Origin of the sequence: Cryobacterium sp. M25 (assembly GCF_002929635.1) — a bacterium.
In the GTDB taxonomy this organism is placed as follows: Bacteria; Actinomycetota; Actinomycetes; order Actinomycetales; family Microbacteriaceae; genus Cryobacterium; species Cryobacterium sandaracinum.
In genome coordinates, this window is the sequence record NZ_PJJU01000036.1 from 1 (window position 1) to 55,655 (window position 55,655).

53 protein-coding genes and 3 pseudogenes are annotated in these 55,655 nt (G+C 67.6%); 31 read left to right on the forward strand and 25 right to left on the reverse strand.

Translation table 11 applies throughout. The annotated features are described in order from the left end of the window. Both CXY81_RS03100 and CXY81_RS15985 read left to right on the forward strand, forming a co-directional pair. Positions 1 to 1,249, forward strand: a 1,249-nt coding sequence (locus tag CXY81_RS03100; protein ID WP_146067599.1) for a M23 family metallopeptidase, incomplete at its 5' end; no start/stop codon positions are given. A gap of 87 nt (positions 1,250 to 1,336) precedes the next feature. Further along, the gene (locus CXY81_RS15985) at positions 1,337 to 1,579 is read left to right on the forward strand and encodes a hypothetical protein (RefSeq protein ID WP_146067600.1); all 243 of its coding nucleotides are present in this window, start codon (positions 1,337 to 1,339) and stop codon (positions 1,577 to 1,579) included. Between the two features lie 348 nt (positions 1,580 to 1,927). Here CXY81_RS15985 and CXY81_RS16820 read toward each other — a convergent pair whose 3' ends face one another. Then, positions 1,928 to 2,116 carry a UTRA domain-containing protein gene (locus CXY81_RS16820; RefSeq protein ID WP_233193950.1) on the reverse strand — a complete coding sequence of 63 codons (189 nt, stop codon included), beginning with the start codon at positions 2,114 to 2,116 and terminating at the stop codon, positions 1,928 to 1,930. 260 nt (positions 2,117 to 2,376) lie between these two features. Between CXY81_RS16820 and CXY81_RS17175 the strand changes: the two genes are divergently transcribed. Both CXY81_RS17175 and CXY81_RS16570 read left to right on the forward strand, forming a co-directional pair. Beyond that, positions 2,377 to 2,709, forward strand: coding sequence for a Pr6Pr family membrane protein (locus tag CXY81_RS17175; RefSeq protein WP_104193933.1), 333 nt, complete (start codon positions 2,377 to 2,379; stop codon positions 2,707 to 2,709). Then, complete coding sequence (locus CXY81_RS16570; RefSeq protein WP_199182932.1) at positions 2,604 to 2,972, forward strand: Pr6Pr family membrane protein; 369 nt, start codon at positions 2,604 to 2,606, stop codon at positions 2,970 to 2,972. The genes CXY81_RS17175 and CXY81_RS16570 overlap by 106 nt, the downstream gene beginning before the upstream one ends. A gap of 70 nt (positions 2,973 to 3,042) precedes the next feature. Here the strand turns inward: CXY81_RS16570 and CXY81_RS15995 are convergent, their stop codons facing one another. Further along, entirely contained in the window at positions 3,043 to 3,252 is a 210-nt protein-coding gene (locus tag CXY81_RS15995; protein ID WP_146067602.1) for a hypothetical protein, read from the reverse strand. A 147-nt stretch (positions 3,253 to 3,399) separates the two neighbouring features. Between CXY81_RS15995 and CXY81_RS03120 the strand changes: the two genes are divergently transcribed. After that, positions 3,400 to 3,768 (forward strand): hypothetical protein, encoded by a 369-nt coding sequence (locus CXY81_RS03120; RefSeq protein ID WP_146067603.1) that lies wholly within the window; start codon positions 3,400 to 3,402, stop codon positions 3,766 to 3,768. A 500-nt stretch (positions 3,769 to 4,268) separates the two neighbouring features. Here CXY81_RS03120 and CXY81_RS16000 read toward each other — a convergent pair whose 3' ends face one another. Together CXY81_RS16000 and CXY81_RS03130 are read right to left on the reverse strand one after the other, a co-directional pair. Continuing rightward, positions 4,269 to 4,514, reverse strand: a complete 246-nt coding sequence (locus tag CXY81_RS16000; protein ID WP_146067604.1) for a hypothetical protein — start codon at positions 4,512 to 4,514, stop codon at positions 4,269 to 4,271. A gap of 118 nt (positions 4,515 to 4,632) precedes the next feature. After that, the gene (locus CXY81_RS03130) at positions 4,633 to 4,806 is read right to left on the reverse strand and encodes a CsbD family protein (RefSeq protein WP_104169477.1); all 174 of its coding nucleotides are present in this window, start codon (positions 4,804 to 4,806) and stop codon (positions 4,633 to 4,635) included. 152 nt (positions 4,807 to 4,958) lie between these two features. On the opposite strand from CXY81_RS03130, the gene CXY81_RS16275 reads away from it, so the two are divergent. Next, positions 4,959 to 5,126, forward strand: coding sequence for a hypothetical protein (locus tag CXY81_RS16275; RefSeq protein WP_158251986.1), 168 nt, complete (start codon positions 4,959 to 4,961; stop codon positions 5,124 to 5,126). Between the two features lie 682 nt (positions 5,127 to 5,808). Here CXY81_RS16275 and CXY81_RS03135 read toward each other — a convergent pair. The 12 genes and pseudogenes from CXY81_RS03135 to CXY81_RS03180 form a co-directional block, all read right to left on the reverse strand. Further along, positions 5,809 to 6,156, reverse strand: a complete 348-nt coding sequence (locus CXY81_RS03135) for a DUF3140 domain-containing protein (protein WP_104102610.1) — start codon at positions 6,154 to 6,156, stop codon at positions 5,809 to 5,811. Between the two features lie 122 nt (positions 6,157 to 6,278). Beyond that, complete coding sequence (locus CXY81_RS17375; RefSeq protein WP_369828333.1) at positions 6,279 to 6,584, reverse strand: integrase core domain-containing protein; 306 nt, start codon at positions 6,582 to 6,584, stop codon at positions 6,279 to 6,281. A gap of 15 nt (positions 6,585 to 6,599) precedes the next feature. After that, on the reverse strand, positions 6,600 to 7,151 hold the full coding sequence (locus CXY81_RS17380) for a DDE-type integrase/transposase/recombinase (protein WP_369828334.1): 552 nt from the start codon (positions 7,149 to 7,151) through the stop codon (positions 6,600 to 6,602). After that, complete coding sequence (locus CXY81_RS17385) at positions 7,151 to 7,465, reverse strand: transposase (RefSeq protein WP_369828335.1); 315 nt, start codon at positions 7,463 to 7,465, stop codon at positions 7,151 to 7,153. The genes CXY81_RS17380 and CXY81_RS17385 overlap by 1 nt, the downstream gene beginning before the upstream one ends. Before the next feature lie 373 nt (positions 7,466 to 7,838). Then, positions 7,839 to 8,135: pseudogene (locus CXY81_RS03145) on the reverse strand (transaldolase family protein); the annotation flags it as partial. 179 nt (positions 8,136 to 8,314) lie between these two features. Beyond that, positions 8,315 to 9,250, reverse strand: a complete 936-nt coding sequence (locus tag CXY81_RS03150; RefSeq protein ID WP_233193951.1) for an aldose 1-epimerase family protein — start codon at positions 9,248 to 9,250, stop codon at positions 8,315 to 8,317. A gap of 10 nt (positions 9,251 to 9,260) precedes the next feature. Beyond that, entirely contained in the window at positions 9,261 to 10,778 is a 1,518-nt protein-coding gene (locus CXY81_RS03155) for an alpha-N-arabinofuranosidase (protein ID WP_104102625.1), read from the reverse strand. Between the two features lie 73 nt (positions 10,779 to 10,851). Continuing rightward, positions 10,852 to 11,790: a carbohydrate ABC transporter permease gene (locus CXY81_RS03160; protein ID WP_104193937.1), complete on the reverse strand. Its 939-nt coding sequence runs from the start codon at positions 11,788 to 11,790 to the stop codon at positions 10,852 to 10,854. After that, positions 11,790 to 12,743, reverse strand: coding sequence for a carbohydrate ABC transporter permease (locus CXY81_RS03165; RefSeq protein ID WP_233191503.1), 954 nt, complete (start codon positions 12,741 to 12,743; stop codon positions 11,790 to 11,792). The genes CXY81_RS03160 and CXY81_RS03165 overlap by 1 nt, the downstream gene beginning before the upstream one ends. 96 nt (positions 12,744 to 12,839) lie before the next feature. After that, positions 12,840 to 14,189, reverse strand: coding sequence for an ABC transporter substrate-binding protein (locus CXY81_RS03170; protein ID WP_104193938.1), 1,350 nt, complete (start codon positions 14,187 to 14,189; stop codon positions 12,840 to 12,842). A gap of 230 nt (positions 14,190 to 14,419) precedes the next feature. Beyond that, complete coding sequence (locus CXY81_RS03175) at positions 14,420 to 15,439, reverse strand: LacI family DNA-binding transcriptional regulator (RefSeq protein ID WP_104102633.1); 1,020 nt, start codon at positions 15,437 to 15,439, stop codon at positions 14,420 to 14,422. A gap of 85 nt (positions 15,440 to 15,524) precedes the next feature. Beyond that, on the reverse strand, positions 15,525 to 16,550 hold the full coding sequence (locus CXY81_RS03180) for a LacI family DNA-binding transcriptional regulator (protein WP_233191504.1): 1,026 nt from the start codon (positions 16,548 to 16,550) through the stop codon (positions 15,525 to 15,527). Positions 16,551 to 16,798: 248 nt separating this feature from the next. On the opposite strand from CXY81_RS03180, the gene araB reads away from it, so the two are divergent. From araB to araA, 3 genes are read left to right on the forward strand one after another with little or no spacing between them, the layout of a single operon-like run. Beyond that, positions 16,799 to 18,523: a ribulokinase gene (gene araB, locus CXY81_RS03185; protein ID WP_104193939.1), complete on the forward strand. Its 1,725-nt coding sequence runs from the start codon at positions 16,799 to 16,801 to the stop codon at positions 18,521 to 18,523. Further along, positions 18,520 to 19,230 (forward strand): L-ribulose-5-phosphate 4-epimerase, encoded by a 711-nt coding sequence (locus CXY81_RS03190; RefSeq protein WP_104193940.1) that lies wholly within the window; start codon positions 18,520 to 18,522, stop codon positions 19,228 to 19,230. Before araB ends, CXY81_RS03190 begins: the two co-directional genes overlap by 4 nt. After that, the gene (araA, locus tag CXY81_RS03195; protein WP_104102641.1) at positions 19,230 to 20,747 is read left to right on the forward strand and encodes an L-arabinose isomerase; all 1,518 of its coding nucleotides are present in this window, start codon (positions 19,230 to 19,232) and stop codon (positions 20,745 to 20,747) included. The genes CXY81_RS03190 and araA overlap by 1 nt, the downstream gene beginning before the upstream one ends. A gap of 564 nt (positions 20,748 to 21,311) precedes the next feature. On the opposite strand, the gene CXY81_RS03200 is transcribed toward araA, so the two are convergent. The 3 genes from CXY81_RS03200 to CXY81_RS03210 form a co-directional block, all read right to left on the reverse strand. Next, entirely contained in the window at positions 21,312 to 21,626 is a 315-nt protein-coding gene (locus tag CXY81_RS03200) for a hypothetical protein (RefSeq protein WP_146067605.1), read from the reverse strand. Between the two features lie 560 nt (positions 21,627 to 22,186). Beyond that, complete coding sequence (locus tag CXY81_RS03205; RefSeq protein ID WP_104193942.1) at positions 22,187 to 22,381, reverse strand: hypothetical protein; 195 nt, start codon at positions 22,379 to 22,381, stop codon at positions 22,187 to 22,189. A gap of 79 nt (positions 22,382 to 22,460) precedes the next feature. Further along, the gene (locus CXY81_RS03210; RefSeq protein ID WP_233191505.1) at positions 22,461 to 22,823 is read right to left on the reverse strand and encodes a MerR family transcriptional regulator; all 363 of its coding nucleotides are present in this window, start codon (positions 22,821 to 22,823) and stop codon (positions 22,461 to 22,463) included. Positions 22,824 to 23,040: 217 nt separating this feature from the next. Between CXY81_RS03210 and CXY81_RS03215 the strand changes: the two genes are divergently transcribed. The 7 genes from CXY81_RS03215 to CXY81_RS03245 all read left to right on the forward strand — a co-directional run bounded on the left by CXY81_RS03215 (position 23,041) and on the right by CXY81_RS03245 (position 32,872). Then, positions 23,041 to 24,561 (forward strand): SulP family inorganic anion transporter, encoded by a 1,521-nt coding sequence (locus CXY81_RS03215; RefSeq protein WP_104193943.1) that lies wholly within the window; start codon positions 23,041 to 23,043, stop codon positions 24,559 to 24,561. A 215-nt stretch (positions 24,562 to 24,776) separates the two neighbouring features. Beyond that, positions 24,777 to 25,448: an IclR family transcriptional regulator gene (locus CXY81_RS03220; RefSeq protein ID WP_104193944.1), complete on the forward strand. Its 672-nt coding sequence runs from the start codon at positions 24,777 to 24,779 to the stop codon at positions 25,446 to 25,448. Between the two features lie 45 nt (positions 25,449 to 25,493). Further along, positions 25,494 to 27,182: a urocanate hydratase gene (hutU, locus tag CXY81_RS03225; RefSeq protein ID WP_104193945.1), complete on the forward strand. Its 1,689-nt coding sequence runs from the start codon at positions 25,494 to 25,496 to the stop codon at positions 27,180 to 27,182. 13 nt (positions 27,183 to 27,195) lie between these two features. Then, positions 27,196 to 28,416 carry an allantoate amidohydrolase gene (locus CXY81_RS03230; RefSeq protein WP_199182934.1) on the forward strand — a complete coding sequence of 407 codons (1,221 nt, stop codon included), beginning with the start codon at positions 27,196 to 27,198 and terminating at the stop codon, positions 28,414 to 28,416. Positions 28,417 to 28,466: 50 nt separating this feature from the next. Further along, positions 28,467 to 29,942 (forward strand): formimidoylglutamate deiminase, encoded by a 1,476-nt coding sequence (locus CXY81_RS03235; protein WP_104193946.1) that lies wholly within the window; start codon positions 28,467 to 28,469, stop codon positions 29,940 to 29,942. After that, complete coding sequence (gene hutI / locus CXY81_RS03240; protein ID WP_104193947.1) at positions 29,939 to 31,135, forward strand: imidazolonepropionase; 1,197 nt, start codon at positions 29,939 to 29,941, stop codon at positions 31,133 to 31,135. The genes CXY81_RS03235 and hutI overlap by 4 nt, the downstream gene beginning before the upstream one ends. Before the next feature lie 456 nt (positions 31,136 to 31,591). Further along, a complete protein-coding gene (locus tag CXY81_RS03245; protein ID WP_104169487.1) occupies positions 31,592 to 32,872 on the forward strand; it encodes a hemolysin family protein in 1,281 nt (426 codons plus the stop codon). 66 nt (positions 32,873 to 32,938) lie between these two features. Here CXY81_RS03245 and CXY81_RS17180 read toward each other — a convergent pair whose 3' ends face one another. The 3 genes and pseudogenes from CXY81_RS17180 to CXY81_RS16835 form a co-directional block, all read right to left on the reverse strand. After that, positions 32,939 to 33,892, reverse strand: coding sequence for a serine/threonine-protein kinase (locus CXY81_RS17180; protein WP_369828336.1), 954 nt, complete (start codon positions 33,890 to 33,892; stop codon positions 32,939 to 32,941). A gap of 25 nt (positions 33,893 to 33,917) precedes the next feature. Further along, positions 33,918 to 34,154 (reverse strand): annotated as a pseudogene (locus CXY81_RS17185) (protein kinase); the annotation flags it as partial. After that, positions 34,103 to 34,303, reverse strand: coding sequence for a hypothetical protein (locus tag CXY81_RS16835; protein ID WP_158251987.1), 201 nt, complete (start codon positions 34,301 to 34,303; stop codon positions 34,103 to 34,105). The gene CXY81_RS16835 and the pseudogene CXY81_RS17185, both read right to left, overlap by 52 nt. 154 nt (positions 34,304 to 34,457) lie before the next feature. Between CXY81_RS16835 and CXY81_RS17190 the strand changes: the two genes are divergently transcribed. Beyond that, the gene (locus tag CXY81_RS17190) at positions 34,458 to 35,084 is read left to right on the forward strand and encodes a DUF4232 domain-containing protein (protein ID WP_104193949.1); all 627 of its coding nucleotides are present in this window, start codon (positions 34,458 to 34,460) and stop codon (positions 35,082 to 35,084) included. 196 nt (positions 35,085 to 35,280) lie between these two features. Here the strand turns inward: CXY81_RS17190 and CXY81_RS03265 are convergent, their stop codons facing one another. Then, a complete protein-coding gene (locus CXY81_RS03265) occupies positions 35,281 to 38,508 on the reverse strand; it encodes an efflux RND transporter permease subunit (RefSeq protein ID WP_104193950.1) in 3,228 nt (1,075 codons plus the stop codon). 126 nt (positions 38,509 to 38,634) lie between these two features. On the opposite strand from CXY81_RS03265, the gene CXY81_RS03270 reads away from it, so the two are divergent. From CXY81_RS03270 to CXY81_RS03295, 6 genes are all read left to right on the forward strand, one after another. Next, positions 38,635 to 38,838, forward strand: a complete 204-nt coding sequence (locus CXY81_RS03270) for a dodecin family protein (protein WP_104102676.1) — start codon at positions 38,635 to 38,637, stop codon at positions 38,836 to 38,838. Between the two features lie 127 nt (positions 38,839 to 38,965). After that, a complete protein-coding gene (locus tag CXY81_RS03275) occupies positions 38,966 to 39,625 on the forward strand; it encodes a YitT family protein (RefSeq protein WP_198411957.1) in 660 nt (219 codons plus the stop codon). Between the two features lie 97 nt (positions 39,626 to 39,722). Further along, positions 39,723 to 40,496, forward strand: a complete 774-nt coding sequence (locus tag CXY81_RS03280; RefSeq protein ID WP_104169465.1) for a LamB/YcsF family protein — start codon at positions 39,723 to 39,725, stop codon at positions 40,494 to 40,496. Between the two features lie 4 nt (positions 40,497 to 40,500). Then, on the forward strand, positions 40,501 to 42,144 hold the full coding sequence (locus CXY81_RS03285; RefSeq protein WP_369828337.1) for a 5-oxoprolinase/urea amidolyase family protein: 1,644 nt from the start codon (positions 40,501 to 40,503) through the stop codon (positions 42,142 to 42,144). Between the two features lie 176 nt (positions 42,145 to 42,320). Continuing rightward, entirely contained in the window at positions 42,321 to 44,093 is a 1,773-nt protein-coding gene (locus tag CXY81_RS03290) for a biotin carboxylase N-terminal domain-containing protein (protein WP_104193952.1), read from the forward strand. A 97-nt stretch (positions 44,094 to 44,190) separates the two neighbouring features. After that, positions 44,191 to 44,892 (forward strand): GntR family transcriptional regulator, encoded by a 702-nt coding sequence (locus CXY81_RS03295; protein WP_104193953.1) that lies wholly within the window; start codon positions 44,191 to 44,193, stop codon positions 44,890 to 44,892. Between the two features lie 463 nt (positions 44,893 to 45,355). Here the strand turns inward: CXY81_RS03295 and CXY81_RS03300 are convergent, their stop codons facing one another. Both CXY81_RS03300 and CXY81_RS03305 read right to left on the reverse strand, forming a co-directional pair. Then, entirely contained in the window at positions 45,356 to 46,612 is a 1,257-nt protein-coding gene (locus tag CXY81_RS03300; RefSeq protein WP_233193953.1) for an NRAMP family divalent metal transporter, read from the reverse strand. Positions 46,613 to 46,795: 183 nt separating this feature from the next. After that, entirely contained in the window at positions 46,796 to 47,983 is a 1,188-nt protein-coding gene (locus tag CXY81_RS03305) for a M20/M25/M40 family metallo-hydrolase (RefSeq protein ID WP_104193954.1), read from the reverse strand. Positions 47,984 to 48,415: 432 nt separating this feature from the next. Between CXY81_RS03305 and CXY81_RS03310 the strand changes: the two genes are divergently transcribed. The 8 genes and pseudogenes from CXY81_RS03310 to CXY81_RS03345 all read left to right on the forward strand — a co-directional run bounded on the left by CXY81_RS03310 (position 48,416) and on the right by CXY81_RS03345 (position 55,500). Then, entirely contained in the window at positions 48,416 to 49,210 is a 795-nt protein-coding gene (locus CXY81_RS03310) for a CPBP family intramembrane glutamic endopeptidase (RefSeq protein ID WP_104169461.1), read from the forward strand. A 109-nt stretch (positions 49,211 to 49,319) separates the two neighbouring features. After that, entirely contained in the window at positions 49,320 to 49,994 is a 675-nt protein-coding gene (locus CXY81_RS03315) for a universal stress protein (protein ID WP_158251988.1), read from the forward strand. A gap of 167 nt (positions 49,995 to 50,161) precedes the next feature. Further along, a complete protein-coding gene (locus CXY81_RS03320) occupies positions 50,162 to 51,043 on the forward strand; it encodes a hypothetical protein (protein ID WP_233193954.1) in 882 nt (293 codons plus the stop codon). A gap of 2 nt (positions 51,044 to 51,045) precedes the next feature. Continuing rightward, positions 51,046 to 51,426 (forward strand): annotated as a pseudogene (locus CXY81_RS16845) (PadR family transcriptional regulator); the annotation flags it as partial. Between the two features lie 736 nt (positions 51,427 to 52,162). Then, positions 52,163 to 54,286 (forward strand): APC family permease, encoded by a 2,124-nt coding sequence (locus CXY81_RS03330; protein ID WP_104193964.1) that lies wholly within the window; start codon positions 52,163 to 52,165, stop codon positions 54,284 to 54,286. A 3-nt stretch (positions 54,287 to 54,289) separates the two neighbouring features. Further along, positions 54,290 to 54,706 (forward strand): CrcB family protein, encoded by a 417-nt coding sequence (locus CXY81_RS03335; protein WP_104193957.1) that lies wholly within the window; start codon positions 54,290 to 54,292, stop codon positions 54,704 to 54,706. Next, positions 54,703 to 55,071 (forward strand): fluoride efflux transporter CrcB, encoded by a 369-nt coding sequence (crcB, locus tag CXY81_RS16285; protein WP_158251989.1) that lies wholly within the window; start codon positions 54,703 to 54,705, stop codon positions 55,069 to 55,071. The genes CXY81_RS03335 and crcB overlap by 4 nt, the downstream gene beginning before the upstream one ends. 171 nt (positions 55,072 to 55,242) lie before the next feature. Continuing rightward, the gene (locus CXY81_RS03345) at positions 55,243 to 55,500 is read left to right on the forward strand and encodes a DUF3073 domain-containing protein (RefSeq protein ID WP_104193959.1); all 258 of its coding nucleotides are present in this window, start codon (positions 55,243 to 55,245) and stop codon (positions 55,498 to 55,500) included. The last annotated feature ends 155 nt before the right edge of the window (positions 55,501 to 55,655 follow it).

The window sequence follows — 55,655 nt, forward strand, 5'->3', positions numbered from 1 at the left end:
GCCCGAGCCAACAATAGCCCCTACCCCCACGCTCGAACCGGCACCGGCTCCAGCCCCCACCACGGAGCCGACGGGTGAGCCGACCCCGACACCAACACCCACCACTCCCCCAGCGTCCGGCGAAGAGCCGCCCGCACCCACGGAGCCTGAACCGGCCGCCGAGCCGACTGCACAGGTACCGGCACCGGCACCGGCAGAGCTGACCGCGGATGCCGGATCAGCCTCAGCCGATCGAGCTGCAGCAGCAGCAGCAGCAGACGCCCGAACGGCCGCCGCCGCCACTCAGGCCGCCTACGACGCAGCGAAACTGGCCTACGCCGGGGCCAAGGCCGACTATGACGCCACTGTCGTGCAGGCCGATCTGGTGCGCGACCAGGGCGCCGACGCCGCCGCCAGGGCCGAGGCATCCCGGCGGGCGCTGGCGACGCTCGTTCGCGCCACCCTGCAGCGATCGGGGCCCGAGCCCGTGGACGTGCTGCTCGCGGGCAGCAGCGACGGCAATGATTTGCTCGCCCGGCTCGCCACGCTCGAAAGCCTGGACCGGCTCACGAACAGCCTCGACGAGGTGCAGGCCCAGGTCGACGCCGACACGAAGCGTGAGAATGCGCTGCAGGACCAGGACGCCGCACTTCGGGCAGCGATCGAGGCCATCCCGCTCACCGACACCCGCTTCGCCATGGAGGGCGCCCAGCAGGAGCTCGATGCGGCCTCCGCTAAGGTGGCCGATCTCGCGGCGAGCACGCCGGTCGCCCTGGTTCTGACACCGCTGCCCAACCTGGTTCCCGCGGCCGGCACCGACGACTTCGGCGGCCGGCTCCGAGGCCAGCCGAGCAGTGCGGGCTGGGCCGCGCCGGCGGTCGGCTCCCTGACGGATGCCTTCGGTCCCCGGCACGATAAACCGCTGCCTGAGGTGAACGACTTCCACGGCGGCACCGACATCGGCGCGGCGTGCGGGGCGGCCGTCTATGCGGCGAGCGCGGGGGTCGTGGCCACGGCAGCACCTCTGGGTACCTACGGCAACTGGATCCTGATCAACCACAGCAACGGTATCGCCACCGGCTACGCGCATCTCGCCGAGGGCCAGACCCTCGTGAGCGTCGGCGAGACGGTCATCGCCGGGCAAGTCATCGCGAGCGTCGGCAGCACCGGGGCCTCCACCGGCTGCCACCTGCACTTCGAGGTGCGAACGGACGGCACCGCCGTCGACCCGCGGCCGTTCCTGGTGCAGCGCGGCGTGCAGTTCGGCTGAGTGCCTCGTGAGCGCGCCAAACTGGGGTCGTTTACGCCCAACGCGGCCGCGCGTGCCGTGCAGATAAACGCCGACCCAAACCACTACATGACCAACTACGACGCAGCTCGTGCTGTCGTGGCCGCGCAGACGACTGGGGATGCAGCGCGACCGGTCATGGTCAACACCGTCTTCTGGTCCCGCGACACAACCCTCACCACCACCATCAACCGCGCCACGACCAGGACACCGACCCCCGCGCCGGCACCGGTCGCGGTGCCCGACGACACCGCTGCAGCGGAGGTGGCAGCACATGGCGGACCACGACGACTGCGACTCGACCGACACTGACGAGGACACGGTCGACGTCCGCCAAATGTTCCTCAGACTGGCTCACCAGCCACCTCGCCACTGTCGAGGTCGTCGGAACTAAACCCACACCGTGGTGCGCCCCGTGGTGGCTCCACCCGGGAGAAGTCGCCCGGTCAAGGCCCTCTGGCACGCCATCATTCGAGCCGACGCTGGCGTCATGGACGGCGACCCTGAGCAAGGACACCTCTACCGCCGCAAGGGCACAACCGCCAGGATCGTGCCCGCGTTGATGCCGCCTAACGGCGTGGAACTCTAGCGGAACGCACCGCAGCGACAGTCTCGATACTCAGGTTGTTGCACCTCTGAGATTCCGGGTCAGGTGCCCGATCATTTGTCGACGAGGGTGTTTTCGAAGCTATAGAAGTCGGGCGCGTAGCAGTGCTGCCCGAACTTGACCGCACGGCCGGAGTTCTCAAACGCTGTCCGCGTCGTGGTCAACACCACTGCGCCCTTGGGCAGGAAAAGGAGCGCGCGCTCGGATGCGTTCGCTGCAATGCGCTGCTTCGCGACTGACATAGTCACGCCGCGCGAGCCGGGCGAATGCCTGGCCGACCCGTTCAGGTCCCGCAGGGAACCGCGGTCGTGGCTCGTGCGCCAGCGACCGGAAGGCCTGGGAGCTGATGGCCCCATCGATCCTTCGCGCATGCACCCCGGCCCGTGGAATCAAAGTCGGGGGCATCAGTTCCCCAGCACTGGCATCTGCCGTGTACGTCGTAACCCTTAGGATTCGTGACACAGATGTGCACAGCACCAACACCACCGATCAGAGATGAAATATGAAACTCCTTGCTCCTTCACTTCGCCTCGCCATCGTGCTCCTCGGTACAACTGCGATCGTGTCGACATTCTTCGACGCAGCCACCCGCGCCACGATCAACCCCTTCAACTTTTTCGGTTTTTTCACAATGCAGAGCAACATCATTGTGGTCATCGTGCTGGCAATCTCCGTCTTCGTTTCCTTCTCCGGGAGACACCAATCCCTACGTTTGGTATTAGCGCGAGGGTGTGCCACAACCTACATAGTGATCACCGGATTCGTTTACAACTTGCTGCTCGCCGGGCTCGAAGGGGGCGTCTCTCTGGCCTGGGCCAACAGTGTGATTGGCTGATCTACAACGACCGCAGCCCACTCCGATGGAACGAACTATGGATTGCCCTCATCTACCCCATCGTGTGGATCATGGTCGTGCTCCTCCGCGGGGCAACCGACGGATGGGTGCCCTACCCCTTCTTGAACCCGGCACAGGGATACGGCATCGTCGCGCTCTATGCCCTTGCTATCGCTGTTGCCACCGTCATTTTCGCCGCCGTCATCTGGACCGTAAGTCGGTTGAACCCCCTTCGCAGCCCCGCGCTGGCAGAGATACGGTAGCCGAACCCCTTACGGTGTTCGGAACCGAGGCGTCCGGTGGCATGACCAATAGCCGTGCGTCGTAGGCTCCCTAACCGCTGATTTCGCCGAGGAGGAGGACCACTTCATCTTGGGTGAGGCCACTGATCGGCCAGTCGTCGTCGGCCGAGAGGAGTTGGCCAATATGGCCTGCGACTTCTGCGGTAGTCAGCAGAAATGTGGAAAGTCCGTGTTCGCTTCCACCGGCGTTGTAAATTCCGGTGAGGCGTCGGTGTCCGGCACTGATATCTTCTCGAATCACGACTCAACCGGTCAGGAGACAGCCCCAGACCGGCAGCGAGTGCTATTGTCGCGATGACCTCAACCTGTATCGCACGTAGATCACTTGGTCATAATCAAGTTTCACCACATGTCACGAGCCTCGGCATTTCAGCAGTGGAGATCCTATGTGCAGAACAATGTCAACGGACGCCAGCTATCGAAGCGGACCAGTGCAGTGACGCCGAAGTCTGAGGCATCCGATCAACAGACGCTGATGCTCAGCATGGCTTCCGGTAATCAGGCCGCGTTCGGCCTGATCTACGATCACTTGAGTGACACGACGTTTGCGATCTGCAACCACCATCTAAAGACCCCGGCCGCGGTCGACGAGGCCATGCTCGGCCTGTGGCTGTACGTCTGGCAAAATGCGACGATGTTGTCGGGACTGGACGGGTCGCCTTGGTCCATCATTATTGGGACAGCGGAACACCACGCCGAGTTTCACGCTCAGACCGAGTGCCTGGCCCGAGAAACGGATACCACTCTGCTCGGATGAGTCCCGGTCCCCGGATGGCTCATCAGCACGCCAGTGACGAGGACAACGTCGCATGTAAGTTCGATAATTTCGTCCCCGTCACTGCCCTTGACCGAGTCGTAGGCGCCGGGTACACACCGGTCAGATCAGACGGACGTCACCCCGGAAAGATCGTATTCGGGATCTTCGCGGCCTGGCCGAATCGGAGCGACCACTCATTTCGGAGCACACCGTTACCGGGCTCGCAGTGGGCGAGCGAGAGGCAGGCCCGGTGGGCACCATTTCAATTTTAAGATGACGCCGGGCCAAGATTCTCCAGGCCATAGCTGCGACGGGGCAGAGAAACGAAGGTGGGCTCACCCGGGGAATACGGGCAGCGTCGAAGCGCACTTCGGAGTGTCGCTGAAGTCAAATACTGGCCGCGTCCTGAGGTTACGAGACATTTGCATCGCCGCCTCGTTTCGCTGGCTCCTATTGGCATCCAAAAAAATTTGCCGCCGCGCGCTGCTACTGAGTCACGGTCACTTGCTTGAAAAATCATTCGGGTCGAGTCCGGCAATTCGACGTGCATGGTCCTGGAGAGCTGCCTCGCTCATGGTGTAACCAGTATCTGCGAATCGTTCACGCAACGCGTCGAGAACTTGGGGCTTGCTGTGGCCAGCGAGGTCTGCCTCCTCCTGTGCGAGAATCCCCGCGACCTTGTCGTCATCCGATTGAGAGTGCTGGGCCTCAATCGGTTCATTCTGGGTGCTGCCATTGCCATTCATGCTGATCCTCTAATCTCCGAGTTTTGTCGGTAACGGCGAACGATAAGCGTGACGGCGCGCCGCGCGATCCTCCGAGGAGTCTCTCGGTTGTGGCGCTGCCGTTCGGGCGCGATGATGATCAACCTCGAAAGGCGTCTTTGATGTCTTCGCCCGCCTGCTTCAGGTCGGCTTTTGTTTGATCGGCCCTGCCTTCGGCTTGGAGTTTGTCGTTGTCCGTGGCATCACCCACCGCTTCTTTAGCCATACCGATGACTTTTTCTCCGTCATTCTTGAATTTGTCAGTGCCGCTCAAGTTTTCATTCCTTTCGCTTCCGCAATAATCATATGCACCAACTCGTTTGTACACACCTGCGAGGAGTGCACCCGGGGGGCTAGCATGCGGAGCGCATTTTCAGGAAAGCCATCTAGACCGCCAACGCTTGCGTTACCAAGGGCGGAACACGAATGAATACCGCCGATGTGTTGTGGATCGTCGCCGTGATCGTTGTTGTTTTGATGGTCGTCAGCTTGGTTTTCTACGTCGTGCGCCGTTGTGATCAGGAGCGCCGCAAACGTGACAAGGTGGATATGCGCCGCGCAGATGCGATAGGGGGCAGACGTGGTCGAACTTGAAGCCCGTGAACACGCAGCACCTGCACCCCGTGCCCGCGCCCGGACAGCCCTCCGCGTGAACGCGGCTCTGAGGTCTATCGGGCGTGGGGGCCGCTGACTCCTAGCCTCAATTTACCGGTGTGCCTCTGAGCGAGTCCTGGTTTCGGTTTGGCGGGCTTGGGGAGATTCAAGTGCGGGTGAGGTCTGGGTCTCGCGGCCCGGGGTGATCCCTGGCACTCCAGTTGATGCCGATGCTGGCTGGTTGGTTGGTTGGTCAGATTAGGCGGGTTGTCGTGGGCGGAAGTTCTGGTCGAACAGGGCCGTCCAGGGTTTCTCACAGTGCCAGTGCTCGGGCAGGTGCAGCGTAGTGCGCCGCGGGGAGGAGGAGACCCAGGCTGGGACGCTGACCAGTTTCCGGGGGATCGGTGCGGTGGTCGCTCGTGAGAGACCATTTTCAGCGATCGTTGCGTCGGCGGGGCAGTCCCAAACGCCATGACGGGCAGGACGAGCCATGCTGCGTTGGCGCTGAACACGCCCATATACAGGTGCGCCAAAACGCTGCTTGTGAGGTTTGTCGGCACCCCGTCTCCATGTTCCACCGAGCCGGATTCACCGAAATCGTCGCACCTCCCGAACCCGACCCATGATGAAACAGGCGCTCCTGCAGCGGCGCGCATGGTGAACTCCGCACCTTCCTATTACGTCATACCTTCTTCAGTGGATCATTTCCCCAGTTCATCAGCGAGTATCGCCATCGTGAGTGCTCGATATCAGAATCCGGTCCCTGTGCCCTGTGCCGCTTCACGTAGCTGACCACCTTATGCATGTGTTCGACATCGGACGCAGTCAGATCGGCTTTCTTCGTTCCAAGAATTGTCACGATTCTGCGACCGGACTTGTGCCCGATGGACTCCCCGCTGCCATCGATTTTTTGTCCGACCTCCTTGGATTCGTCCGTGTCGAGCCACGATTTGATCTCACTGGCGGTCATCGTGACCGCGTCTTTCCAGTCATCCCAGATCTCATCGACATCGTTCTGCTTATCTGCCATAAATCCATCATTGCGGTGATGATGCGCGGCAACAAGGGTCGTTCAGGCTTCGCGTGTGATCTCAACTTTCACGAAGTAGGGTCGAGCCACACATGGCCTTGACCCCGGAGAGTGGACACGGGTTAAGCGGCGAGTTGGATCTCTGCGGCCTGTGACGAGTATTGCATCTCGAAGTCCACTGGCGTGACGTGCCCGATCGCGGAGGGCCGGCGGCGGCGGTTGTAGCGGTCCTCGATCCAGTCCGCGACGCCGCGGATCGCGCGGGCTCGGGTGGGCCAAACCCGGCGGTAGTAGAACTCGGTTTTCAGGGTCGCGAAGAAGCTCTCGGCCATGGCGTTGTCGCAGCAGATCCCGGTGTATCCCATCGACCGGGTGATGCCGCTCTTGGCCGCGAAGAGAGTGATCTGTTCCGACGCCCTGGGTGCCACGGTCCGAGTGGAAGATCACCGTCGCCGGGCGGTCCCCGCGCAGAACCATGGCCATCGTGAGGCATCCTGGATGAGGTCGGTGCGCATATGGTCCGCGATGGCCCACCCGATGACGCAGCGGCTGTGAGCGTCGATGACGGTCGCCAAATACACCCATCCCTCCCACGTCCTCAGGTAGGTGATATCGCCCACCCAGACCTGGTTCAGCGCCCCGGTGTCCCACTGGCGTTTCACGGCGTCGACCGGGTACGCGTCAGTGTGGTCAATGATGGTGGTCGTCTTCCACTTCTCCGGACAGATGCCCGCCAATCCCAGGCGGCGCATGGTCGCGGCGACGGTTTTGCGGGAGATGATCTTCCCGTCCGCACGTAGATCGGCCAGGATCCTGGGGGCGCCGTAGACCTCGTCGGAATCGCCGTGGAAGAAGGCGACTTTCTGCTCGATGTGCACCCGGCGAATCGACGCCGGCGACGGCGCCCTGCCGATCCAGGCGTAGTAGCCCGAGCGGGAGATCTCGAGGAGGCGGACCATGCGGGTGATGGTGAAGTTGGTCTTCTCCGCCAGCATCAGTTCGAACGCAAGACGCTCGTATCCGATGCTTCCTGGGCGAAGAAGATGGACGCTTTTTTCAAGAACGCCCTGTCCAGTTTCAGGTCCGCGTTTTCCTTGCGTAGCCGCAGCAGCTCGGCCCGTTCAGACTCCGTCACCTCGGTCTGCCCAGTCTCGTTGCGAGCCTTGAACGCGCTCACCCAGCGGCCCAGAGTGGCCTCGTTGACTCCGAGCTCGCGGGCGACAGTTGCGACAGCCCTGCCGGTGGTTAAAACCAGCTTCACGGCCTCGTCTTTGTACTCAGGGGTGAAGTCCCGACGTGATCTTGCCATAGTGAACATTCTCTCTTGTGAGGTGTCCACTCGACGGGGTGAGGGCCAGAGCGACTTCCTCGACCATGAAGATGCGCTCTCCCTGGTCAACGCGATGCTGCTGCCAGCCCTGAGCGCCGAAATCGAGGACGGGCCTGGGACCCATCACAACAACAGTGGGTCCGCCGGAGCTGACCGGTGCGAAACCCGCGACCAAGCCACGAACTTACCGTCACTAGGCGCGGCGGAATGATCAACGGGCGACACGCGGGTGCCGTTATGGCTCGGAGTCCCCCCACTCCAACGATTAGCCCCGGTACTCATGCTCGTCTGTCCTTGGCGATACATGCCGGGGCTTTTTCGTTCGTACTCCCCGGCTCGCGTATTTGCAGCTCGCGAGGTCGGGTTCGGCCTCTATGGACACCCGGCCGTCGACCCCATGCGTCGAATCATAAATGGTGGGGAAGACGTCGCAGGCGTTGGCAACGGCTTCCGTGCTGAGCTCGAAGACGGTGTCCTCGACGCTGGTGCCAGTTGCTGCCTTCTGCGAGATAGCCGCGTCATATTCCGTACCCGATGTGATGGCGGCGTGGAAGATGCTGGGGTTGGTGGTGACACCGGTAACGGTTTTCTGCTCAATCAGCTTCCGGAGGCTGCCAGTCCGGAGGCGGCCGCGGGAGAGATCGTCCAGTCAGATGGAATCGCCGGCGTCGCACAGTCGCTGTGCGGGGGTAGTTGTCATGTCATAACTCCTTGGACTCGGGGATTGTCGTCAAGATTGTGCTCCGGACGTGAAACCGGTTAAGACGGCGCGCAGTGCCGCAGCAGTGTTCAGCGTCGGTCCTTGGGTATCCTCCCTGCCAACCGCCGCTACGCCAGGGCGGCGATGACCCAGCTCGCCCGGTGGGACGCGCCCGGCGACAGCCAGATGAGGTCGGTCCCGGAATTGAAGGCGTCCGGCGCGCAGGTCATCGGCTCGACGGCCAGGCCGAGCCGGTTCATCCCCGGCGTCGGCAAGTCCGCGGTGTGGATCTGTAGCCAGGGGCAGTCCGTTCCCCAACTCATGGCCACGCCGCTGCCGTCGGTATCGCGCAGCTCGACGGTGGCAACGCCGTCGGAGTCGCGCACGAGCCCGGTGAAGGCGTGGTCGATCTGCACAGAGCCGATCGGGCACGGCTGGCGGAAGTCGAACGGGCCGTCGACGACGTCGGCGAGGCCGTCGGGCAACAACCGGTCGGGTGTGACCCGCAAGTATCGCTCGGCTGGCAGGCTGAGCTGCCAGGTGTGCAGCGGCGAGTCGCCTGCGCGCAGGTAGGGGCGCGGGCAGACCCCGTATGGAGCCGTGCCGGTGCCGGCGTTCGTGGCCTCGATTGACGTCGTGAGCCCAACCGGTGAGAGCCAGTAGCGGGCTAGGAGGTCGAGCTGGAACGGGTAGCCGTCGCCGACGGGTAGCCGGAGGCCCAGCACCACCTCGCTGTCACTGTGGTGCACTAGTCGCCAGGCACGGTCGTAGACGAGCCCGTGCAGGGCGCACTCGCGCGAGGGCTCGTTGATCGGCAGCTGTTGGGTCACCCCGTCGAGGTGGTACCGCCCGTCGGCGATCCGGTTGGGCCAGGGCGCGGCGAGCACCCCGCGGAAGTTCACCATCGGCTGATCCTCCGCAAAGCTGACGATCAGGTCCCGTGAGTCATACTGCAGCACTCGCAGGGTGGCTCCGGTCCCCGTCACGACGGCACGGTAGCCGTGGCCGGTGATTTCGTACTGAGCCCCTGAAGGCGCCGCAGCCATCACACCCTCTTCGCTCATGACGACTCGGTCACTCCGCCCGCAGTTCGAGAGCCGTCCAGGAGACCGGCGGAAGAGTGAGCGTGACCACTCCGTTCGCGCACAGCGCCGACGCGTTGGTGGCCAGGCCGACGCGGTCGCGGGCCTCGAGCGTGTTCGCGGCGTAGACATCCGTGTCGCTTAGGGTCTGCACCTCGACGATGCCCACGGGCCCGAGCGCGGCGACATCGATCGTGATCGTCGCGTCCTCCATCTGCGAACGGTTCACCAGGAACACGGATGTCCCCCCGGTCGCCGCGTCGTGGGTCGCGACCGCGTCGACGAGCGGCACGGTGCCGTATACCTCGGTGTCGTAGTGCTCTGCCTCGAGCTTGACCTCGAGGGCGACCCCTGTGGCGAGCCGCGAGGTGACCGCGAACGGGAAGAAGGTCGTCTGCCGCCAGGCCGGCCCGTTCGGCTCGGTCATGATCGGAGCGATCACGTTGACGAGCTGCGCGAGCGACGCGCTCGTCACGCGGTCGGCATGCTTGAGCAGTGAGATCAGCAGGCTGCCGAACACCACGGCATCCGCCACCGTGTAGGAGTCCTCTAGCAGGCGCGGCGCGACCGGCCAATTGTCGATTCCGGTGATCTTGTCGACGCCCTCGAACCGGTCGATATACCAGACGTTCCACTCGTCGAAGGAGATGTTGATGGTCTTGTCGCTCCCCCGAACGGCCTTCACGTGGTCGGCGGTCGCGACGACCGATTCGATGAAACGGTCCATGTTGACGCCGGAGGCCAGGAAGGAGTCGAGGTCGCCGTTCTTCTCCTCGTAGTAGGCGTGGCAAGAGATGTAATCGACGTCGTCATAGGTGTGGCCGAGCACAACGCGTTCCCACTCGCCGAAGGTCGGCATCTGCGCGCTTGAGGAGCCGCAGACCACCAGTTCGACCGATGGGTCGAGCTGGCGCATCCCCTTCGCGGCGCGGGAGGCGATCTTGCCGTAGTCGTCGGCCGAGCGGTGGCCGAGCTGCCACGGGCCGTCCATCTCGTTACCGAGGCACCACATCTTCACGCCGAAAGCATCCCGCTTCCCGTTGGCGATCCGACGTTCGGCGAGGTCCGTGCCGTTGCCGAGGTTGGCGTATTCGAGCAGGTCAAGCGCTTCCGCCACACCCCGGGTACCGAGGTTGACGGCGAGCATGAGCTCGCTGCCGACCTTCTCCAGCCACGACGAGAACTCATGCAGGCCGATCTGGTTGGTCTCGGTGGAATGCCAGGCCAGGTCGAGCCGGGTCGGCCGCGCAGCCCGCGGGCCCACGCTGTCCTCCCAGCGGAAGCCGGAAACGAAGTTGCCGCCCGGGTAGCGGATCGCCGACACGCCGAGTTCCTTGACGAGGTCGATCACGTCTTCGCGGAATCCTTCCGCGTCGGCCGAGGCGTGCCCGGGTTCATAGATGCCGTCGTAGACGCACCGGCCGAGGTGTTCGACGAACGATCCGAACAGGCGGCGGTTGATGGCTCCGACCGTGAAGTGCGGGTCGAGGGTGAGGCTGGCGGTAGACATGGTGTTTCTTTCTTCGTGCTGGTCAAGACGTGGGAGAGTGCGAATGACGGATGTCCGGGGCCCGGGCCGCCGCCTACTTGAGTGCGCCGAGCGAGAGGCCACCCTGCCAGTACTTCTGTAGGGAGAGGAACGCGATGATGAGCGGGAGCACCGAGACGAAGGCCCCCGTGACGATCAGGTTCCAGACCTGTTCGCCGCCGGCTCCGGCGTTGGACAGCGCCTGCCAGTTGTTGAGTCCGACAGTCACAGGCAACAGGTTTGGGTCGCTGAGCACGGCCAGCGGCAGGAAGAAGTTATTCCAGGTACCGACCACCGAGAGCAGCAGTACCGTGACGATGGCGGGCCGCAGCAGCGGCAGCGCCACCTGGAAGAAGGTGCGCAGTTCGCCGGCTCCGTCAACGCGGGCGGCGTCGAGCAGTTCATCCGGAATGGCATCCTGCGTGTAAACCCTCATCAGGTAGACGCCGAAAGGACTCAGCAGCGAGGGCAGGATGACGGCCCAGATCGTGTTGACCAGGCCGAAGTTGCTCAGCAGCACGAAGGTCGGGATCACAAGCGCCGTCATGGGCACCATCACGGCGCCCAGCAGCAGCGAGAAGAAGGCGTTGCGCCCGCGGAACCGGTACTTCGCGAAGCCGTAGCCGGCGAGCACCGCGAGGATGGTGGCGCCGATTCCGCCGGTGAACGCGTAGAAGAATGAGTTGCCCAACCAGCGCCAGTAGATGCCGCCCTGGTGTTCGAACAGCCCCGCGATGTTGTTCCACAGGTTGAAGTTCTGATCGAACCAGAGCGGCCCACCAGTACCACTGAAGAGCCCAGCGGTGTCCTTGGTCGCGGCCACGGCGAGCCACCACAACGGGGTGATGAAGTAGATCACGAGGATGAGCAACAGGACGTGCGACCCAATCCGTCTGCCACCGTCGCGCGTGGTGTTACGGCGGCGTACGAGGGAGCCTGAGTCGACCTGGCTGGGCTGCACGGCGGCATCCCCCCGGGGCGTGAGAATCGCCATTATTTGAGTCCGCTCTGCTTGCGGGTGAGGAAGAGGAAGAGATAGGAACCGATGAAGACCACGATGCCGAGCGCGAACGAGATCGCCGCGGCGTAGTTGAACTGGCTGTAGGAGAAGGCAAGCGAGTACGCGTACATGTTCGGTGTGTAGGAGACAGGAATGGCACCCTGGGCGACGGCGCGCAGCACCTGCGGTTCGGTGAAGAACTGGAGGGTGCCGATCAGGGAGAAGATCAGCACCATCACCATCGAGGAGGAGATCATCGGCACCTTGACTCGGAGGGCGATCTGCCGGCCATTCGCGCCGTCCAGCCGGGCGGCTTCGTAGATCGCCGGGTCGATACCGCGGAGGGCTGCGTAGATGATGATCATGTAGTAGCCGGCCCACTGCCAGGTGACGATGTTGACGAGGCTCGCGAAGATGCTGCCCTGGGACAGGAAGTCGGGCGCGGCGAGGCCGACGAGGCCGAAGATATCGGTGGCCGGTCCGAAACGGGGGCTGTAGAGGAAGCCCCACATCAACGCCCCGATCACGACGGGGATGGCGTAGGGCACGAAGATCATCAGTCGGGAAAACTTCGACAGGGCGGTGGAGAGGTTGTCGAGCACGAGCGCAGCCACGAGGGCGACGATCATCTGGGCGGGGATCATAATCAGCGCGAACTGGCCGACCCGTCCGAGTCCGCCGAGGAAGATCGGGTCGGTGAAGGCTTTCACGTAGTTCGCGAACCAGGTGAAGGTCGTGCCGGTGGCTAGGGTGCTCGTGTGCAGGCTCATCCAGAACGCGTAAGCGAGCGGTGCCACCAGGAAGGTGAGGAAGACGATACCGAACGGGGCTACGAACAGCCAGCCCCAGCGTTGGCGCTTGCGGTCCATCAGATCGATGCTGTTTCTTCGCGGCTTCCGAACCGGCAGCGGCGGGGCCGCCTTGGTGGCCGCAGGCGTGAGTGCCATGAATTCATCCTTTTTCCAAGCGAAGCCCAGATGGGCTGAGGGATGCTGTCGGCCAGCCAGTGCGACCGGCCGACAGCGGGTGCGGTGTGAGCCGCCTTACTTGGCGACCGTGAACCCCTGCTCGGCCGCGTACTTCACGAGGGTGGCCTGCAGGTCGTCGAGCGCCTGCGAACCGTCCTGTTCGCCCTGCACCATGGAGTAAAGCTCCTCGGTGAGCTGGTCGTAGGCGTAATTCTGGAACGGGCTGAACGTCGCGCCGCCGTAGCCGGCAGCCGCAGTCAGGAAGACCTCCTTGTTGATCTGCTGTCCACCGAAGAACGGGTACTCAAGGTTGACGAAGTATTCGGAGTCGAGCATCGGCGTGTAGGAGGGGAACAGTGCGCCCTTTTCGACGCCGATCTTCCACGCCTCGTCTGTGCCGAAGATCTCGATGGCTACCTGGGCGGCGAGCTCCTTGTCCGTGGCCTGGCTGGTCACGGCGAAGGTCGAACCACCCCAGTTGACCTGCACAGGGTTGGCCGTGTCCCACTGCGGCAGCGGGGCGACGCGCCAGACGGCCCCCGTGTCGGCGTCGGAGAGCCCCTGCAGATAGCCGGGTCCCCACGCCGCGGCGAGGTAGACGGCGTAGGTGCCGTCGACCAGGCTGGTGTTGTAGTCGGCGGTGAAGGCGTCGTCGGTTGTGACAAGACCCTTCTGTACGAGGTCGTTCCAGTAGTTCAGCACGTCCTTCGATCCCTGGTCGTCAACGGCGATGCCAATGTCGATCGGGCTAGTCGAGTCGTAGGTGAACGGCACAGATCCGGCCTGGGCGAAGAGAGCCTGGTTGAAGGCCCGGCCGTTGGTGGGGAAGTTGACGAGCACGCCATCGGAGCCGGCGGTCTTGAGGGCCTGCGCCGCGGTCGCGAACTCGGCCCAGGTGGTGGGAACGGGAATACCGTACTGGTCGAAAAGATCCTGTCGGTAGAGCATTCCCATCGGGCCGCCGTCGACCGGGATGGCATAGACGGCGTCGCCGCTCGACGCGTCCTTCCAGGAGCCCTCGGTGTACTTGTCCTTCATGTCGTTGGCGCCGTATTCCGTGAGGTCGACGAGGGCATCGCGGATGGTAAAACTCGAGAGCACCTCGGACTCAAGCATGATGACGTCCGGGGCGCCGGACTTCGACTCGATCGAGGTGGAGAACTTGGTGTATTCATCGTTGCCCTGGCCGGCGTTCGTCCAGCAGACCTGCACGTCGTCGTGGCTGGTGTTGAACACGTCTACGACCTCTTCGAACGCGGGGTACCAGGCCCAGACCGTGACCTGGGGTGCTTCCTTATTCACGATCTTGTTCGTGCAGGAGGCTTCCGGCTTCGACTTCGATGCGGCGCCATCGGCGGAGCATCCGGTGAGTGCGGCGGCGGCGACGGCGATGACGCCGATCGCGGCCATGAACTTGACCTTCATGTTTTTTGGTTTCCTCTCACGGTGGTGGAACACCGTTGTTCGTACTGTGATCAGCGCGCGAGGCGGCTGAGTGGTGCAGGAGTTGGTGCGGTCAATCCGAGACACCAGCGGGGGGCGCGGGCCGTTGCTGGCAAATTTACAACGTTGTAGGTAAACGTTGTAAATTTATCATTGCGAGTCCAGAGGCTTGCTGTCAAGCGAATTGCCGAGATTTCTCCGAGTACAGGCGGTCAAGCGGTGAGGGACACCGTGGACTCACGTTCAACCACGCGGAAATCGGCCAGCACCTCCCGGGGCGGGGCGGCCGGGTTCGTCTCCGCGATGCGTTCGAGCAGGATTCGCACGGCGGTCTCGGCAATCTCCTCCCGGCCGGGATCGACGGTGGAGAGGGTCGGCAGGCTGTACTGGGCCTCGTCGAGGTCGTCGAAGCCAATCGTCGAGACATCCTCCGGGATGCGCAGACCTGCCTCCTGCATCACCCGCATGGCGCCGAGGGTCAGGGTGTCGTTGAGCCCGAAGACGGCATCGAATCGCACCCCCGACGCGAGGAGGTCGCGCATCGCGGACGCGCCGTTCGATCGGTGCCACAGCGTCGTATATCCGACCAGGGCAGGGTCGAACGGGATGCCGGCAGCCTCAAGTGCCTCGCGGTAGCCCCGAAGACGCAGACCGGCCGATCCGATGATTTCCCCCTCGTGCGCGCCAATAATGGCGATGCGCCGGCGCCCCTGACTGATCAGGTGTTCGGTCGCGGCCCTCGCGGCGTCCACGTTGCGCATCGTGACGTGATCCGTCGGGCCACCGAAGATGCGCTCACCCAGCAGCACGAGCGGATAGCCCACCCGCAGGTACTCGGAGTCGTCGCTGTCCATGCCGAGGGCGCTGAAGAGCAGGCCGTCGGTCATCTGTCGGCGCGGGCTGGAGAGCAGCTCGATCTCCCGTCGGCGGTCGCCACCGGTCTGTTCGATCAGCACGGTCATGTGGTGGCGCTCGGCGGAGCGGATCACGGCGTCCGCGAGTTCCGCGAAGTAGCTGAGCGACAGCTCCGGCACGGCGAGCCCGATCACACCCGTGCGCCCGGAGCGTAAACTGCGGGCCGACAGGTTGGGCTGATAGTCGAGTTCCGCAATCGCCTCAACGACGCGCTGCTTGGTCGACGGCCGGATGTGTGGGTAGTCGTTGATGACATTGGAGACCGTCTTGATAGAGACCCCGGCGATCCTCGCAACGTCGTGCAGCGTTGCCGCCATGAGGACTCCTTAAGTGTGCGATTGACGAATGCGTCGACATCCGATCACATTTTACAACGTTGCATCTACCGCCCGCACGGTCAGGTCAGGGGTGCGGGGTCGCAGTACTCCCCCGAACCATCAGCTCGGGTTGAATGACGGGGATCAGCTCCGCGGGCTCGCCGCCCATCAGGCGAAGCACCCGCTCAACCGCCAGCCGGCCGACCTCGTTGAAGTCGAGGCGGACGGTCGTGAGGCTCGGCTGGAAGTAGCGGGCCTCGCTCATGTCGTCGAAGCCGACGACGCTCACATCGCCGGGTACCTGGACGCCCCGCTCGTAAAGCGCTTTGATCACGCCGAGGGCCATCGAGTCGTTGGCCACCAGAACCGCGGTGATAGAGGAATCATCGGCGATCTCCAAGCCTGCCCGGTAGCCGGAATCGGCCGTCCAGTCGTCGGTACGAAACTCGGGATTGACCGTGCGGTGGTGCGCAGCGAGTTCGGACAGCCACCCAGCACGCCGCGCCTCCGAGGCCATCCAGCCGGGTGGGCCTCCCACGTGCCAAACGGTTTCGTGACCCAGCCCGATCAGGTGCCGGGTTGCCAGTCGCGCGCCGAGCACATCGTCCATCGACACGGCCGTCGAGCTTGCCGGTGAGCCCTGTTCGAACCGCACGATCGCAACGTCGGGGTCCAGTGCCCGCAGCACCTCGACGGCTGCCGTCATGGGGGCGAGCACGATGATCCCATCCACCGCGTCCGCGACGAGCGTGTCCAGCGCGGCACGAATGTCGGCCGAATCGACCTGGGGAATGCTCACCAGGCTCGTGGCGTAGCCGTTGCGCCGCGCCTCCTCGGCAATCCCGAAGAGGACCAGGGCTGAACCGTGCACCGGGAGGGAGTAGGAGACCACGCCCAGGTTCATGGACCGGTTCGTGGCGAGGGCGCGTGCGGCGGAATTGCGGTTGTAGCGCAACTGCGTGATGGCCCGTTCGACCCGTTCGCGCACGTCCGGACTGACATTGTTATGTTCATTCACGACGCGAGACACAGTCTGTTGCGACACTCCGGCGAGTTTCGCCACGTCGATCATGCGCACGCTGCGGCCGCCCGGTCGAGGTTCCCTGCCCATGCGCACCCCCTCCCGAAAAGAAAATCCCCGATTCAGACATGTTAGCGCACCATGCCTGGTGTCATAAAGGCCTGAAGGGAGCGGATATCAACCCCGTCAATGGCAGACTTGTCAACCAGACAGGGCGCCCATCATCGATTGACAGCACTTGATAGTGCGCTAACATTCACTAACGCCAACAGTTATCGACAGTGAATCTCAGACGAAGTTGACGTTCTGTATCCGCGTGCCGGCAAGGGAGTCGATTCATGAGTGAGACCGCAGCACAACCAGATGCGCAGACACCAACCGGCGCCGAGTCCTACGTCATAGGTGTTGACTACGGCACCCTTTCCGGTCGGGCGGTCGTCGTGAGGGTCTCGGACGGCGCCGAACTCGGCTCGGCCGTGCTCGACTATCCCCACGCAGTCATGGACACCACCCTTGCTGCCACGGGCGCCGCACTGCCGCCGGAGTGGGCGTTGCAGGTTCCGCAGGACTACGTCGCCGTGCTGAAAAGCGCCGTGCCGGACGCCATCGCCAACGCGGGCATCGACCCCGCCCTGGTCGTGGGCATCGGCACCGACTTCACCGCCTGCAGCATGGTGCCGGTCATCGCCGACGGCACCCCGCTGAACGAACTGCCGGAGTACGCCGGGCGCCCGCACGCCTACGTCAAGCTGTGGAAGCACCACGCGGCGCAGCCCCAGGCAGACCGCATCAACACGCTCGCGGCCGAGCGTGGCGAAAGCTGGCTGCCCCGCTACGGCGGACTGATTTCCAGCGAATGGGAGTTCGCGAAGGGCCTCCAGCTGATGGAGGAGGACCCCGAGCTCTACGCCCGGATGGACCACTGGGTCGAGGCAGCAGACTGGATCGTCTGGCAGCTGACCGGCCACTATGTGCGGAACGCCTGCACCGCGGGCTACAAGGGCATCCTGCAGGACGGCGCTTACCCCGGCGAAGACTTCCTCACCGCGCTCAATCCCGGCTTCGCGCGGTTCGCCGCCGACAAGGTGGCGCATGAGATCGGGCAGCTGGGCGCATCCGCCGGCACCCTCTCCGCCGAGGCCGCGGCCTGGACCGGACTCCCGGAGGGTATCGCCGTGGCGGTCGGCAACGTCGACGCGCACGTCACCGGCCCGGCCGCCCAGGCCGTGCTGCCGGGCCAGATGGTGGCCATCATGGGCACCTCGACCTGCCACGTGATGAACTCGGACCGGCTCGCCGAGGTGCCCGGCATGTGCGGCGTCGTCGACGGCGGCATCGTCTCCGGACTCTACGGCTACGAGGCCGGGCAGTCCGGCGTGGGCGACATCTTCGCCTGGTACGTCAACAACCAAGTCCCCGCCCGCTACTTCGCCGCGGCGGAGGCGGCGGGCCTGAGCGTGCACCAGCACCTCACCGAGCTGATCAAGGACCAGCCCGTCGGCGGGCACGGGCTGATCGCCCTCGACTGGCACAGCGGCAACCGCTCAGTGCTCGTCGACCATGAACTCTCCGGCCTCGTGCTGGGCACGACCCTCACCACCCGGCCCGAGGAGATATACCGGGCCCTGCTCGAGGCCACCGCCTTCGGCGCACGCACTATCGTAGAGACCTTCAACGCGAGCGGCGTGCCGGTGACCGAGTTCATCGTGGCCGGCGGGCTACTCAAGAATGCCTTCCTGATGCAGACCTACAGCAATATTCTGCGGATGCCGATCTCAACCATCGACAGCGAGCAGGGGCCCGCGCTCGGCTCGGCCATCCACGCGGCGGTCGCCGCCGGCGCGTACCCCGATGTGCGCGCGGCCGGCCAGGCCATGGGCAAGCTCAACAAGAACGTGTACACACCCAACGACGAGTCGGCGACGGCCTACGACAAACTGTTCGCCGAGTACACGCTGCTGCACGACTACTTCGGCCGGGGCGCGAACGACGTCATGCACCGACTAAAGGCGCTGAAGCGCGATGCGGCCGCATCGCTTCACTCGGCGGCGGTGCCGGCATGAGCCGCTTCGGCCCCACCGTCGACGCCGCTGTCATTCGTGTCCGTGAGGACGTCGCCCGCCTACACGGCGAGCTCACCCGCTACGGGCTCGTGGTCTGGACCGGCGGCAACGTCTCCGGCCGGGTGCCCGGCGCCGACCTCCTGGTCATCAAGCCCAGCGGCGTCGACTACGCCGACCTCACGCCCGAGAACATGATCCTGTGCGACCTCGCGGGCGCCGTCATTCCCGGCTCCACCGGTTCCGACCGGTCGCCATCGAGCGACACCGCCGCGCACGCCTACGTCTATCGCAACATGCCGGAGGTGGGCGGAGTCGTGCACACGCACTCCACCTACGCCACCGCCTGGGCCGCACGCGGCGAAGAGATCCCGTGCGTGATCACGGCGATGGCCGACGAATTCGGCGGCCCCGTGCCCGTCGGCCGCTTCGCCATCATCGGTGACGACACCATCGGCCGCGGCATCGTCGACGCCCTCACCGGCCACCGGTCCCGCGCGGTGCTGATGCAGAACCACGGCCCGTTCACGATCGGCAAGGACGCCCGCGACGCCGTCAAGGCCGCCGTGATGGTCGAGGACGTCGCCCGCACCGTGCACCTCGCCCGCCAGGGCGGAGACCTCATCCCGATCCCGCAAGCCGCGATCGACTCCCTCTTCAACCGCTATCAGAACGTCTACGGACAAGCACCGCAAGGAGCACTGCGCTAATGCCAACACTCACCACCACCCTCGATCACTACGAAGTCTGGTTCCTCACCGGAAGCCAGAACCTCTACGGCCAGGAGACCCTGCGTCAGGTCGCCGAGCAGTCCAGGACCATCGCCGACGCGCTCGGCGCAAGCAGCGACATCCCGGTGAAAATCGTCTGGAAGCCCGTGCTCACCGACTCGGACTCGATTCGCCGCGCGGCGCTCGACGCGAACTCGGATGACCGGGTGATCGGCCTGATCGCGTGGATGCACACCTTCTCACCCGCGAAGATGTGGATCTCCGGGCTCGACGCCCTGACCAAGCCGCTGCTGCACCTGCACACCCAGGCCAACGTCGAACTGCCCTGGAGCGAGATCGACTTCGACTTCATGAACCTCAACCAGGCCGCGCACGGCGACCGTGAGTTCGGCTACATCCAGACCCGTCTCGGCGTGTCCCGCAAGACTGTCGTCGGCCACGTCTCCAACCCGGCCGTGACAAACCAGATCGGAACCTGGACCCGCGCGGCCGCCGGTTGGGCCGCGTCCCGCAGCATGAAGCTCGCCCGCTTCGGCGACAACATGCGCTACGTCGCCGTCACCGAGGGCGACAAGACCGAGGCCGAACTGCGCTTCGGGGTGCAGGTGAACACCTGGCCGGTCAACGAACTCGCCGAGGCCGTGCACGCGGCGACGGATGCCGAGATCACCGCTCTGGTCGCGGAGTACGAAGACCTCTACGACGTGGCCCCCGAATTGCGCGTGGGCGGCGAACGCCACGAGTCGCTCCGATACGGTGCCGCGATCGAGATCGGACTCAAGTCCTTCCTCGAGGCCGGCGGCTTCAGCGCCTTTACCACTAGCTTCGAAGACCTCGGCGCGCTCCGCCAGCTGCCGGGCCTCGCCGTGCAGCGGCTGATGGAACAGGGCTACGGCTTCGCCGGGGAGGGCGACTGGAAGACGGCCATCCTCGTGCGCGTGGCCAACGTGATGGGCGCCGGTCTGCCCGGCGGTGCGAGCCTGATGGAGGACTACACCTATGACCTCACCCCCGGGGACGAACTGATCCTCGGTGCCCACATGCTCGAAGTAAACCCGGCGCTCTCAACCGAGAAGCCCACACTCGAAATCCACCCGCTCGGAATCGGCGACCGCGAAGACCCCGTGCGCCTGGTCTTCAACGCCGCCCCCGGCCCTGCCGTCGTGGTCGCGATGAGTGACATGCGCGAGCGGTTCCGACTCATCGCCAACGTGGTCGAGGTCGTCGAGCCCACCGAGGCACTCCCGAAGCTCCCGGTCGGCCGCGCCGTCTGGCGCCCCGCGCCCGACTTCGCCACCTCCGCCGCCGCCTGGCTCACCGCCGGCGCCGCCCACCACACGGTCATGTCGACTGCCGTCGGCATCGAGGTCTTCCAAGACTACGCCGAGATGGCTCACACCGAACTCCTCCTGATCGACCAGTCCACGACACTGCGTGACTTCGGCCGTGAGGTGCGATGGAACCAGGCATACTACCGGCTGGCGCAAGGACTGTAGCTCCGGGGCGAACACGGGACTCCCGCCTCAGCTTGGCGGAGGTTTCGCCGGTCTTACCGTTCGAGGCCGGCGGCACGGGTACGAGGGTCGTCGGTCGATTTCGACTCGTCGCCGCGGGTAGCCGGGCGGGCCTTTACGGTCAGGCCGGCAGCGCGCATCGCGCACCTCGTCGAGCGCGGTAGCCGGCATCTGCTGGCCGGCCCCGCACTTGCTCGGCGGCGCGCTCTGAGCCTGCTTCTCTTGCAGGTCCGCCACTCGTACCGCGAGCTCCGCGCCAACGCTGCGCTCATGGTACGCCATCAGGGATGGCCTGGGTTTGGGTCGGTTCAACCTTGTACCGGTCACGGAACACGTCGACTTCGGCGGCAAGGCGCACCCACTCCTGTCGGCGGGTGCTCTCGGTCGGGATGTCTCCGAACGGACCGCGGGGCGGTCTGAAAGTCGCGCGATTGCCCGATCGCCCGGGTGCTCAAGGATCAGCAGTTTCAAATTCGCGTCGTTTCGAAAATCGATCAAATGAGGCTCGGGACTTCCTTGCTCGACGGCATTGAGGCGTCGGATTTTCTACCGTTCGCGGCCGTCATCGCGGGTACGCTGGTCATCGGAATGTGTCGTCTGGTCTCCGCGCGTGGCCTGCCGCGGCATTACGGTGAGGCCGGCGGCGCGTTGCGCTTTACGCTGCTTATTTGCCGTAATCCGGTTCGCGGCGCGCATCACGTCGAGTGCGGTGTCCGGCCTATGCCGGCCGGTTTCGCGAGCGTTCGGCGGGGTGCTCTGAGCCTGCTTCTTCTGCAGGGTAGCTACGCGCGCCGCGAGTTCGGCACCAACCGCGCGCTCACGGTACGCCGCGGGAATGGCCTCGGTCTGTGCCGGGTCCATATCGTACCGGTCGCGGAACACGTCGACTGCGGCGGACGCCCGGCCACTGCTGGCGCCTGGTTGGCGGGGGCCGTTTCGATACGTCGTTCCATTCGGCGGGAGAAGACGGGGCCGACGTCGTCGGCGGTGCCGCGTTCTCGTTCGTTCCACGAGTCCCGCAGCACACTGGCTGGGTCAAGGCCGTGGGTTTCGGCGTGGGTGTGGCTGCTCGTTCAGGCAACGTCGACTGATCGAACGCTCGGACTCGCGCAGCTGAATTCTTCAGACAGCCAGAGCCGTCCGCACGAGTTCGGAGAGTTGCTTGACTGGGACCTCGCGCCGATAGAGGAAAGCTTTCAACGCTTCGCCGTAGATGACGCTGCGCACGCGGCTGGCGCTCATGGTGTCCCACCTGAGTTCAGACCAATGCGGCTAACTGTTCCCGTACCCATGAAGACAACGTGTCAGCTTCCACCTCGCGCCCGGACAGAACAATGCCTGGCCAGGTCCGCCGTGTCGAACGGGATCGTGAGTGTGCCCGGCTCCAGCGCCAGAGGGGCATCGATCTCGATCGGCGGGGCTCACTCGCCCGGCACTTCATTGAGCCGCTCGTCGTCAGAGACGCTTAGGCTCACGGACAACACGGCCTTGCCGAGTCCGCGGGCTTCAAATGTTGCAGCGGATTCGACGGCAAGGACATTCTTCGCAAAGCTGTCGTCACCGTCAGCGATGCCGTTTTCGGTCGAGCGGCGGTCGTCAGGGCGACAGCGGGTCACACTACTCAGAGTCCCATGAATTCGCGGAAGTGAGCTGTTCTAAACCTTCAGCCACCTGAGTCCACCGCAGGGCACTCGCTCACTGCTGGCGCAGGAGAGCAAGGAATTCGTCGGCCATTGCGAGCTGATCCCGCAGCCCCTGGCGCCGCTCCTCGGCCTGTGCGATGAAGGACTCCAAGTCTGACCTCACAGCGGCAATGTCGGCGCCCTCGATGGCGCCATCCAGTGTGTCGATGGTCTTGAGGAGCGACATCATTTCTTCAAGCGAGAAGCCCAGCGGCTTCATGCGCCGGATCAGGATCAACCGGGCCAGATCTTCGTCCGTGTAGAGACGGAAGCCGCCATCAGTCCGGCCTGAGGCCCTGAGCAAACCGATTTCGTCGTAGTGGCGGATGGTTCGCAATGACAGTCCGGTGCGTTCGGCCAGTTCGCCGATATGCATAGTTGCCGTTGGCTCAGTCGGTGACATGGCGGGACCTCTCATGCGTGGACTCGAACATAACCCTAACGTTAGGGTAGAGTTGTGGTCGTCGGCTGACAATGTGTGACAGCCCACCATCCATCCTCGCCGTATCGGCGGATGATTGTGCGCACCGGGCGCACCCCTTCCCCTTCCCCTATTCTGGCCCGCCACCGCGAGCCCCGTCCCTGGAGGCCCCATGGCACTCGCTCAAAAATCCCCCTCGCCCGACCGTTACAAAGCCGAGCCATCGGTGATGACAGCACTTCGAACTCCGCGCCTCCTCACCCGAGAAGTTCTCGCCGGCCTCGTCGTCGCGATGGCGCTGATCCCGGAAGCGATCTCGTTCTCCATCATCGCTGGCGTCGACCCACGGGTTGGACTGTTTTCGTCCTTCGTGATGGCCGTATCCATTGCGTTCCTCGGCGGCCGCCCCGCGATGATCACCGCCGCAACGGGAGCCATCGCCCTAGTGATCGCCCCGGTAGCACGCGAGTACGGCATGGATTATTTCATCGCCACGGTCATCCTGGCCGGGCTCCTGCAGGTGATCCTGGGCGTGCTGGGCGTGGCCAAGCTCATGCGTTTCATCCCGCGCAGCGTCATGGTCGGATTCGTGAACTCCTTGGCCATCCTCATCTTCATCGCACAGTTGCCGCATTTGCTCGGGGTGCCGTTCATGGTGTACCCGCTGGTGGCGATCGGGATCATCATCATGGTCGTCATGCCCCGGTTCACCAAGATTATCCCCGCCCCGTTGGTCGCCATCGTGGTGCTGACCATCGCAACCGTCACCATCGCAATCAACGTGCCCACCGTCGGCGATCAGGGCGAACTGCCCAAGAGCCTCCCCGAACTCTTCATCCCAAACGTTCCCCTCAACGCAGAGACGCTCACGATCATCGCCCCCTACGCGCTGGCCATGGCCATGGTCGGCATCCTCGAGTCCCTAATGACGGCCAAACTCGTCGACGAGGTCACCGACACCCACTCCCACAAGACCCGCGAAACCTGGGGTCAAGGCGTCTCCAACATGCTCTCCGGCTTCTTCGGCGGCATGGGCGGGTGCGCCATGATCGGCCAGACCATGATCAATGTGAAGGCCTCCGGTGCCCGAACCCGCATCTCCACGTTCCTTGCCGGCGTATTCCTGCTGACACTGGTCGTCGCTCTCGGCGATGTCGTCGCCATCATCCCCATGGCCGCCCTGGTGGCCGTGATGATCATCGTCTCGGTGCTGACCTTCGACTGGCACAGCATCCGTCTGTCCACACTTCAGAGGATGCCAAAAAGCGAAACTACGGTCATGGTCGCCACAGTCGCCGTGGTCGTAATTACCCACAACCTCGCCATCGGCGTAGTCGTCGGGGTTCTCGTGGCAATGGTCGCCTTCGCCCGCCGGGTGGCGCACCTCGTAGACGTTGAACGCAGCTTGTCCAATGATGAGTCTGTCCCGACTGCGTACTACACCGTGACCGGCGCGCTCTTTTTCGCGTCAAGCAACGACCTCACCACCCAGTTCGAGTACGCAGAAGACCCGGACCGCATCGTCATCGACATGGCCGCCTCCCACATCTGGGACGCCTCCACCGTCGCAGCCCTCGACTCCATCACGAACAAATATGAACGTCTCGGCAAACGCGCCGTGATCGTGGGTATGAACGATGCCAGCACCAATATCCACGCCCGCCTCGCCGGCAACCTCGGCGGAGGTCACTGACCCCACCGGCTGAGCAGCATCCGTCGTCGACTCCCCGCCGCGGCGTGGACAAGTTCGCGGGAGGTGGAGGAGTCGGCGAGGACGTGGGCGGTGTCCGCGGTCATGCCCTGGACCCGGTGAATGGGAACGGGTCCCCCATCCGCCTCTTGCCATAGAGTGGCACTTGAGTTTTACTGGATGACATCAGCATCCGCACGAGTACCGGGAGAGCACCCATGGCCGAGTCGTCCACCCGAACCGTGGAACGAGCCCTCGACCTGCTTGCCGTGATCTGCGACGCCGACGGGCTCACGCTCTCGGAGAGCTCACGCGCCGTCGCCCTCGCACCGAGCACCGCCCTGCGCCTGCTGCGCACGCTCGAGACCCGCGGCTTCGTGCACAAGACCGACGACGGCGCCTACCTGCCGGGCAGCCGCATCATCCAGCTCGGCGCGCAGTCGCTCAGCAGCGAGTCGCTGGTCACCCTCTCCCGCCCGGCCATGGAGCGGCTCGTCGCCGAGACCGGCGAGTCCGTCTACCTCAGCGTCGAGGGCCACAACGCCACCGGGCTCTACATCGCCATCGTCGAGGGCACCCACTCGGTGCGGCACACGAGCTGGGTCGGCCGCACCGTGCCGCTCGAACGCTCCGCGGCCGGGCAGGTGCTCACCGGGCATACCCCGGAGACCGGCTACGTGGTCGTCGAACGCGGCGTCGAAACGGATGTCACGGCCCTGGCCGCGCCGATCCGTTCGGAGACCAGAACAATCGCCGCCCTGAGCCTGGTCATCCCGAGCTACCGGGTGGAGACCGCGGACATCCGTCGCTACGGCCCGCTGCTGGCCCAGGCTGCCGGGCACGTGTCCGCCGGTCTCAGCCGTGCCGTCCCCAACCTCCCTACGGACTGATCGACCCCGAATCGCCCGAACCCCCGAACCCCCTAGGAGACAGTGATGTCCGAATCCCGCCCCGTGCGCGCCGCCCGCGGCACCAAGTTGACCGCGAAGAGCTGGCAGACCGAGGGCCCGCTGCGGATGCTGATGAACAATCTCGACCCCGAGGTGGCCGAGCACCCGGAGAACCTGGTGGTCTACGGCGGCACGGGCAAGGCCGCCCGCAACTGGGAGGCCTACGACGCCATCGTTCGCACGCTCACCACGCTGGAAAAGGACGAGACGCTGCTGGTGCAGTCCGGCAAGCCGGTCGGCGTGTTCCGCACGCACGAGTGGGCGCCGCGGGTGCTGATCGCCAACTCCAACCTGGTCGGCGATTGGGCGACCTGGCCGGAGTTCCGCCGCCTCGAGGCCCTCGGCTTGACGATGTACGGCCAGATGACGGCGGGTTCGTGGATCTACATCGGCACCCAGGGCATCCTGCAGGGCACGTATGAGACCTTCGCCGCCGTGGCCGCGAAGATCGCCGCCCGTGAGGGCGGGCCTCACAAACATAGTGGCGGCACCCTGGCCGGCACGCTCACCCTCACCGGTGGGGCCGGCGGCATGGGCGGCGCGCAACCGCTGGCCGTGACCATGAACGGCGGCGCCGTGCTGATCGTCGACGTGGACGAGTCCCGGCTACTGCGCCGGGTCGAGCATGGCTATCTCGACGAACTGGCACCCACCCTCGACGACGCCATCGCCCGGGTACTCGCGGCGAAGAACGAGAAGCGCGCCCTCTCCGTGGGCGTGGTCGGCAACGCGGCGACCGTGTTCGCCGAGCTGCTGGAGCGGCGGGTGCCGATCGACATCGTCACCGACCAGACCAGCGCGCACGATCCGCTGGCCTACCTGCCGGAGGGTGTCACTGCGGAGGAGTGGCACGACTACGCGGCCGCGAAGCCCGAGGAGTTCACCGAGCGCGCCCGGGCATCCATGGCCAAACAGGTCACCGCGATGGTGGGCTTCCAGGATGCCGGTGCCGAGGTCTTCGACTACGGCAACTCGATCCGGGCGGAGGCGGAGCTCGGCGGCTGCGCGCGGGCGTTCGATTTTCCCGGGTTCGTGCCCGCATACATCCGCCCGCTGTTCGCCGAGGGCAAAGGCCCGTTCCGCTGGGTGGCGCTCTCGGGCGACCCGGCCGATATCGCGGCCACCGACCGGGCCATCGTGGAGCTGTTCCCCGAGGACGAGCACCTGCGCCGCTGGATCACGAAGGCGCAGAACACCGTGCACTTCGAGGGCTTGCCCGCACGGATCTGCTGGCTCGGCTACCAGGAACGGCACCGGGCCGGTCTGAAGTTCAACGAGATGGTGGCGTCGGGCGAGCTGAGCGCGCCGATCGTGATCGGCCGCGACCACCTCGACTCCGGCTCGGTCGCCTCGCCCTACCGGGAGACCGAGGCCATGCTGGACGGGTCGGATGCGATCGCCGACTGGCCGCTGCTGAACGCGCTGCTGAACACGGCGTCGGGGGCCACCTGGGTGTCGATCCACCACGGCGGCGGCGTCGGGATCGGCCGCAGCATCCACGCCGGCCAGGTGATCGTGGCCGACGGCACCCCCCTGGCCGCCGAGAAGATCGCCCGGGTGCTCACCAACGACCCCGGCACCGGCGTGATGCGGCACGTCGACGCCGGGTATCAGCGGGCCGCGGAGGTGGCCCGGGAGCGCGGCCTGCGCGTGCCGATGTGGGAGTCGGAGTGAGTGCGGTGTGCGCATGAGCGAGCTCGCCCACGGAATGCTCGCCGGACTTGCCGAGATCGCCGACACCGGGCGGGACTCCCGCCGCGGCGGCTACTCCCGGCACCTCTGGCAGGGTGCCGACCTCGAGCTGCGGACCTGGTTCGCCCTGCGCGCCGAGCGCCTCGGGCTCAGCGTCGAGACCGACCGTAACGGCAACGTCTGGGCCTGGTGGGGAGAGCCGGGGCCGGATGCCGTGGTCACGGGCAGCCACCTGGATTCCGTTCCCGGCGGCGGCGCCTACGACGGCCCCCTCGGCGTGGTCAGTGCGCTCGAGGCCGTGGCGCGGCTGCGGGCATCCGGGTTCACGCCGTCCCGCCCCTGCGCTGTGCTCGTCTGCGCCGAGGAGGAGGGCTCTCGATTCGGGATCGCCTGCCTGGGCTCCCGGCTGCTGACCGGCGGCATCGACGCCGACCGGGCCCGCGCGCTCATCGACGCCGACGGGATCACCCTGGCCCAGGCTGCCCGCCGCGCCGGGCTCGACCCTGCGCACCTCGGCGCCGACCGGGACGCCCTGGCCCGAATCGGCCTCTTCATCGAGCTGCACGTGGAGCAGGGCCGCGGCCTGGTCGACCTCGGCCGGCCCGTGGCGGTGGCGTCGTCGATCCTCGCGCACGGGCGCTGGCGCCTCACCGTGACCGGCCAGGGCAACCACGCCGGCGCCACCCCGATGGAAGACCGCCGCGACCCGCTCGTGGCCGCTGCCCGCGCGATCGTCGCCGTGCAGGATGCCGCCGGGGGCCACCCCGGCGCGCGCGCCACGGTCGGCCGCCTGGAGGTGGTGCCGGGCGGGACCAACGTGATCGCGTCATCCGTGCACGCCTGGCTCGACGCCCGCGCGCCCACCGACGCCGAGACCCGCGACCTGGTCGCCGCAATCGAGGCGGCCGTCGGCGAGGCCGCCCAGGTGAACGGATGCTCCGTGGCCGTCACCGAGGAGTCCTGGACCGGAACGGTGACGTTCGACCCCGAGCTCGTGGGACGATTCCGGTCGGTGCTCGGCGGTGACCCCCTCGTTCCGGCCCTGCCGACGGGCGCCGGGCACGATGCGGGCGTGCTCGCAGCGAGCGTGCCGAGCGCCATGCTCTTCGTGCGCAATCCCACCGGCGTCTCGCACTCCCCCGAGGAATTCGCCGAGGTGGGCGACTGCGTCGCCGGGATCGACGCCCTGGAGACCCTGCTGCGGAGCCTGCTGTGAGCGCGCGCGGGGTCGAGGCTGGGGCTGGGGCTAGACAGTCGAGGACACCGGTGGCCGCCTACTGGTGCGAGCTGGCGCTGGTCGACGGGGCTGCCCTGCCCGGCGTGCGGCTGGAGGTGGGCACGGACGGGCGCCTTCAGGCCGTCACACCGCGCTCCGAGCCGCGGCCCGGCGACGTGCGGCTCGGCACCGTGCTGCCGGGGCTGGCCAACGCGCACTCGCACGCCTTCCACCGGGCGTTGCGGGGCCGCACCCACGACGCCGGCGGCGACTTCTGGCAGTGGCGGGAGGCCATGTACCAGGTGGCCGCCGGCCTCGACCCCAAGCGGTACTTCCTGCTGGCACGGGCGGTGTTCGCCGAGATGCTGGCCTCCGGTTTCACGGCAGTCGGCGAGTTCCACTATCTGCATCACCGGCCGGGCGGCTCCCGCTACCCCGCCGAACACGCCATGGAACTGGCGTTGGCGGCCGCGGCACGGGAGGTGGGCATCCGTCTGGTGCTGCTCGACACGCTCTACCTCGACGGCGGGATCGGGATGCCCCTCACCCCCGCTCAGCGCGCCTTCGGCGACGGATCGGCGGCTGTCTGGCTGGCCCGGTGGCACTCGCTGCGCGCGGCGCTCGGCCGTGCTGCCACGGCCGATGACGGCGACGGCTCCCCGGCTGACAGCCAGGCCGACATCCAGGCCGACACGGATGCCCGCGTCACCCTGGGCGCGGCGATCCATTCGGTGCGGGCGGTGTCCCCGACCGCGATCCGGGAGGCGCTCGCCGGGCTGCCCGATGCCGTTCCACTGCACATCCACCTGTCGGAGCAGCCTCAGGAGAACGCGGACTGCCGGGCCGCCTACGGCCGGACCCCAACCGAGGTGCTGGCCGGGATCGGGGCGCTCGCTCCGCGGCTGAGCGTCGTGCACGCCACGCACCTCACCGACGAGGATGTGGCGCTGATCGGGACATCCGGGGCCTCGGTTGTGATCTGCCCGACCACGGAAGCCGACCTCGGCGACGGGATCGGGCCGGCCCTGGCGTTGCAGCGGGCCGGCGCGCGGATAGCCCTCGGCTCGGACCAGAACGCCGTCATCGACCCGCTGCTCGAGATGCGCGGCCTGGAGGCCGGCGAGCGCCTGGCATCGGGCCGGCGCGGCCGGTTCACGCCCGCCGAACTGCTCGTGGCCGCTTCGGACCACGGCTATGCCGCGCTCGGACTCGGGCGGCAGCGCCTCATCCCCGGTGACCTGTGCGACCTCGTGGAGGTGGCGAGCGACAGCATCCGCACAGCCGGATCGTTGCCGGAGCAGCTGCCGCTGACCGCGACGGCCGCCGACGTGCGCCGGGTGATCGTGGGCGGACGCGTCGTCGCCGACTCCGGGGTGCTGGTGGGTGGCGCGGGCGGGCCTGGCGGGCGCCCGTCGAGCACGCTGCAACCCGGGCTGCGACCCGAGCTGCGACCCGAGATCCTGCTGCGCGACGCCCTCGCCGCGATCGACGGCACCGCCGCCCTCGCGTCAGAAGAACGACCATGACCCCCGAACCGACCGAGCTGATCACCGGTATCCGGGAACTGACCACGCAGGCGGACGGCGCCCCGCGCCTCGCCGACGCCGCCCTCGTGATCGAGGGCGGTCGCATCGCGTGGATCGGCCCGGCGTCCGCGGCACCGGCGGCCGATGTCCGCACGGATGCCGGCGGCCGGGCCGCTCTGCCCGGCTGGGTCGACAGCCACACCCACCTGGTGTTCGCGGGCGACCGGGCCGCGGAATTCGAGGCCCGGATGGGCGGGCAGCCCTACGCGGCGGGGGGAATCCTGACCACCGTGGCTGCCACTCGCGCCGCAACCGAGGCGCAGCTCACGGCCGCGGCGGCCCGGCTGCGGCGAGAGGCGGAGGCGCAGGGCACCACGTTCCTCGAGAGCAAGACCGGCTACGGCCTCGACCTGGCGAGCGAGGCGCGGTCGGCTCGGGTGGCGGCATCCGTCGCCGATGTCGTCACATTCCTCGGCGCGCATATCGTGCCGCCGGGCATCGACCGGCGCGACTACCTGGACCTGGTCACCGGGCCGATGCTCGCCTTGGTGGCTCCGCACGCACAGTTCGTCGACGTGTTCTGCGAGGTCGGGGCGTTCGATGTGGCGGAGAGCCGGGAGGTGCTGCTGGCCGGCCGCGCCGCCGGCCTCGGCCTGCGTCTGCACGGCAACCAGCTGGGATTCAGCGGCGGGGTGCGCCTCGCGGTGGAGCTCGGCGCGGCGAGCGTCGACCACTGCAACCACCTCGAGCCGGCGGACCTCGACGCCCTCGCCGCTTCAGCGACCGTGGCCACCCTACTGCCCGCCTGCGACCTCTCCACGCGGCAGCCGTTCCCGCCGGCCCGGCGGCTGCTCGACGCCGGCGCGAGCATCGCCCTGGCCACCAACTGCAATCCGGGCAGCTCCTACACGACGTCGATGGCGTTCTGCGTGGCCACCGCGGTGCTGCAAATGGGTCTGACGATCGAGGAGGCGGTGTGGGCGGCGACCCGCGGCGGAGCCCGGGCTCTCGGCCGCGACACGGGAACGGACGCGGTCGGAGCCCTGCGCGTGGGCGGGCGGGCCGACCTGCAGGTGCTTGACGCGCCATCCGTCGCTCATCTCGCCTACCGCCCCGGCGTGCCGCTGACCTGGGCGGTCTGGCGGCAGGGTGTGCGGGCCGGCCGCCGCGGCCCATCACCGCTCCCGGCCTGACCGAGGGATTCCCGCCTCGCACCCTCACTGTCCCCTCTCCCGCGCCGTCCCCCTCCAACCCACCCCGCCCCGTCGTGCATGACTCCTGCACATTGCTCAATCACTCATCGGGCACCCCCCGGAATTCCGCGGATGTCCGCGCATGTCCGGCGCCGGTCTCGAGAAATCGCGGGAGTTATGCACGCGAGGCACCGAAGACCACCTCCCGGGCCAGGACACTCCGTCGCCGGACAGCCAGCCGACGTCCAGGCAGGTCGCCGGCCGGGCAGGAGCCCGCCCGCCCGTGGCCAACTCAGGAGAATCGCCGGCTTCGTCACCGCGCCCTCTGCAATTCCGCGGCACCGCGACCCGATGAGCAGCCGACTCGCCGGATCTCCTGAGTTAGCCACACGCCGGAGGAGCCGAAGCAGCGGCGCGGCCCGGGTGGCGTCCCCGAACGGCTTTATAATGACCGGCATGGACGTTTATACCTGGCTCAACCTGGCGCTCGTGCTGCTGTTCGTGCTCATCGGCGGCGTGTTCGCAGCGACCGAATTGGCGTTGGTGTCCCTGCGCGAGAGCCAGCTGCACGCGCTGGAACGCGAAAGCACCCGTGGCAAAACGGTCGCCCACCTGGCCCGGGACCCGAACCGGTTTCTGGCGGCCGTGCAGATCGGCGTCACCGTCGCCGGGTTCCTGTCCGCCGCCTACGGTGCCTCCACGCTGGCGCCCGACCTCGCCCCGCTGCTGGTGGGACTCGGGCTGTCGAAAGGGGCCGCGGACACGCTTGCCCTGGTCGGTCTGACGCTCCTCGTCGCCTACCTCTCCCTGGTGTTGGGGGAACTCGTGCCGAAGCGATTCGCGCTGCAGAAGGCCAGCAGCTTCGCGCTCGCGCTCGCGCCGCCGCTCCAGGTCTTCGCGACCCTGATGCGCCCCGTGATCTGGCTGCTGTCCGTCTCGACGAACGCCGTTGTGCGGCTCCTGGGCGGAGACCCGCACGCCCGGAGCGAGCTCGTGTCTGATGAGGAGTTGCGCGACCTCGTCGACGCACACGAGGGCCTCGAGGTCGAGGAACGGCACATCCTGAGTGAAGTGCTCGACGCCACCAACCGGCTGGTCAAGGAGGTGATGCGCCATCGCGGAGACGTCGACTTCCTGGTCGGCACGCAGACGATCCCCGCCGCCCTGGAGGAGATCCGGTCGCTGCCGCACTCGCGCTACCCGGTGATCGGCCGCTCAATCGACGAGGTACTGGGCTTCGTACACGTGCGCGATCTCCTGGACCCCGACGCCCACCCCGGCGCGACGACCGTAGCCGAGGTGGTGCGGGCCATCGTCTTCCTTCCCGGTACCAATCGCATCCTGCCGGCCATGACCCAGCTGCGCCGTGCCGGCGTGCACATCGCGATCGTCGTCGACGAATACGGCGGCACCGACGGTATCGTGACTCTCGAGGATCTCGTTGAGGAGCTCGTGGGTGAGATCCACGACGAGTACGACCTGCCTGTGCCCGAGGGACACTCCGACGAGAACGGCCAGGCCCGGCTGGCGGATGGCGGCCTGAATATCGAAGACTTCACGGATGCCACAGGAGTCGAACTCGAGGACGGCCCCTACGAGACCGCGGCCGGCTTCGTGACGTACCGGCTCGGACGCATGCCCCAGGTGGGCGACACCGTCTCGGCCGGGGACTACCAGTTGCGGGTCGCCGCTCTCGACGGGCTGCGCGTCAGCGTCATCGAGGTCGGTGCCGGCTGAGCGAGGACTCCGCGTAACCACTGCGCCTGGCCACACCGCCTGATCACTCCACGGGGCCGCTTCCCTTCAGGAGAGAGCGGCGCGCCGGCTTTCCAGCCGCAGTTCGAGTTCGCTCATCACCAGAGCGGCAATGTCGGTGAGGGTGCGGAGCTCGGGCGCGGTGATGGCGCGCGGTCGGAAGTCGATAACGCACAGGGTGCCGAGGTTGTAACCGTTCCGGGTCGTCAGGGGTACTCCGGCATAAAACTGCAGGCCGAATTCCTCGGCCACGAGTGGGTTTGCGAGCGAGCGCGGGTCGGTGCGGGCATCCTCTACCACCCAGGGTCCCTCGGACATGATGGCCGAGGCACAGAGGCCCGGATCGCGGGGGATCTCCTCGAGGTCGAGGCCGTGATGCGATTTGATCCAGATACGGTCGGTGTCGACGATACTGACGATCGCGATCGGCATATCGTACAACCGGGGGGGGGCGAGCGCGGCAATCCGGTCGAAGGCGCCGTCGGCGGGAGTGTCGAGAATGTCGAGGCGCGCGACCTCGTGCAGCCGTACGGATTCGTCGCTGACGAGGTGGTGATCCACGGCACTACGATGGCGGCCGGTTTCCGCGATAACAGCCTGGTGCAGAGCGAGCACCACCTCCGCGGTCGGCGGGCGCTGCCCCGGCTTGCGGGGCATCATGGTCGACAGAAGGTGCCGCCACTCCGGGGCGAGCTCCTCCGGGATGGCAGGGTCGCGCTGGAGTCTGGCCAGGGCCGACGGGATCGGCTCCCCGGGGAACGCCGTCTCACCGGTGAAGCATTCCAGGAGCACGAGCCCCAACGCATAGATGTCGCTCGCCGGGCCGAGGTTCTCTCCCCGGGCCTGCTCCGGACTGAGATAGGTGGCCGTGCCCGTCGTCATCCCCTGGGTGGTCACCCGCGCGTTGTCCGGGAACAGGGCGATGCCGAAATCGGTCAGCCGCGCGCGCTCGGGAATCCGAGCTGTATTCCGCGAGGAGGATGTTCGCCGGTTTGATATCACGGTGGATGATGCCGCGCCCGTGGATGTAGTCGAGCCCCTCCGCCAGGTCGTAACCGATCTGGGCGATGTGCCGCGTCGACATCGGATCCCGGTCGAGTCGCTGACGCAGGTTGACGCCGTCCACGAGCTCCATCACAAGGAAGATCTGCGGGTGGTCCGCCTCGGTCCGGTCCACACCGACGTCGAACAGGGTGACAATGCTGTGGTGGTTCAGGCTTGCCAGCACTTTGATCTCGGCTTGCTGGCGCTGAATATTGGGCACGTCGGTGGCGCGAAGTTCGAGATCTTGATCGCCACGTCCCGACCCAGACGCTCGTCGGTGGCCCGGTAGACCGAGGCCATTCCGCCGCGGCCGATCAGGTCCTTAACCCGGTAGCGTGCGTTCAGGAACTTCGGAAATTGCGTGGTCATCGGACCCCCCCTTTTTTTGGGAATGAGTCTAGGTCAGCTTCGCGGGGGATGTTTCCCATCTTTGGCCCGCGCCCGTGTCCCTGGGCGACAACGCCCAGGCAGTGTGAAACTGGGGCTATGACGGTGATGCGGGGTCGAGGGTGGTCAATGGCAGTTGGACTGGGGTGCGCGGCGGCGTTGGTGCTGGCCGGATGCGCGGGGCCGGGTTCCCCCCCCGACCGGCGGTGTCTCGCCGCCCGGTTCGACCCCGACGGCAACTTCGACCCCGACGGCAACTTCGACCCCGACCTCCCCAGCCACGCAGTCCTCGACGCCCGCTCCCGCCGATTCGGCCTCCGCCGGCACCTGCGGTCCGAACCAACTGGCGCTGTCGCTGCAGTCGCGGCCTCAGGACAGCGGCATGGGCAACTTCTACTGGGACCTGCGCCTCACGAACACCGGCCCGGCGGCGTGCACGGTCGAGGGCTACCCGGTGACGACTCTGGTCGGCGCGGCCCCGAATGTGCCGGTCGGGTCCGTTTCCGACACCGAGCCGGGACGCTGGTACCCGGTGGCGGTCCTCGCGTTGGCGCCCGGGACATCCGCGTACAGCCTGCTGCACCTCGGCCAAGCCGGCGCGTACGGCTGTCCCCTCGTGCCGGTCGGCGCCCTCGACGTGACGCTGCCCGGCTGGGACACCGCGAGCCGGGTGGCCACGCCGAACCCGATCGAGGGCTGTGACGACGACAGCACCGTGCTCGTGCGCACCGGCCCGCTGGCCCCGGCCCCGGTCAGCTTCTAGAGCCGGGCCGGCTTCGGCCGCACGGTGGCCAACTCAGGAGATCCGGGCCAGGCCGCGGCATCCGTTGCCTGATTCCGGGGGCAGGGGCTGCAGCCGACACCGGTTTTCCTGAGTTAGCCGCAGCGTTGCGTGCATAACCCCGGCGGATGCGCGGAAACATGCGGCCGTTCGCCGCGCGGCTCACACTGTGCAGAAGTCAGGCACGGGACACGTCGGAGATGGCGCCGGCGGATGCGCGCAGCTCGCGCCGCTCGGCCCGGCGCTCCCGGCCGCCCTCGACCAGGAAGTACAGCACGGGCAGCACCACCAGGGTCAGCACGGTCGAGGAGACCAGCCCGCCGATGACAACGAGGGCCAGCGGCTGCGAGATGAAACCGCCCGTTCCGGTGAGGCCGACCGCCATCGGCAGCAGCGCGAATATCGTGGCGAGCGCGGTCATCAGGATCGGGCGCAGACGACGGGAAGCACCGTTGACCAGCGCCTCCCGCACCGACTGCCCGCGACGCCGGTACTGGTTGACCAGGTCGATCAGCACGATGGCGTTGGTCACGACGATGCCGATCAGCATCAGCACGCCGATCAGCGAGGGCACACCCAGCGGGATGCCGGTGATCACCTGCAGGGCGATCGCGCCGGTCGCCGCGAACGGCACCGACACCAGCAGCAGCAGTGGCTGCAGCAGCGACCGGAAGGTCGCCACCATCACGATATAGACGATCAGGATGGCGATCAGCAGCGCGAGCCCGAGCTGCGCGAACGCCTCGGTCTGGTCGGCGGTGACCCCGCCGAGCGTCGCCGTCGCGCCCTCCGGCAAAGCGGTGTCGGCCAGGGCTGCCGTCATCTGCGCGTTGGCCGCACCCAGGTCGTCGATGCTGGGGGTGGCGGACACGGTCGCCGTGCGCAGCCCCTTCGTCGTGGTGAGGGTGGACGGACCCTCGACCTGCTCGACCGTGGCCAGGGTGTCCAGGGCAACCGGTCCGGCCAGGGTCGGGATACTCAGGGCCGCGAGCTCGGCCGTCGTCGTCGGCGGCGCCTCGGACTGCAGGTAGACCGACAGGGTCGTCTCGTCGATCACGATGGATCCGATCACGCTCGGCTGCATGGCCTGCGACACCAGCGCGCCCAGGGCGAGCTCGCTCAGGCCCACGGCACCCGCGGCATCCCGGTCGACGGTCACCGCGATGTAGGGGCGTGAGGCCGCCAGATTGCTTGAGCTCTCCTTGATCGCGTCGAGGTCCTCCACGGAGGCGAGCACCGCGTCGGTGGCCCTCTGCAGGTCGGCGTTCGTGGCCGCGGTCACATCCACGGCGATATCGGATGTCCCGCCGAACCCTCCGCCGGACGAGACCGAGAATTCTCCGCTTCCGTTCAGGGCCGTGAGCTGGTCTCGCACGACATCCTGAACCTCGTCGGGGTTGGCCTCCCCGTCGGTGGTGATCGAGTAGGTCACGGTGTTTGACGACACGCCGCCGCCGAATGCGGCCAGGGCGTTGCCGCCACCGATGGAGACCTGCACGATTTCGACGCCGTCGGTGCCGCGAAGGGACTTCTCGGCGGCCGTGGAGGCGTCGTCCTGAGCTGCGAGGCTGGTGCCCACCGGCAGTGTCTGGGTGACTTGGAAGGTGGTCTGCCCGGTCGAGCCGAGGAAGTTGATCTTCATATAGGGAACCAGGGCCACCGTGCCGCCCAGAACGAGCACCGCGACCAGGAGTGTCGCGACGGCGTGGTTCAGGGGCCAGCGGATGACCGGGAGGTAGCCGGTCTGAAGGCGGCTCGGGCGCTCCTCGGGCGGGGCGTCCGCGCTGCCGTTGTGGCGGGTGCGGCGCGAGGTGGTGGGCTCGACGCTGACGGTGGGCGAGCCTATCGAGATCGGCGAGCCTGTCGAGACCTCCGCAGTAAGGGCCAGGGGGGTTTCGACGAGCTCAACCACCGGGGCGGGCGCGACCGCCCTGGCCGGCCGCAGGAACCAGTATGCGAGCACGGGCACGATGGTCAGAGACACCAGCAGCGACGCGAGCAGGGCGATCGAGACGGTCAGCGCGAACGGCCGGAACAGTTCCCCGGTCGAGCCGCCGACGAACGCGATCGGCAGGAACACGGTGACGGTGGTGATGGTGGATGCCGTGATCGCCCCGGCCACCTCGCGCACCGCGCGCACGATGGTCGCGGCGCGGTCGGCGCCCTCGACCAGGTTGCGGGTGATGTTCTCGATCACCACGATGGAGTCGTCTACGACGCGCCCGATCGCGATGGTGAGGGCGCCGAGGGTGAGGATGTTCAGCGAATAGCCCACGCCCTGCAGACCGATGAAGGTGATCAGCACCGAGGTCGGGATCGAGATGGCCGTGACCAGGGTCGCCCGCACCGAGAGCAGGAACACGAGGATCACGAGAACGGCGAAGATCAGTCCGAGCAGGCCCTCTTCGGTGAGCGCGTCGATCGATTCCTGGATGAACGGCGCCTGGTCGAAGACGACCGTGAAGGTCGCGCCGGGGACCGCCGCCTCCAGCCGGGGCAGGATCGCGCGCACGGCCTCGGACACGTCGACCGTGTTCGCTGCGGGCACCTTGGTGACCGCGATGGTCAGGGCCGGCTGGCCGTCGACACGGGAGATGCTCGCGACCGGGTTCTCGGCGAGGGCGACGTTGGCGACGTCGCCGATGGTGGTCAGGCCCGCGCCGGGCACCGGGGCGAGGATCGGAAGCGCCGCGATGTCCTCGGCCTCGCCGAGCTTCGAGCCGGTCTGCACCGAGAGGGTGGTGTCGTCTTCGGTCAGCGAACCGGCCGGGATCAGCGACCCGTTCTGCTCCAACGCACTGCGGATGCCCTGGCTGGTCAGGCCGCGTTCGGCCAGCTTCGCGGCATCCGGCGTGATGGTCACGCGGCGGCCGACGTCGCCGACCAGGGCTGCCTCGCGCACGCCCTGCACATCACGGATGTCGCCGAGTACGCTGCGCTTGAGGTCGTCGGCGAGGGTGTCGCGGTCGCCGCCGGACACGGCGAGGGAGAGCACCGGGAAGTCGTCGATGCTGCCGGAGAGCACCTGCGGGTCGAGGTTCTCAGGCACGGTCGACTTGATGCGGTTGATGGCCTGGCTGATGCGCGATTCGGCCTTGACCAGGTCGGTGCCGTAGGTGAACGTGGCGCTGACCAGCGACGCGTTGGTGCTGCTGGTCGTCGAGGTGGATTCGAGCCCGGGGATGCCCTGGATCGCCGTCTCGATCGGCGTCGACACGTCGTCGTTGACGACCTCGGGCGAGGCGCCCGGGTAGCTCGTCGAGACCACCAGTTGCGGCAGCTGCAGGGAAGGGATCAGCTCCTGCTTGAGGCTGGTCAGGGCGAGGCTGCCGAAAACGGCGACGACGATGGTGATCAGCGCGATCAGCGCCCGGTTCTTCATGCTCAAGACAGCGAGAAAATGCACCCGTTCAGTATCTCATTGCAGGGTGTGCAGACTTCCCTGCCCGGGGCATCCGTCGGGCCGAGGCAGGCGGAGGGGCGTACCCTCGGCCGCAAGACGCACCATCAACCCGAACGACAAGGAGCAATTATGTCTGTGGCACGCGTAACAACACTCAGCATCCGGTCCGACAGATCCTTCGAGGATGCCGTCGCCGTCGGCATCGCCCGGGCGAGCAAGACCCTGCGCGGGGTCTCCGGCGCCTGGGTCAAGGAACAGAAGGTGGAGGTGACAGACGGCGAGATCACCTCGTACGACGTCGTGATCGAAGTCACCTTCGTTCTCGACGACTAGACACGGTCCGCGCACGAGCGACCGGCCCGACAGGTCGCCGGCGGCGCGGAAGGCGGCATCCGCGACGCCGGGCCGGGTCGGCCTGGCAACTTGATAACGGGCCGATAGTGCAATTGGATGGACTTCCATGACCCGTCGCCTCGCCCAGCTCCTCATCGGCCTCTTCCTCTACGGCTTGGGGATCGCGCTGATTGTGCGCGGCGAGATCGGCGTGGCCCCGTGGGACGTACTCACCCAGGGCATCTCCGGCCGCACCGGCCTCGGTTTTGGGTTGGTCACCATCCTGATCAGCGGCGTCGTGCTGCTGCTCTGGATCCCACTGCGCCAGAAGCCGGGCGTGGGCACCGTGCTGAACGCCCTGCTCGTCGGGCCGGCGGCGGATGTCGGCCTCTGGCTGATCCCGACGGGGCAGGATTTGTGGGTGCGCATCCTGCTGTTCGCGGCCGGGCTTCTGGTGCTGGCGATCGCCACCGGCCTCTATATCGGCGCGCATTTCGGCCCCGGCCCGCGCGACGGGCTGATGACGGGCCTGCACCAGCGCACCGGCTGGCGCATCTGGATCGTGCGCACGGGCATCGAGGTGACCGTGCTCAGCATCGGCTGGGCGCTCGGCGGCAACGTGGGCATCGGCACGGTGCTCTTCGCCGTGCTCGTCGGCCCGCTCTGCCACTGGACGATCCCGTTCTTCGCGATCACCCTGCCCCAGAACGACGACGCCCGGCTCGAGGAGACCCTCGAGGGTTCCGTGCTGCCCTCCGAGCCCTCGATCGACAGCCCCGCGAACTGACTCCGGCGCTGAATCGGGCTTCCACCCGCCAATACATTGTTGAACAATCTGCGGAAGTGGTGCATCCTTAACCAAACTTCCACGGACGGAGACCCGGATGTCCAGCATCGATTCAGACAGCGTCGATCTAAACAGTGATGTCGGGGAATCCTTCGGCAACTGGTCCTTCGGCGACGACGCCGCGATCATCTCCTCCGTCTCCAGCGTGAACGTGGCCTGCGCCTTCCACGCCGGGGATCCGAGCACGATCCGCGCCACCTGCACGGCCGCCGCCGCAGCCGGCGTGACGGTCGGCGCGCACCCGGGCTACCGGGACCTGGCCGGCTTCGGCCGCCGGTTCATCGACATGGAGCCCGGCCACCTCACCGACGAGGTGATCTACCAGATCGGCGCGCTGCAGGCCCTGGCCGCGGTCGCCGGAACCCGGGTCAGCTACGTCAAACCGCACGGCGCCCTCTACAACACCATCGCGCACGACGAGGTGCAGGCGCAGGCCGTCGTCGACGCGATCCGCGCCGTCGACCCGAGCCTGCCCGTGATGGTGCTGCCCGATTCCGAGATCCAGCGCCTCGCCGACCGGGCCGGACTGCGCACGGTCGTGGAGGCCTTCGCCGACCGCGCCTACAACTCCGACGGCTCCTTGGTCTCGCGGTCCCGGCCCGGCGCCGTGCTGCTGCACCCCGACGCTGTCACCGAGCAGGCGCTCCGCCTGGCCGGCGACCGCCAGGTGCGCACGGTCGACGGCAGCCTCCTCACGGTGACGGCCGAGAGCATCTGCCTGCACGGCGACACCCCCGGCGCGGTCGCGCTGGCCGGTGCGGTGCGCTCCGCGCTGCAGGATGCCGGCATCCCGATCCGAAGCTTCGTCTAGCCCCGTGTCCGGTCCCGTTCGCATCATCCGAGCCGTCGGCGACCGCGCCGTGCTGGTCGGACTGCCCACCCTGACCGACGTGCTCGACCTGCAGGCACACCTGCAGCGGCATCCGTTGGCCGGGCAGCTCGACGTGCTCGCCGCCGCGGAAACCGTGCTGATCACCGGCGTCTCCGCCTCCGCCGCACGGGGATTCGCCGACGCACTGCGGCAGCTGCAGGTGCTGCCGGCCGCCCCCGCAAACGCCGCGCTCGTGCAGATCGACACCGTCTACGACGGGGAAGACCTCGCCGACGTCGCCGCGCACACTGGCCTCAGCATCGAGGGCGTCATCGCCGCGCACACCGGCCAGGACTGGACCGCCGCGTTCGGCGGCTTCGCCCCCGGCTTCCTCTACCTCACCGGCGCGAGCGCCGTGCTGACCGTGCCCCGGCGCAGCTCGCCGCGCAGCTCGGTGCCCACCGGCTCCGTGGCCGTGGCCGGCGACTACTCCGCCGTCTACCCCCGCGCCTCCCCCGGCGGCTGGCAGCTGCTCGGCCGCACGGACGCCCGGCTCTGGGACCTGAAGCGTTCGCAGCCGGCCCTGATCCGCCCGGGTGACCGGGTGCGGTTCCGCGCGGTGCGCGAGCAGGTCGCCGCCGCGGGGGTCCTCGTACCGGAGACCGCAGTCGCGGTTGGGACTCCGGCAGCGGCGGCCACTCCCGATGTCGCGGCAACCGCGGCCCCCACCCCCGCCACCGGCATCCGCGTGCTCTCCCCCGGCGCGCAGACGACCGTGCAGGACCTCGGCCGCCCCGGCTACGCCGACCAGGGCGTGACCGCGTCCGGCGCACTCGACCGTGGCGCCCTGCGGCGCGCCAACCGGGTCGTTGGAAATCCGGCCACGGCCGCCGTGCTCGAGAACGCCCTCGGCGGCCTGTCCCTGACCGCGCTGGCAGACCAGGTGCTCGCCGTCACCGGTGCCGTTCTGCCGCTCACGGTGACGGATGCCGTCGGCCGCCACCGCGAGCTGCCGATGGATTCCGCCGTCTCCCTCCTCGCCGGGCAGACCCTGTCGCTCGGAGCCCCCCGCTCGGGCGTGCGCAGCTACCTGGCCTTCCGCGGCGGAATCGACGTGGACCCGGTGCTCGGCAGCCGGTCCACCGACACCCTCAGCGGCATCGGTCCGGCCCCGCTGACCTCGGGCACCGTGCTCCGGATGCTGCCGCCCGCCCCCGGCAGCGCCGTGCACCACCCCGAGACCCCGCCGCCGGCCCCGGCCGAGGTCACCGTGCTGCGCTTCGTGCCGGGACCCCGCGCGGACTGGTTCGAGCCGGCATCCGTCGACCGGTTCGGCGACGCGGAGTGGACCGTCACCCATCAGTCGAACCGGATCGGCCTGCGGCTGGCCGGTGAGCCGCTCGCCCGGTCGCGGCCGGGCGAGCTGGCCAGCGAGGGTACGGCCCGCGGGGCCATCCAGGTCCCGCCGTCGGGCCTGCCGGTTTTGTTCCTCGCGGACCACCCGGTCACCGGCGGCTACCCCGTGATCGGCGTCGTGCTCGCCGAGGACCTCGACCTCGCGGCGCAGCTGCCGACGGGTGCGCGCATCCGTTTCACGCCCGTACCTGCCGAGCCCCTTCCAGCCGAGCCCGTCCCCGCCTCCCCCTGATGCCCACCCTCACGCGCTACGCGGGTGCTGCGCCGCTGCGCTGCCGGCACGCCACGCGCTGAGCGGCGNGCGGGTGCTGCGCCGCTGCGCTGCCGGCACGCCACGCGCTGAGCGGCGCAGCCCCCGCGCGTGCCCCAAACACCCCCCGAACACACGCCCCGAATGAGAGCTGAACCATGCAGAAAGTTCTGATCGCCAACCGCGGCGAGATCGCCGTGCGCATCGCTCGCGCCTGCGACGACGCCGGCCTCGACTCCGTGGCCGTCTACGCGGACGTCGACGCCGACGGCATGCACGTCTCGGCCGCCACGGAGGCCTGGGCACTCGGCGGCGACAGCCCGACCGACAGCTACCTCAACGTGGCCAAGCTGCTGCGCATCGCCCAGGACTCCGGCGCCGACGCCGTGCACCCGGGCTACGGCTTCCTCTCGGAGAACGCCGACTTTGCTCAGGACGTGATCGACGCGGGACTGCTCTGGATCGGTCCGACGCCCGCCGCGATCCGGGTGCTGGGCAACAAAGTCTCCGCCCGTGAGATCGCCATCCGGGTGGGAGCTCCCCTGGTCGCCGGGTCCGAGGGCACCGTGGAGACCGCCGCCGAGGTGCGCGCCTTCGCCATGGAGCACGGCCTGCCGGTGGCCATCAAGGCGGCGTTCGGCGGCGGCGGCCGTGGCCTCAAGGTCGTCTGGGACATGGATGCGATCGAGGAGTCCTTCGATTCGGCCGTGCGCGAGTCGACGGCCGCCTTCGGCCGCGGCGAGTGCTTCGTCGAGAGGTTCCTGCACAAGCCCCGCCACGTGGAGGCGCAGATCCTCGCCGACACCCACGGCAACGTGATCGTCGTGGGCACCCGCGACTGCTCGCTGCAGCGCCGCAACCAGAAGCTCGTCGAAGAGGCGCCCGCGCCGTTCCTCACCCCTGCGCAGAAAAACCAGATCTATTCCTCGGCCAAGGCCATCTGCCGGGCCGCCGGCTACACCGGCGCGGGCACCGTGGAGTACCTGCTCGCGCAGGACGGCACCATCTCGTTCCTCGAGGTGAACACCCGGCTGCAGGTCGAGCATCCGATCACCGAGGAGACCAGCGGCATCGACCTGGTACTGGCGCAGCTGCAGATCGCATCCGGCGGGCCCGTTCCCATCTTCACCGACCCCGAACCGCGCGGGCACTCGTTCGAGTTCCGCATCAACGCCGAAGACGTGGGGCGCGGGTTCCTGCCGTGCCCCGGGACCGTGGCGACCTTTACCGTGCCGACCGGGCCGGGCATCCGGGTCGATTCCGGGGTCAGGGCAGGCGGCATCGTACCGGACCGGTTCGACTCCCTGCTCGCCAAGCTGATCGTCACCGGCGCCGACCGGCAGCAGGCCCTGCGCCGCGCCCGCCGAGCCCTTGCCGAGTTCGAGATCACCGGCCTGCCCACCGTTCTGCCGTTCCACCGTGCCGTGGTCACTTCGACGGCATTCACCGCGCCCGACCACCTCGGCGTGCACACCGGCTGGATCCAGGCCGACTTCGCCGAAGAACTGCCCAGCGACCCCCAGTTCAATCCCGTGCCGCCGGAGGCCGCCCGCCACACCATCAGCATCGAGGTCGACGGGCGACGGATGGCGCTCGGCCTGCCTGCCGCCCTGCTCAACAGTCTCCTTCGCGGGCTGGGCGGCGCGGCCGGTGCGGGCGCTGTCACCGCTGCCGACGGCCTTCCCACCGGGGGCCACTCGGCCCCCGCCGCAGACCCGGACACCCTCCGGGCCAGCATGGGCGGCTCGGTCGTGAAGTGGATGGCCCCATCCGGTGCGCTCGTGGCCGCAGGCGACCCGGTGCTCGTACTCGAGGCCATGAAGATGGAGTCGATCGTGGTGGCGCACCGCAGCGGAACCCTGCGGGACCAGCTGGTTCAGCCCGGCGACACGGTGGCGGTGGACAGCGCGGTCGCCTCGATCGGGGACTGAGCGTATCCGTCGTCCGGTTCCGGCTGCCCGCCGGAACCGCCGGAACACCCCGCCCGTCCTCGGGCCGCCGCTCCGACCGGGCGGTATCGTGGGCACCATGACCCTCGCCGAGACCCTCGCCGACCTGCGTCACCGCACCGCGTCGGCGCGTCACGCCGAGACCGGCCAGTGGGTGTCGGGGGTGCTACGCGAGCGGATCGCGGCCGGCCACCTGCCGCCCGGCACGAAGCTCCCCGAGGAGCCGCTCTGCGACGCGCTCGGCGTCTCGCGCAACACGCTCCGCGAGGCCTTCGCGACGCTCAGCGCCGAACGGGTGGTCACCCGCGTCCCGAACAAGGGCGTCTTCGTCGCCCGGCCCAACGCAGACGACATTCGGGAGATCTACCGGGTGCGGCGCTACCTCGAGCCGGGTGCCCTGGCATTCACACCGGCCGAGGAGCTCACCCCGGCGAGGCTGGACGAACTGCGCCAGGCCGTCGCGAGCGCGCGGAAGGCCCGCGAGGCCGGATCGGTCCCGGGCATGGCCGGTGCCAACCAGGAGTTCCACGCCGGCGTCGTGGCCCTGGCCGGCAGCGACCGCCTCGATTTGCTGATGGCGCAGGTGCTCGCCGAGATGCGCCTGGTCTTCCATTCGATGGGCGAGGAGGCCACCTTCCACGCGCCCTACGTCGACGACAACGCCCGCATCGTCGAGCTGCTGGCGGCCGGCCGGTCGACGGATGCCGCGGCCCTGCTCACCGGCTACCTGCAGCGCGCCGAGGCCCAGCTGCTGTCGATCGTGGCCGAGTCCGTCCGCTAGCCGGCGGTATCCGGCACGGCTGCCCGGCCCCGCTCCCCTCAGCTGCCTGCGTGCGGCTGTGCTGCGCGTCCGCGCTGTTCCTCCGCTGCGCCTCCGCGCTGTTCCTCCGCGCTGCGCTGGTTTGTGGCTAACTCAGGAGATCCCGCCGGGCCGCGCACCGGAGCCGCGGACCAGTGCGGCGGCCAGCACCAGCCGGTGACCACGCAAACAAAACTCCTGAGTTAGCCACAGAGGCGGGCGATCAAGCAGGCAGCGGGGTGGATGTCGGCGACGGAGAAAGGGGGCGCCGGGTCGGCGGACAGCAGCGGGAAACGGAGGTCTTCGGGGGCTTTCGGGAGTCTCAAGAGGTCTTCGGAGGTCTTCGGAGGTCTTCGGGGGCCTTCGGGAGTCTCAAGGGGTCTTCGGGGGCCGTCGGAGCGGGGGCGCGCGGCGGGCCGTGCAGGGTGGGGGTCGGGGACATCCGTCAGCCCCAAAGCATCGCGAGTCCGCCGAGGGACTGATAGCCGAGGAACAGCGTCAGCAGCCAGGCCAGCACGCCGATGCCCAGCAGCCACTTCGGGTAGACGTAGCCGCCGAGCAGGTCGCGGCGGCGCCAGGCCACCCAGAGGATGACAGCGAAACCGAACGGGAGGATCAGCCCGTTGACCGCGCCGGCCATGATCAGAAGCGTGGCCGGGGCCTGGCCGAGCAGCGTGTAGACCAACGTTGACACGGCGATGAAGACGACGGTGGCGATGCTGCGGGTGCGGGGCGAGGTCTGTGAAGTGGCCACGAACGAGATCGAGGTGTACGCCGCCCCGATCACCGAGGTGATGGCCGCGGCCCAGAGCACGATGCCGAAAAGTTTGAACCCGATCTCGCCGGCCGCGGCCTGGAAGGCCTCCGCGGGCTGATTGTCGCTGGTCAGGTCCACGCCCCCGGCGACCACGCCGAGGATGGCGAGGAACAGGAGCACCCGGATCACGCCGGTGATGATGATGCCCAGCACCGAACTGCGGGTGATCTCGGTGATGTGGGCCCGTCCGGTCACGCCGGCGTCAATCATCCGGTGCGCGCCGGCGTAGGTGATGTAGCCGCCGATCGTGCCGCCGATCAGGGTGGTGATGATGAGGACGTCGATGTCGTCGGGCAGCACCGTGTTCTTGACCGCGAGGCCGAGGGGCGGATTCGACACGATCGCCACGTAGGCGATCAGCACGATCATCACGGCCCCGAGTACGACGACGACCTTGTCCAGCGCGAGCCCGGCCCGTTTGCTGAGGAAGATCGCGATCGCGACGGCCGCCGAGAGGATGCCGCCGAGCTTGGCGTCCAGGCCGAAGAGCACGTTGACACCCAGGCCGGAACCGGCGATGTTGCCGATGTTGAACACGAGCCCGCCGAGGCAGATCAGCGCGGCCAGGAACCAGCCGGCGCCGGGCAGCACGGTGTTGGCCAGTTCCTGCGCTCGCTTACCGCTGACGCCGATCACCCGCCAGACGTTCAGCTGCACCGCGATGTCGACCAGGATCGAGACCAGGATGGCGAAGGCGAAGGCTGCGCCGAGCTGCACCGTGAAGCTTGTGGTCTGCACGATGAAGCCGGGTCCGACGGCGCTGGTCGCCATCAGGAACATGGCGCCGAGGAGCGCGCTGCGCTGCGCCCGGCGCGGGCCGCGCAGCTTCTTCTTCACGCCTGCGGTTTTCGCTCGAATCTTGGCGCGGACGACGTTGAAAACCATGGGGCGCTCACTTCTCGGAAGGTCAGCACCGGCGGTCACTGATGTCGAGCCAGCCTACATATTGTTCAACAATCAGCACAACCATGAGGCCCACATGGACTCCCCCCGGCCGGCGGGGTGCAGCGGGGCAGGGACGGTGATGGGGCCGAGGCAGGGTTCGGGCGGGATCGCCGGGCGCGCGGACTACCCGCAGAAATCGGCGATCGTGCGGGTCAGAATCTCGGTGAGCGCGTCGACGGATGCCGCGTCCGCCCACTCCGCGTCGGCGTGCGCTCCGCCACCGTCCACGCCCACGACGAGGCAGGGGATGCCGGCCTCGTGCAGCAGCCCGGCGTCGGTCCAGAACGGCTCGCCGCGGACATCCGGCCGGCGTCCGAGCACCTCCGTCGCCCGTTCGGTCACCAGACGCACGATCGGCCACTCTGGATCGGCCTCGAACGCCGCACGCGCCACGAGCCGGGTCAGCCGGAAGCGGAACCCGACGACGACGTCGGCGAGCCGCTCCAGCAGTGCCCGGAGCTCGGCCTCGACCCGGTCGGGGCTCTGGCCGGGCAGCATGCGCCGCTCGATCGTGAGCGTGCAGGCGGCGGCGACGGTGGCGGCATCCGAACCCCCGGCGATGGTCGACACGCGCACGGTACCGTGGCCGAGCAGCGGATGCGCCGGCGCCGCCTCGATGTCGGCCCGGAGCTTATCGAGGGCGCGCAGCACCAGCCCGGCGTGCACGATGGCGTCGATGCCGCGCTCCGGCTGGGATCCGTGGGCGGCGAGCCCGGTGAGCTCCACCTCGAACCAGGCGAAACCGCGATGGGCGAGCGTGAGGCACAGCTCGCTCGGCTCGGCGACGATCGCCGCGTCGGCGCGGAAGCTGCGCAGCACCTCCATGGTGCCGAGGCTGCCGAACTCCTCGTCCGCCACGAGGGTGACGATGACGTCTCCGGCGAGATCGGATGCCCCGGCCGGCCCGGCCGCATGGGCCCCGGTTCCCCTGACTCCCGTCGCCCGCGCCGCCGCGACCAGGATCGCCGCGACGCCGCCCTTCATATCGAAGGCTCCCCGGCCGATGACGCGCCCGTCCCGGAGCTCGCCCCCGAACGGATCCCCGGCGTAATCGCCGACGCCGACGGTGTCGAGGTGCCCGTTGAGCATCAGGGAGCGCCCTCCCCCGGTGCCGCGCCGGATGCCGACGATCGTAGGCCGCCCAGGATGCTCCTCGAGGCGGTGCACCTCGAACCCCCGCGCGGTGAGCCAGTCTGCGCACCAAGCTGCGATCATCCGTTCGCCTGCCGCCTCCGGCACCAGGTCGGAGTTGACGGAATCGATGCCGATGAGCCTCTGCACCACGCCCACCGGTTCGCTCTCTGAATTCACACCCTCAACCTAGCGGCGCCGCAGACCGCGAAAGCGGGTGAAACGTCGGTTTCAGGGCTGCACGGCGACGATTCACCCGATCTCGCAACCGGGCAGCCGGCCGGGCGGCCGACCGGGCAGCCGGCGACACGTTCCGCCCGCACCCCCGAACGAATACGACGGAGATTTCGTCCGAATCGGTCCTTAAACCTTGGAAAACCTTCCTTGCTCCCAAAATCTCCGTCGAATTGGTTCATCGCCGGGCCTCGATGCCCGGTCGCGAGGCGAGACGCACCGGCCGTTCCCCGCCCAGGTTGGGTACCATATCTCATGGGCGATGGCGCGGCAGGGTCAGCGAAACGGGCAGCGGGCACGAGTGGGAGCACGGGCAGCCCACTCACAGGCGGCACGAGCGCCGGCACCGGCGCCGGACCGGCAACGTCGAGCGAACGGATGCGCCCGCGCGCCTCCTGGGGACTCGTCCCCGCCGCGCTGCTCTCCGCCTCCGCCGTGCTGCTGTTCGGGGCGCGCGAGCCGCTGCCCGGCTACGCGCTACTCGCCGCGGCCATCGGGCTCGCCTTCGCCATCGACCGGGCCCTGTTCAAGGATCTGCTCCTGATCGCGATCGGGCTGCTGATCATCAGCACCATCTCGGTCGAGGCCGACATCAGCTACCCGAATATGGCGCTGATGGGGACCGTGCTGACCGTCGCCGTGCTCGTGCCCTACCTGCTCTCCCGCTACGCGTTCGGCGACCACGCGATCCGGTTCCCGATCCGCACCGGCCAGCGCTGGACCTCCCTGGAACGCTGGTACCTGCCGCTTGTGCTGCTGCTGGGCTATCTGATTCTGCCGACCTATTTCATCCGTTCCGGCGCCTACCAGAACTGGCCGGCCGTGACCGCCCCCGACGAGATCGCCCGCCTGTTCGTGGGCGTCGGCTTCGTCGGCATCTGGGACGAACTCTTCTTTATCTGCACGGCGTTCGCCCTGCTCAGGCGTCATTTCCCCGACTGGCAGGCCAATCTCCTGCAGGCCGTGATCTTCACCTCGTTCCTGTGGGAACTGGGCTACCAGAGCTGGGGGCCGCTGATGACGTTCCCCTTCGCGCTGTTGCAGGGCTACACCTTCGCGCTCACCAAATCACTGACCTACGTGGTGATCGTGCACCTGCTCTTCGACGCGGTCGTCTTCCTCGTGATCGTGCACGCCCACACCCGCGACTGGCTGCCGATCTTCCTGTACTGAAGCTCAGGCGGCGAGCCGGTCGACGGATGCCCCGGCCGCCGGACCTCGCCCCCTTGCAAGTTCGGCGCGGGCCGCCAATGCTGAGGGCATGTGGGCAGAAGGCGTCTGGGTGACACCGCTTCTGGTGGCGGTCGGCTGGGTCCTGGTGGGACTTGCGTCGGCGTTCGTGATGATCCGCCGCGGCCACGACGCCCCGATCTGGGTGGTTCTCGGTCTGGCTGCCGGCCCTTTCGCCATCGCGCTGGCCGGCCTGGCCGTCTACCTCGAGCGGGAGGAATTGGCCGAGGCGGCCGTGATTCCCGGGGAATCCCTCGAGGGAGACGTGCGGGTGCTCGTCTGCATCGACGGCTCCGAGGCCGCGGACCACGCCGCCGTCACTGTCGTGCTGCTCCTTGGGGCGAGGCTGCAGACCGTGACGCTGCTGACGGTGCTCGACTACGACGTCGCGCGCGACGTTTCCCCCGACAGGCTCGACCGCATCGCCGCCGGCATCCAGTCCGCCGCCGTCGGCCAGCTGGCCGACCTTGCGGTGCACCCGTTCAGCACCCGGGCCACCGGGGGCGCCGCCGAGCAGATCCTGCGCCGGGCGGGCTCCGGCGCCTACGACCTCTTCGCGCTCGGCTCCCACCGGCAGCGCCGCTCGCGTTTCCTTGGCAGCGTGGCCCGGGAGATCGCCAACAAAGCCCCGATCCCGCTGCTGACCGTGCGAGCCGCCCCGGTCGAATCGATCGAATCGGCCGAGCGCGCCGCCCGCTTCGGCCTGACCATCGAGCCGGAGAGTTGACCGCCGTACGGAGCCTGAACCGAGAGCTGAACCCCGGCTGAAAGTTCCCGCCGAAGCTTGTCCGCTCGCCACTCGCGATATATCGTGAATCTCAACAAGACGCGATATATCGTGAACAGGTGGTGAACATCCGTTGCGCGGACGCCGCCCCCGAAAAGGAGAATTCCATGGCTTTGGAAAAATGGCTGGTCAGCCCCGGGCAGACCACGGTGATCGACATCGAGGTCGTTCGGGCGCTCAAGGTGGGCATGATCGGCGGCAAGATCGACGTGATCGGCCACGACGAGCCGGGCACTCGCATCGAGGTGCACAGCGTGACCGGCAAGGACCTCAAGATCTCGGTCGACGGCGACACCCTCGAGATCGACCACCCGCAGCTGCGCTGGGACAACTTCATCGAGGTCTTCGCATCGTTCCGCGGCACCGCGAAGGCAGACGTCAGCATCCTGGTCCCCCGCGCCGTGGCCCTGAAGCTCGGCGTGATCTCGGCCGAGGCCCTGATCTCGGGCCTCACGAACGGCGCCCGGCTGAGCACTGTGTCGGGCGACATCGTGGTTGACGGTGTCACCGGGGACCTGGAGCTCAACGCCGTGAACGGCGAGCTGTCGGTGCGCGGCCTCGAGGGCAGCATCATCGCCCACACGGTCTCCGGCGATTGCACGGCGAGCGGGGCCATCCGTCGCTTCAGTCTCGACGGGGTTAACAGCGAGGTGTTCCTCGACATCGAGGGCACGCCCGATTCCATCAACACGAACACGATCAGCGGCAGCCTCACCGTGCGCCTCGGCGCCGATGTGGCGACGCGCTACCGGCTGAACACCGTCTCGGGCACGCTGCAGCTGGACGACCAGACGATTCGCGGCACCTTCGGAAAGGGCTTCGAGTCCAGCACCGGCACACTCGAGGGCAGCTGGCTCGAGCTGCAGGCCAACTCGGTGTCGGGCGACATCACGGTGGTGCGTCGCAGCACCGAGCCTGCGTCCGCGGGCCCGGCCGGCGAACGAACAAACACCGAACCGGGCGACGCCCGCGCCAACGGGGAGGTCTGAGAATGACCCCCGTCTTCGCCCACGGCAGCCTTCGCCTCTACCTGCTCAGCCTGCTCGCCGATCAGCCGCGGCACGGCTACGAACTGATCCAGGCGCTCAGCGACCGCTTCGGCGGAACGTACATCCCGAGCGCCGGCACGATCTACCCGCGCCTGGCCAAGCTTGAAGAGGAAGGACTCGTGACCAAATCGACGGATGGCCGCAAGAGCGTCTACGAGATCACCGACGCCGGCCGCGCCGAACTCCAGGCCCGCCAGGGTGACCTGCACGACCTCGAGACCGAGGTCGCCGACTCCGTAAGGCGACTGGCCGACGACGTGCGGTCGGGAGTCAGCGCAGCGATGCGCAGTCTGCGCCTCGACCTGGCCTCCGCCAAGCGCCAGGCGGGGGATGCCCGCAGCGCACGCAAGGCGGGCACCACCGCGGGCACCGCCGCCGGCAATGCCGCGCGCACCGCGGCCGCGGCCGCCGCCGGCGCGGCAGCCGCATCAGCCGCAGCTTCAGCCTCGGCCGGAGCGGGATGGCAGACCGGCGCAGCGGAATCGGCAGCGAGCGGCAGCACATCGGGAACCACATTCGACGGAACAGGTGCCCGCGCCGGAACCGTCGAAGGCGATTCGGGATCCACCGCCGCCTCGACGCCCGACCCGCGTCTCGAGTCCAACCGGGCGCTGCATGAGGCCGACCTGGTGCTGAACGAGTTCCGTCAGCAGCTGCGCGCGGACCTGCGCCAGGCTGCCACACGGTCCGGCGTGCCGACCACGCTCGTGCCGGAACTTCGGGCTCGCCTGGTCGAGGTGCGCGCGGACATCCTCGCCGCCCTGCACCGGCAGCGCGGCCACTAGCCCGGAGCGGTGCAACAGCACCCCCCCACACAGAACACCCTCGCCAGCTGCGCGGGTGTTCTGTGTGTCACCGTCGCAACCGGGTCAGACGGTACAGGCCGCGGTCTCCTCGGCGGTGGGGTGGCGCGGTCGGTGCATCCCCCCGAACGGTCGATCGCGAGCAGGGACATCAGGGCGCCGCAGATCGGGCAGACCGGGCGCGCCCGACACGCCCGCACCGCGGCCGACTCCCCTGGATTTGACAGAGGAATCCAAGGGAGTAGTGTCGTCCCTCGTGACACCAGAGGGAACCCCCCAGGCACCAGAAACACGTTCACCGAAAAGGTGGATCATCGGCGACCCGCTCTCGACCGAAAAGCTCGACGGCCAGTTGCTGCCCAAGCACCTCGCCCTCCCCATCTTCGCGAGCGACCCGCTGTCGAGCGTCGCGTATGCGCCGCAGGAGCTCCTGATGATCCTGACGCTCGGTGGGCTGGCTTTTCTCAGCTTCGCGCCCTGGGTCGCGGCGTGCGTCGTGCTACTGCTCGTCGTGGTCGTCGCGTCGTACCGCCAGCTGATCAAGGCCTACCCGTCCGGCGGCGGCGACTACGAGGTCGCGCACAAGAACCTCGGAGAGAAGGCCGGCCTCGTCGTCGCGTCCGCCCTGCTCGTCGACTACGTGATGACCGTGGTCGTGTCGGTGGCCAGCGGCGTGGACAACATCATCTCCGCACTGCCGGGCCTGGCGCCGTTCCGGGTGGAGTTCGCGGTCTTCTTCGTGATCCTGCTCGCGGCGGTCAACCTGCGCGGCGTGCACGAGTCGAGCAAGGCTTTCGCCATCCCCACCTACCTGTTCATCGCCAGCGTGCTGCTGATGGTCGTCGTGGGCCTCGCCCGGGTCGCCCTCGGCGATACCCCGATGGCCGAGTCGGCGAACTACGACGTAGAGGCCCAGAGCCTGGCCCAGTCGGCGTTCATCCTGCTGCTGCTGCGCTCCTTCGCGAGTGGGTGCAGCGCGCTCACCGGCGTCGAGGCGATCGCCAACGGGGTGCCCGCGTTCAAGCATCCGAAGGTCAAGAACGCCCAGCGCACGCTGGTGCTCATGGGCGGCATCGCCATCACGCTCTTCATCGGCCTGACCGCGCTCGCCCTGTTCTCGAAGGTGCACTACGCGGAGAATCCCTGCGACCTGATCGGCTGGGAGGAGTGTGCGACTTCCCCGCAGCGCAGCCTGATCGCCCAGATCGCGGCGGCCACCTTCGGCAACAACTCGATCATGTTCTTCGTGCTGCAGGCCGCGACCGCGGCGGTGCTGCTGCTGGCCGCCAACACGGCGTTCAACGGCTTCCCGCTGCTCGGCTCGGTACTCGCCAAAGACTCCTACGCCCCGAAATCGCTCAGCACCCGCGGCGACCGCCTGATCTACTCCAACGGTGTGCTGCTGCTGGCCCTCTTCGCCTGCATCATCCTGGTCATCTACCAGGCCAACCTGACCGTGCTGATCCAGCTCTACATCATCGGCGTCTTCGTCTCCTTCACACTCGGGCAGACGGGCATGGTGCGGCACTGGCTGACCCTGCTGAAGACGAACCCGCCGAACCGGGCATCCATCATCGCCAGCCTCTCGATCAACGGCTTCGGCGCGCTGCTCACCGGCGTGGTGCTGATAGTGGTCACCATCACCAAGTTCACCCACGGCGCCTGGCTCGTCTTCGTTTTGATGCCTGTGCTGTTCACCCTCATGCTCGGCGTCAACCGGTACTACCGCGACGTCGCCAAGGAAATCGAAGTGGATGCCGACACCACCTTCGGCTCGTCGGGCGACCACGCGATCGTGCTGGTCGGCAAGATGCAGAAGCCCGTGCTCAAGGCGTTGGACTACGCGATCGCGGCCCGCCACGAGAGCATCGAGGCCGTACACATCTCCGTCGACGTCGACGAGACCAAGGCGCTCAAGCGCGCCTGGGTGCAGCAGAACATCCAGGTGCCGTTGCGCATCGTACAGTCGCCCTACCGGGATATCAGCTGGCCTCTAATCAGCTACATCAAGGACCGGCGCGAGGACCACGGGTCCGAGGTCGTCACCGTGTACACCCCGATCTACATCGTGGGCCACTGGTGGGAGGGTCTGCTGCACAACCACAAGGCCCGGCGGCTGCGCCAGAAGCTCATGCTCGTGCACGGCGTCACCATTGCCCTGGTGCCGTGGCTGCTCGACTCCTCCGAGCTCATCTACGGCCGGCGCTCCCGGCCCGTGCCCGGCCAGGACCGCCGCGGCGAGCCCGTGCGCCCCCGCCCGATCCCTCGCCGCCCGCTCGCTCCGCCGACCAAGGACATCCCGATCCGACCCACGCCGGTCGTCGGCACGGTTCCGCCGAATTCCCGGCCGTCCTCCGCGCGGCGCCGCAAGAGGAAGTAACGGATGCGCCTTGCTCCCGCCGTCTTTCTCGGCGGCATGGTCGGCACGGGCCTCCGACTCGGCATCGACCAGGCTCTCCCGCACACCGACACCGACTTCCCGGCGAGCACGCTGATCGTCAACACGATCGGCGCGTTCATCCTCGGCTGGCTGGTGGCCGGCCTGTGGACCCGCTCGGGCCCGCCGGCCTGGGTCAAGGCCGCCCTCGGCACGGGGGTGCTCGGGTCGTTCACGACCTACTCCGCCGTCATGGTGTCCCTGGTCGCGCTCGGCGCGGCCGGATTCCCGACTCTCGGCTGGATCTACCTCGCGGCCACTCTGCTGCTGGGGTTCGGGGCCGCGGCCCTCGGCCTGCAGCTGGGGGCGCAGCTTCGGCACCGCGTGTTGCCGGACATTCCGGATTCCGGGAGCACTCTGTGAGCACCTGGTTGGGCCTCGGCGTACTCGTCACCGGTGGCGCGGCGGCGGTCATCCGTTACTTCGTCTCGCGCGCCCTCCCCGTCGGCCCCGGGCGGCTGCCGCTCGGCGTGTTGATCGTGAACGTGGCCGGATCGTTGATCGGCGGCGTGGTGCTCGGTCTCTCCGAGCGTGCCGCGGTGTCCGCCGACGTGCAACTGATCCTGTTGACCGGGGTCTGCGGCGGCCTGACCACGTTCAGCACCTGGAGCGTCGAGACCGTCGAACTGACGCTCACCGGGCGTCGGCGAGCGGGCATTGTCAACCTGATCGGCACTCTCCTGCTCGGGTTCCTGGTCTGTGGTGCGGGCTACCTCCTCTCCCGCTGAGGTACAGTGAAGGAACGCTGATTGTGAACGTGTTCGGCGAACCGCTGCTCAGGATTTGCATCCGCGGCCCGTTCGGCCCGCCATGCTAAACTGACGGCTAGTTTTCACCATATTCGGCAACTCCCGGGAGACGCTTCTCTCACCCGGCCTGGCATCGTTAGGGGGTCTCGCATGGGGCGCGGCCGTCAAAAAGCAAAGCACACCAAGGTTGCCCGCGAGCTGAAGTACTTCAGCCCGGACACCAACTACAACGCGCTTGAGCGCGAGCTCACCGGGCATCCGGCCAACGATCCGCGCCTCGATGAGGACCTCGCGAAGTGGCCGGAGTACGAGGCCGGCAAAGACGCAGACACCGACGACGCCGACGCCGACGCCGACGACCAATACGTCGACCACTACGCCACCGAAGACGAGCAGAAGCGCGCCTGACGCTCGGCTCGGCTCATCTCGGCTAGCTTTGCTCCCCCGCGGCCCTGTGCCTCAGCGGGTGCGCGCAAATGGCCGCCATCGTTTCACCGATGGCGGCCATTTACGCGCACGGGCCGCCCGGCGGGGCGCCCGGCGGGCGGCCCGGCGGGCGGCCC

Bases quoted from the DNA above. Each gene is read 5' to 3' on its own strand.
- CXY81_RS03290 (WP_104193952.1), top strand. From the start codon at position 42,321: ATGCAGAAAGTTCTGATCGCCAACCGCGGCGAGATCGCCGTGCGCATC.
- CXY81_RS03200 (WP_146067605.1), bottom strand. From the start codon at position 21,626: ATGGACCCGGCACAGACCGAGGCCATTCCCGCGGCGTACCGTGAGCGC.
- CXY81_RS03215 (WP_104193943.1), top strand. From the start codon at position 23,041: ATGGCACTCGCTCAAAAATCCCCCTCGCCCGACCGTTACAAAGCCGAG.
- CXY81_RS16275 (WP_158251986.1), top strand. From the start codon at position 4,959: ATGAATACCGCCGATGTGTTGTGGATCGTCGCCGTGATCGTTGTTGTT.
- CXY81_RS03275 (WP_198411957.1), top strand. From the start codon at position 38,966: ATGACCCGTCGCCTCGCCCAGCTCCTCATCGGCCTCTTCCTCTACGGC.
- CXY81_RS16835 (WP_158251987.1), bottom strand. From the start codon at position 34,303: ATGACCACGCAATTTCCGAAGTTCCTGAACGCACGCTACCGGGTTAAG.
- CXY81_RS03270 (WP_104102676.1), top strand. From the start codon at position 38,635: ATGTCTGTGGCACGCGTAACAACACTCAGCATCCGGTCCGACAGATCC.
- CXY81_RS03190 (WP_104193940.1), top strand. From the start codon at position 18,520: ATGAGCCGCTTCGGCCCCACCGTCGACGCCGCTGTCATTCGTGTCCGT.
- CXY81_RS03320 (WP_233193954.1), top strand. From the start codon at position 50,162: ATGGCTTTGGAAAAATGGCTGGTCAGCCCCGGGCAGACCACGGTGATC.
- CXY81_RS03180 (WP_233191504.1), bottom strand. From the start codon at position 16,550: ATGGGCAGGGAACCTCGACCGGGCGGCCGCAGCGTGCGCATGATCGAC.
- CXY81_RS03230 (WP_199182934.1), top strand. From the start codon at position 27,196: ATGAGCGAGCTCGCCCACGGAATGCTCGCCGGACTTGCCGAGATCGCC.
- CXY81_RS17175 (WP_104193933.1), top strand. From the start codon at position 2,377: ATGAAACTCCTTGCTCCTTCACTTCGCCTCGCCATCGTGCTCCTCGGT.
- CXY81_RS03165 (WP_233191503.1), bottom strand. From the start codon at position 12,743: ATGGCACTCACGCCTGCGGCCACCAAGGCGGCCCCGCCGCTGCCGGTT.
- CXY81_RS03335 (WP_104193957.1), top strand. From the start codon at position 54,290: ATGCGCCTTGCTCCCGCCGTCTTTCTCGGCGGCATGGTCGGCACGGGC.
- hutU (WP_104193945.1), top strand. From the start codon at position 25,494: ATGTCCGAATCCCGCCCCGTGCGCGCCGCCCGCGGCACCAAGTTGACC.
- CXY81_RS03245 (WP_104169487.1), top strand. From the start codon at position 31,592: ATGGACGTTTATACCTGGCTCAACCTGGCGCTCGTGCTGCTGTTCGTG.
- CXY81_RS03220 (WP_104193944.1), top strand. From the start codon at position 24,777: ATGGCCGAGTCGTCCACCCGAACCGTGGAACGAGCCCTCGACCTGCTT.
- CXY81_RS03280 (WP_104169465.1), top strand. From the start codon at position 39,723: ATGTCCAGCATCGATTCAGACAGCGTCGATCTAAACAGTGATGTCGGG.
- CXY81_RS03310 (WP_104169461.1), top strand. From the start codon at position 48,416: ATGCGCCCGCGCGCCTCCTGGGGACTCGTCCCCGCCGCGCTGCTCTCC.
- araB (WP_104193939.1), top strand. From the start codon at position 16,799: ATGAGTGAGACCGCAGCACAACCAGATGCGCAGACACCAACCGGCGCC.
- CXY81_RS03170 (WP_104193938.1), bottom strand. From the start codon at position 14,189: ATGAAGGTCAAGTTCATGGCCGCGATCGGCGTCATCGCCGTCGCCGCC.
- CXY81_RS03150 (WP_233193951.1), bottom strand. From the start codon at position 9,250: ATGAGCGAAGAGGGTGTGATGGCTGCGGCGCCTTCAGGGGCTCAGTAC.
- hutI (WP_104193947.1), top strand. From the start codon at position 29,939: ATGACCCCCGAACCGACCGAGCTGATCACCGGTATCCGGGAACTGACC.
- CXY81_RS03160 (WP_104193937.1), bottom strand. From the start codon at position 11,790: ATGGCGATTCTCACGCCCCGGGGGGATGCCGCCGTGCAGCCCAGCCAG.
- CXY81_RS17380 (WP_369828334.1), bottom strand. From the start codon at position 7,151: ATGCTGGCGGAGAAGACCAACTTCACCATCACCCGCATGGTCCGCCTC.
- CXY81_RS03155 (WP_104102625.1), bottom strand. From the start codon at position 10,778: ATGTCTACCGCCAGCCTCACCCTCGACCCGCACTTCACGGTCGGAGCC.
- CXY81_RS03295 (WP_104193953.1), top strand. From the start codon at position 44,191: ATGACCCTCGCCGAGACCCTCGCCGACCTGCGTCACCGCACCGCGTCG.
- CXY81_RS15985 (WP_146067600.1), top strand. From the start codon at position 1,337: ATGACCAACTACGACGCAGCTCGTGCTGTCGTGGCCGCGCAGACGACT.
- CXY81_RS17385 (WP_369828335.1), bottom strand. From the start codon at position 7,465: ATGGCAAGATCACGTCGGGACTTCACCCCTGAGTACAAAGACGAGGCC.
- CXY81_RS16820 (WP_233193950.1), bottom strand. From the start codon at position 2,116: ATGTCAGTCGCGAAGCAGCGCATTGCAGCGAACGCATCCGAGCGCGCG.
- CXY81_RS03300 (WP_233193953.1), bottom strand. From the start codon at position 46,612: ATGGTTTTCAACGTCGTCCGCGCCAAGATTCGAGCGAAAACCGCAGGC.
- CXY81_RS03210 (WP_233191505.1), bottom strand. From the start codon at position 22,823: ATGCATATCGGCGAACTGGCCGAACGCACCGGACTGTCATTGCGAACC.
- CXY81_RS03175 (WP_104102633.1), bottom strand. From the start codon at position 15,439: ATGGCGGCAACGCTGCACGACGTTGCGAGGATCGCCGGGGTCTCTATC.
- araA (WP_104102641.1), top strand. From the start codon at position 19,230: ATGCCAACACTCACCACCACCCTCGATCACTACGAAGTCTGGTTCCTC.
- CXY81_RS16000 (WP_146067604.1), bottom strand. From the start codon at position 4,514: ATGAATGGCAATGGCAGCACCCAGAATGAACCGATTGAGGCCCAGCAC.
- CXY81_RS03135 (WP_104102610.1), bottom strand. From the start codon at position 6,156: ATGGCAGATAAGCAGAACGATGTCGATGAGATCTGGGATGACTGGAAA.
- CXY81_RS03345 (WP_104193959.1), top strand. From the start codon at position 55,243: ATGGGGCGCGGCCGTCAAAAAGCAAAGCACACCAAGGTTGCCCGCGAG.